Consider the following 56,384-nt stretch of genomic DNA (forward strand, 5'->3'; position numbering starts at 1 on the left):
GTGCGGGGGCGGTGCCGTCCGTCGCCGGATCGGGTGCCCCAGGGCGCGTCGTCCGATCGCGACAGCAGCGCTGTCGTGTCGGGTGGTATCGCGGTACTTGCTCGTCAGGGGTCTTTGCCAGTGCTGGGCGCCCCACTTCGAGGTGTACGCGGGATCGACTGCGACCACGGTCACGCCGAGTTCGGCGGCCATGGACACGAGCCGGGCACGCAGCTCGGCCACGGGCATGCCGGAGATCAGCTTGCGGAACTTCTTGCGGCGGCCGTGCTTCTCTCGGGTCTTCTCCGCCGTGAAGTCCAGGTCCTCGATCGAGAGAGCTCCGGGACGTCACCTCAGGTCAGGGCAGCATCCACGACAGGACCGGGGTGCTCTGGCCGACCACGATCAGGCACATGACCAGCAACAGGCCCAGGCTCCACGGCAGCACCTTGCGCAGCAGGCCGCCCTCACGGCCCGCCAGTCCGACGGCCGCGCAGGCGATGGTGAGGTTCTGCGGGGAGATCATCTTGCCGAGGACGCCGCCGGAGCTGTTGGCGGCGGCCAGGAGGTCGGGCGACAGCCCCGACTCGCGGGCGGCGGTGACCTGGAGGGCGCCGAAGAGGGCGTTGGCCGAGGTGTCCGAGCCGGACACGGCGACTCCGAACCAGCCGAGGACGGGCGACAGGAACGCGAGCCCGGCCCCGGCCGCCGCGACGAAGTAGCCGATCGTCGCCGCCTGGCCGGAGAGGTTCATGACGTAGGCGAGGGCCAGTACGGACGTCACGGTGAGGATCGCGAAGCGCAGCTCGTGGACGGTCGCGAGCCATTCCCTGACGGCCACGCGCGCGTGCACCCCGATGACGGCGGCCGTGCAGATCCCGGCGAGGAGCACCAGGGTGCCGCCGGTCGACACGATCGGCCAGCTGAAGACGTTGCCGCTCACCGGCTCGCCGTCCGGCCCGGCGACGTTCAGGAAGGGCCAGTCGTAGGTCTGGGTCGCCCCGGCCAGCCAGTCCTTGACGGCCGGGATCTGTGCGACGGAGAAGATCGCGACGATCAGCGCGTACGGGGCGTACGCCCGCAGGACCTCGCGGGGCGGGTCCGCCTCATCGAGTTCCTCGCTGCGTGCGCCGGTGAGCACGGAGGCGCGCACCGACTCGGCGGCGGGCACGCGCGCGTGCGGTGTCGCGACCAGGGCGCCCGCGCCCGCCAGGGCGGCGCCGATGTCGGCGAGTTGGGCGGAGAGGTAGTTGGAGGCGGCGAACTGGGCGACGGCGAAGGCGACTCCGCACGCCAGGGCGGGCACCCAGGTCTCGCGCAGGCCGCGCCGGCCGTCCACCAGCCAGACCAGCACGAGGGGCACCACGAGGGCCAGCAGCGGCGTCTGACGGCCCACCACGGACGCCACCGAGTCCAGCGGCAGTCCGGTCACCTGGGCGAGCGTGACGACCGGTGTGCCCATCGCGCCGAAGGCCACGGGAGCGGTGTTGGCGACCAGGGCGACGACGGCGGCGCGCACCGGTTCGAAGCCGAGGGCGACCAGCATGACGGCGCTGATCGCGACGGGCGCCCCGAAGCCGGCGAGCGCTTCGAGCAGCGCTCCGAAGCAGAAGGCGATGACGAGTGCCTGGATGCGCGGGTCGTCGGACAGCCGTCCGAAGGAGCGGCGCAGGATGTCGAAGTGCCGGGTGCGGACGGTCATCCGGTACACCCACAGGGCGTTGACGACGATCCACAGGATGGGGAAGAGGCCGAAGACGGCGCCCTGGGCGGCGCCGGCGAGGGTCTGGCCCAGGGGCATGCCGTAGGCGAGGCAGGCGACGAGGACGGCGGCGAGGAGTCCGGTGAGGCCCGCCAGGTGGGCCTTCATGCGGACGGCGCCGAGCAGGACCAGGACGATCACGAGGGGTAGGGACGCCACGAGGGCGGACAGGCCGAGCGAGCCGGCGACGGGTTCCAGTTCCTGGACGTACACGGGCGCCTCCCCGGCTTCCGTCATGCGAAAGCGATTTCTCGCGTCCTCAAACGGAATGGTCATGTCCGCGCCAAGCTCGCGTCAATGGGTGTGCGTGGGGAGGAACCGGGGTGCGGTCAGTTGTCGGGCGACCGGAGGACGCGCAGGTGCCCTCGCCGCGCGACCTCCATCGGGTCGGCCGCGCGCCCGCCGCCACCGGCCTCGGCCGCCCGCTCCTGGGGGCGGGCCGCCTCGCGCACGGCGTTGGCAAGCGCTTCCAGGTCGTCGCCGCTGGGGCGCGCCGGGGCGGAGCCGTCGAGGAGCCGGACGACCTCCCAGCCGCGCGGGGCGGTGAGGCGCTCGGAGTGCTCGGCGCACAGGTCGTAGCAGTGGGGTTCGGCGTAGGTGGCGAGCGGGCCGAGGACCGCGGTCGAGTCGGCGTAGACGTACGTCAGCGTCGCGACGGCGGGACGGCCGCAGGCGGTGCGCGAACAGCGACGTACAGGGCTCACGACGATGGACGGTACCGCACTCTTGAGCGGGCCGCGACGACTCTCCACCAGGTCACCCCACCGTGTCGCGCTGTGAGCCGTCCCACACACCCCTTCCGGCCCACCGGGCTGACCTGCCCGGACAGCCTCGTCCGGCGCACCGAACGAGCCTCCAAGCGGTCAAGAGTCATCACAAAACCCTCAATTGCCGTGAGGTCGCTGCTCTCGTAGGGATACGGAATCGAGCCCAACCTTGGCTTGAATGGTCATGTAACGACATGCCGTGCGGGTCGGCCGGAAGCCGTCCGTGCCGCCGTGCGGTGCCGGGCGCACGGGCCTGGCGGGGACTACCCTTCACCAGTGATGGACAAGCCCGTGACGCCCCGTGACGCCGCCCCCGGGCCCCGCCGCCGTGATCGCCACGGCCGGGGCATGCGCGGCCCGATCGCACCGCCGCAGGTGCCGCTCGCCGCGAGCCGCGCGGAGGCCTTCGCGGATCTGGTGCAGGACTCCGTGGAGCGCCTGGAGCGGCGCTGGCCGCAGCTCGCCGACATCGATTTCCTGGTCCTCGAGGTGCCGCGGCTGGACGGCCCCGGCCAGGCCTGGAACGACGAGGCGGTGCCGCTCGGCGGCACGATCGGCGCCCGCGAGGGACACCCCGCGCGCGTGGTGGTCTACCGGCGGCCGGTCGAGATCCGCACCAAGGGCCGCGACGAGCGGGCGGCGCTGGTGCACGAGGTCGTCGTCGAGCAGGTCGCCGAGCTGCTCGGGCTGACGCCGGAGACGGTGGATCCGCGGTACGGCGAGGACCAGGGCTGAGACCGGCCGAAACCGGTCGCCCGCCCGGCTTCCGCGGCGCTGCCCTACTTCTGCAGCACCGACAGGTCCTCGTCCGCCTCCGGCACCGCTACCGTCCCCCGGTCGTCCGGCAGGGTCTGCACCGTGAAGGCGGGGACGCCGCCCTCGCTCGCGGACAGGGTGCGGGCGCCGTAGACCGGGCCGCCGGACTTCGGCTCGACCGTGAGCGAGTACGTGCCCTTCAGGCCGCTCGGGACCGGGGGCTCGATGTCCTGGGTCGTGCCCCCCTTGATCGTGTACGTCTTGGACACCGGTGTGCCGCCCTCGCTGCCCGCCGAGGCGGTGACCTCGACCGTGGCGGCGCCGGTGGGGGCGGTCAGGGACAGGGTGCTGCCCTTGGCGCTGTTGTCCGCGGACGTCGCGCGGGTGCCGACGGGGCGGGTGGCCGGGATGAACGCCGTCTCCTGCTTGTCGCCCTCGCCGCGTACGACCCGCAGGGCCGCCACGACGGGTACGGCCCCGTCCGTCGGCGTCAGCACCAGGGAGCCCGCCTCGCCGCGGGTCACGTCGCCCAGGTCGACGGCGGTCGTCATACCGCCCTTGACGTGCACCGTCTCGTGCCCGGCCGGAGTGATCAGCCCGGAGGGGGAGGCGAGGCGCATCTTCAGGTCGGCGTCGTCGTCGCCGGGTGTGAAGGCGACCAGGCGCACCGAGGTCGCGTCCTTGGGGATGCCGGGCAGGACCAGACTGCCCGACGGGTCCGTGGAGGCGGGCAGCCAGTCGCCGCCGAGCTTGTCGTCGAGGGCCTGCACGGCGGCGCCGACACGGCCGCTGCGGACGTTGACGTGCACCGTGACGTTGTCCTGCTTCTCGTCCGTGAGGGTGGACAGCAGGACCGGCTCGCTGGAGTGCGGCTGGACCGTGATGCCCTCCCCCACGGTGGACTGGAGCGTGCCGTCCTTGCCGTAGAGCTCGATGTCGACCACGGCGGCCGAGCCGTCGGGGTTCGTCAGATGGACGTAGTCGGTGCGGTCGGCCGCCGTGCTCGCGCCCGGGAACCAGAAACTCGTGTCCGGGGCCGTGCAGTTGACGCCCAGGAGGCCGCGTCCGGTCCCCGCGGCGACCTCCGTCGTCTCCTGGACGGTCCAGCCGGGCGCGAACCTGCCGTCCGCGGTGCCGACGAGCGCGGGCGTGTCGGCCCCCGAGCTGTCCCCGGTGACCGGCTTGCCGGGCTCCTTGGGGGTCAGCACGGGCTTCTCGGTCTTCTGCTTGCCGGACTTCTCGCCGTCCTTCCTGCCCTTCTCGCCGCCCGTGCCCGAGCCGTCCGCCGACTCGGCGGCAGCGGCCTGGAGTTCGGCCTTGCCGCCGCCCTCCGTGCCCTTGGTGACGGGCGTGAAGGAGGTGTACGACGTCTCGGCGAGGTCGGACATGCTGGGCGAGGGGCACAGCAGGCTGGTGCGCTCCACGGGCAGTTGGGCCGCCGCCTTGCCGGCCGCGTCCGCGCCCGGGGCGTCCGGGGCGGACAGGGCCGCGAATCCGGTGACGGCGGCGAGCGCGGTCGCGCCGGCGATGAGGGACAGGGTCGTGCGGTTCACTGCTGGCTCCCGTCGGGACGCTCACTGCCCGTGCCGTGCGGGTCGTGCTGTTCTGCCGGGTCGTACGGCGTGCCGTAACCCTGGGGGTAGGCCTGGCCGTAGCCCGTCTGGTCGTACGACGGCGTCTGGGGCTGCTGGCCGTAGGCGTACGGGTCGTACTGGCCGCCCTGGTACGGGTCCGCCTGGTACTGCCCGTTGTACGCGTCCTGCGGGTACGGAACGCCCTGGTACTGGTCGCCGTAGCCCGCGTAGTCGCCGCCCGGGTAACCCGCCGCGTCCCACTGGCCGTGGTTCTGCTGCTGCGGGACCTCCACGGGTGGCTGCACCGGTGGCACAGGCGCGGCCGGGAACTCCTCGGGCGGCGTGGTCCCTTCGGCCTCGGCCTGGGCGCGCAGGCGGCGGGCGCGGCGGCCCTCGCCGGCGACCGCCTGGGCCGGGACGGCCGGCTCGTCGGGCAGGTCGTCGTCGATGTCGCGGCGCCTACCGGGCAGCGCGAGCACCACGAGCACGACGGCGAGCAGGCCCTGCGCCCACAGCCACAGGGTGTGGGTGAGCGGGTCGTCGTAGGTGACGTCCAGCTTGCCGCCGGTGGTGGGGAGTTCGAAGCCCTGGGCCCAGCCGTCGACGGTGGTGCGGGTCAGGGGCTTTCCGTCGAGCGTGGCCGTCCAGCCGTCGGAGGCGGAGTCGGCCAGGCGCAGCACGCGTCCGTCGGTGCCGGTCGGGATCGTGGTGTGGATGTCGACGGGTCCGGCGGCGACCGGCTCGGGGGTGCCGGAGCCGGAGGCCGGGACGATGGCGGCGCGCGCGACCTCCTGGTCGATGCGCCACAGCGCGCCGCCACCCTGCTGGCTGAGCCGGGTCAGGCCGGGCGTGGCGTCCAGGACGCGGGTGACCTCACGGGGCGCGCCCTGGTGGACGAGGACGTAGCGCACGGCGAAACCGCCGAGCTGGTCGGCCTGGTCGGCGCCGGAGCCGGCGACGAGGTTGGCGACGACCTTGTCGAGCTTGCCGTTCTCACCGTCGGCCGCGGCGATCTCACCGTCGCCGAGGCGGGCACCGGAGCCGCGGACCAGCATGTAGCCGACGTGGGAGGCGGAGTCGCTGTCGAGGACGAGGGTGCGGGCCTGGTCGCGGGTGCCGCTCTCCTCGGCGACGAACGCGGGCACCTGGGTCGGGTCGCGCCGCTCCAGGGGCCCGTCGGCACCGCGGATCATCCAGCCGGCGGCGAGGAGCAGCGGGCCCGCGGCCGAGGCGAAGGCGATCAGCGCGGCGACCGGCTGGCGCCAGCCGAAGCTCTGCTCGGCCACGCGCGCGCGGGCCCCGTCGGCGCCGAGGACGGCTGCCGCGAGGAGGGCGATCCCGTAGACCAGGGTCGCGGGTCCGGCCCAGGTGGAGCTGTTGGCCAGGACCGCGAAGACGAAGCCGGTCAGGGCGACCGCCCAGGCCGTCCGGATGCCCGACTGGCGTTCGGAGCGCAGCAGGGCGGCGAGCGCGGCGAGCACGATGCCGATGAGCATCAGGCCACTGACGGTGCCGGGGCCGCCCGGGCTGGCGCCGAGCAGGTCGAGGGCGGAGGCGGCCGAGGGGCCGTAGTCCAGGCCGGCCTGCCGGAAGAAGCCGAACGGCAGCAGCGACAGCGACCAGGGCGCGAGCACCAGCAGGGGCGTGCCGAGCTGGGCGAGGAACCGCGGTCCGTAGGCCGTGATCTCCGACCGGCGCAGGACCAGCAGTCCGGCGCCGAGGAGCAGCGCGATGGGCCACACGATCGGGGTGAACGCCGTGGTGACGGTCAGCAGCAGGGCGTAGGCCCAGGTGGCGCGCCAACTGCCGCGGGTGCCGACGGGGTTGGCCAGGCCTCCGGCCGCGATGCCCGCGCGGGCGATGAGCGGCAGCAGCACGGCCAGCACGGCGGTGCCGATCCGGCCGCCGGCCAGGGCGCCGGTGGCGGCGGGCAGGAAGGCGTAGGCGACGGCCGCCCACGCGCGCAGCAGCCGGGACTCCACCAGGGGGCGGGAGGCGAAGTACGCGGTGACACCGGCCAGCGGCACCGAGCCGACGAGCAGGACCGTCACGGCGAGGCCGGTCGAGCCGAACAGCAGGGAGGCCAGCATCGCCACGAGCGCGACGTACGGCGGCGTGGAGGAGGTGCCGCCGGCGGCGACCGGGTGCCAGGCGTCCAGGTAGCGCGCCCAGAGGTCGGCGGAGTCGAGCGGGGCGGGCAGCAGGGCGCCGCCCGCGAGCGCGCCGCCGCCGAGGAGTTCGCGGCAGGCGGCCAGGGAGACGAGCAGCAGGATCAGGAAGAGCACCGGGCCGGGCTTGCGTGCGATGCGCTTGAGCCGGGCGAACTGCTCGATCTCCAGGAAGTCCGCGTCGTCGCCGCCCGGGCCCGACTCGACGGCGCTGCCGTGCCGTCCCGCGCCGGCGGCGACTTCCGGGTCGGAGCGGCCGACGACGTTGCTCGCGACCTGTTCGACGGTGGCGCGGACGGTCGCGCCGGGCGGCGGGAACAGCGCCCGCAGCTCGTCCTTGTCGATCTGGGGCGCGCCTCTGCCGCGCCTCCCGGCGAGGATCCGCTCTGGCCTGAGCAGTGTGCCCATGAGGCCGCGGATCTCGTCGACGGCCTGTCCGGGGACCTTGCCGACGAGGTAGGCGAGCGTGCGCAGCAGGGTGCCGAGCACGATTCGCAGCAGTACCCAGGGCAGCACGGCCGTACGCGCGTTGACGAGGAGGGTGTAGACGGCGCCGGCCTTGTCGACCTTGTGCGGGGAGGCCGCCGTGCGGCCCACGCAGTCGACGGTGCGGCGCTCGCGGGAGGACGCCTCGGCGTGCCGGACGACCGCCTCGGGGGCGACCAGGACGCGGTACCCCGCCGCGTGCGCGCGCCAGCAGAGGTCGACGTCGTCGCGCATGAGGGGCAGGTGCCGGTCGAAACCGCCGAGCTGTTCGAAGACGTCGCGGCGCACGAGCATGCCGGCGGTGGACACCGACAGCACGGTGCGGACGTGGTCGTGCTGGCCCTGGTCCTGCTCGCGGCGGTCCAGGCCGGTCCAGCGGCGGCCGGAGTTGGCGATGGAGACGCCGACCTCCAGCAGTTGCCGCCGGTCGTACCAGCCGCGGAGCTTGGGGCCCACCACGGCCACGTCCTCGCGGCCCAGTTCGTACTCGTTCTCCACGACCCGCAGCAGCTGGGCCAGGGCGTCGGGCTCCGGGGCGCAGTCGTCGTGCAGCAGCCACAGCCACTGCACCGGCTCGCCGTGCGGGAGGTCCGGCAGGTCGTACGCCTCGTCGCGCCAGGAGCGGGTGACCGGGTCCCAGCCGCTGGGCCGCTTCAGGTAGGGCAGGTGCTCCGGGGTGAGGACCGGGGCGGTGCGGCCGCACTCCTCGACGGCCTGGCCGAAGCCGGTGCGGCGGGCGAGGTGCAGTACGCGGTCGGCGCCGAGGGCGTCGGTGACCAGCTGGGCGGAGTCGTCCGCGCTGCCGGTGTCGGCCCCCATCGCGTACTGGACGGGTCGCTCCTGGCCGAGCAGCCCGGCGAGCGCGTCGGGCAGCCAGCGGGCGCCGTCGTGGGAGACGAGGACCGCGGTCACCACATGGCGCGGGAACTCAGGGGGGCGGGCCGGGTCGAACGCGGCTGTGGCAGCGGTGTCGTGATGGGCTGCCGGGTGGCTGTGCACGGACATCGAGGTACGGGCCCCGGTTCGGTGGACTTCGGTGGACGCCCGCGACCGGTGGGGGCAGCGGGGCGTCTCGGACGAGCGACCACACTACTGGCAGTCCGACAGGGGCGGCGCGCAGCGCCTCGATGAGGGGCGGTGGTCGGGAGACGGGCGGGCAGGGCGGCCCGCCGCCTGTGGACAACCCACCCGCGACGGGCCGTTCACGAAGAGGGGTGGAGTCAGACCGCGGCCTTCTTCAGCCGGCGGCGCTCCCGCTCGGACAGGCCGCCCCAGATGCCGAAGCGCTCGTCGTTGGCGAGTGCGTACTCGAGGCACTCGGAGCGGACCTCACAGGAGAGGCAGACCTTCTTGGCCTCCCGGGTCGAGCCGCCCTTCTCGGGGAAGAAGGACTCGGGGTCGGTCTGGGCGCACAGTGCGCGCTCCTGCCAGCCGAGTTCCTCGTCCGCGTCGTCGACCAGCAGTTGCTGCACCAGCTCGGTCATGTGCGCCCCTCGTCTGTTCTTTCCGCGTCCCCGTGATGTAGCCGTTACCGATTCCGGCTGAACGACACGAGTGAAATTACAAGTGTGCTGCTCCGGGCGAGTCAAGCCGAGATCTGCTATTGAGCCCCTTATTCACTCTGCGGAACCAAGCCCATGCGGAAAGTGTTCAAATCACCATAAAACCTGACACACAGACAGAGCCCGCGAGGGCGTCCCTCTTCCGCCGGACCCTTGGAGTCCTGTACGGAGAAGGACGCCCAGAGGTTCGATCTCGTTCCGACACGTACGTCGAAGCGAACCGGATCACAGTCGGATCACGAGTACGCAACGGCGCTCGCGCGCACGGATGGACGCCATGTGTCCCGGACCGGGCATGAGCAAACCTTTCATCTGAGCGGTGAACCGGAAGAGGTGAAACCCGTCCCACTTCCCGGGTGCCGAGTTGACAGTGGAGGTGTGAGCCGGTGTCCTAGTGGGCATGCTCGCGAACTCGGCATTCACCTCGACCCGCACCGCCGGGTCCCACGGTGCTGCCCGCGCTCGCTGTAGCTGTTGCTGTTCCAGCTGTTGAGCCACACCTGCTCCAGCTGAAGGCCGAGCCACCCGTCCCTCGGCTCCCGTTCCCTCTGACCTTCTTTCACTGAGGAACCACCGCACCCCATGAACAGCGACAGCGACCTCCAGATCGCCGGCGACATCCTCGAAGTCCCGCACCTGCTCCAGGCCCCGCGCGAGCACCCGGCCACCGTCGCCGAGTTCGTCGGCCTCGCCCGCTCCATCGCCGCCGACCGCTCCCAGTGGGAGCACCTCGTCCGGTACGACGCGACCAGCCGCTGGTACCACCGGCTGCGCACCGGCCCGGGCTACGAGGTGTGGCTGCTGTCCTGGGTGCCCGGGCAGGGCAGCGGACTGCACGACCACGGCCGCTCCTCCGGTGTGCTGACCGTGCTGGACGGCACGCTCACCGAGCGCACGGACCGCGGGACGCGCGCGCTGCGGGCCGGCGCGCAGCGCGTGTTCGCGCCGGGGTACGTGCACGAGGTGGACAACGACACGCTGGAGCCGGCGGTGAGCCTGCACGTCTACTACCCGGGGCTGACGCAGATGCCGATGCACACCGCCCCGCACTGCGAGGCCCAGGCCGTACCGGGTGCCATGACCGCCTGACCGGTTGCCCTGGCGGCCGACCGGTTGTCGCAGGGGCCTGCAAGACTGTCGTCCATGCGCATTGTGGTTCTGGCAGGCGGCATCGGTGGTGCCCGGTTCCTGCGCGGTCTGAAGCGGGCCGTGCCGGACGCGGACATCACGGTCATCGGCAACACCGGGGACGACATCCACCTCTTCGGTCTGAAGGTCTGCCCGGACCTCGACACGGTGATGTACACGCTCGGTGGCGGCATCAACGAGGAGCAGGGCTGGGGGCGCGCCGACGAGACCTTCCACCTCAAGGAGGAACTCGCGGCGTACGGCGTCGGGCCCGAGTGGTTCGGCCTCGGCGACCGGGACTTCGCCACGCACATCGTGCGGACCCAGATGATCGGCGCCGGATACCCGCTGAGCGCGGTGACGGAGGCGCTGTGCGACCGCTGGAAGCCGGGTGTGCGGCTGATCCCGATGTCCGACGACCGCGTCGAGACCCATGTGGCCGTCGAGGTCGAGGGTGAGCGCAAGGCGGTCCACTTCCAGGAGTACTGGGTGCGGCTGCGCGCCTCGGTGCCCGCGGAGGCGATCGTGCCGGTCGGCGCCGACCGGGCGAAGCCCGCGCCGGGCGTCCTGGAGGCCATCGCCGAGGCGGACGTGATCCTCTTCCCGCCGTCCAACCCGGTCGTGTCGATCGGCACGATCCTCGCCGTGCCCGGTGTCCGGGAGGCCATCGCGGACGCCGGGGTGCCGGTGATCGGCCTGTCCCCCATCGTCGGCGACGCGCCCGTGCGGGGCATGGCCGACAAGGTGCTCGCCGCCGTGGGCGTCGAGTCGACCGCGCCGGCGGTGGCCGAGCACTACGGCTCGGGCCTGCTGGACGGCTGGCTCGTCGACACGGTGGACGCGGGCGCGGTGGAGCGCGTGGAGGCGGCCGGCATCCGCTGCCGGGCCGTGCCGCTGATGATGACCGACGCCGACGCGACCGCGCAGATGGCCCGGGAGGCGCTGGCACTGGCGGAGGAGGTGCGGGCGGTATGAGCGGCGAGGTCCCGGACGACCGGCAGGGCGCCGGCGGGTACCGGGTGTGGGCCCTCGACGGGATGCCGGAGGTCACGGCCGGGGACGACCTGGCCAAAATGATCGCCGCCGCCGAACCCGGTCTGGCCGACGGTGACGTGCTGCTCGTCACGTCGAAGATCGTGTCCAAGGCGGAGGGCCGGGCCGTCCGGGCGGACGACCGCGAGGCGGCCATCGACGCCGAGACGGTACGGGTGGTCGCCCGGCGGGGCAGCCTCCGGATCGTCGAGACCAGGCAGGGCCTCGTCATGGCCGCGGCCGGGGTCGACGCCTCCAACACCCCGTCGGGGACCGTGCTGTTGCTGCCCGAGGACCCGGACGCCTCCGCCCGCGCGATCCGCGAGGGGCTGCGGGACGCCCTGGGCGTCGAGGTCGGGGTCGTCATCACCGACACCTTCGGGCGGCCCTGGCGCGCGGGGCTCACGGACGTCGCGATCGGCGCCGCCGGAGTGCGCGTGCTCAACGATCTGCGCGGGGGCACGGACGCGTACGGCAACCCGCTCAGCGCCACCGTCGTCGCCACCGCCGACGAACTCGCCGCCGCGGGCGACCTGGTCAAGGGCAAGGCCGCCGGCCTGCCCGTCGCCGTGGTGCGCGGACTGCCGCACGTGGTCGCGGACGGCGACGACGGAGCCGGGGAGGGCGCGCGGGCCATGGTGCGCGGCGCGCGCGACGACATGTTCCGGCTCGGTACGTCGGAGGCGGTACGGCTGGCGGTGACCCAGCGGCGTACGGTCCGGGCCTTCACGGACGAGCCCGTAGATCCCGGAGCGGTACGGCGGGCGGTGGCCGCGGCGGTGACGGCACCGGCGCCGCACCACACCACTCCGTGGCGCTTCGTCCTGCTGGAGTCCGAGGAGTCGCGGACGCGGCTGCTCGACGCCATGCGCGACGCGTGGATCGCCGATCTGCGGCGCGACGGCAAGACGGAGGAGTCCGTCGCCAAGCGGGTGCGGCGGGGGGACGTCCTGCGGAACGCCCCTTACCTCGTCGTCCCCTGCCTGGTCATGGACGGCTCGCACACCTACGGCGACCCCCGGCGCGACACTGCCGAACGGGAGATGTTCGTGGTCGCCGCGGGCGCCGGAGTGCAGAACTTCCTGGTCGCGCTGGCCGGTGAGCGGCTCGGCTCGGCGTGGGTGTCGTCGACGATGTTCTGCCGGGACGTGGTGCGCGAGGTGCTGGACCTGCCGGCGGACTGGGACCCGATGGGCGCGGTGGCGGTCGGGCATCCGGCGGAGGAACCGCGGCCGCGGCCGGAGCGGGACGCCGGGGCGTTCATCGAGGTGCGGTGACGGACGCGGGGCGGGGCCTACGCTCGTAGGGCTGCTCCTCTCGGATCCCAGGGACTTCATTCATGGCAGGACGGTTCGCTCCCAGACCCACGCGTACAACCGTGCGCGGTGGCGAGGTCGTCGTGCCCGTTCCGCGTCAGGCGGGGCGGGCGGACACCGGGCGGGTGCGGGACTGGGTGCCGGACGGGCCGCTGGATCTCGGGCTGGTACTGGGGCCGCTGCGGCGTGGGCCGGGGGACCCGACGTTCCGTGCGATGCCGGACGGGTCCGTGTGGCGAGCCTGTCGTACACCCGCCGGGCCCGGGACGCTGCGGGTCCGCGCGTACGGCGGTGGGGTGCGCGGTCAGGCCTGGGGGCCCGGGGCTGAGTGGCTGCTGGAGCAGTTGCCGGAGCTGCTCGGGGCCGCGGACGACCCGTCGGTTTTCGTGCCGCGGCACCGGCTGGTGGCGGTGGCCCGGCATCGGCGGCCGGGGCTGAGACTGACGCGGACCGGGCTCGTGCTGGAGTCGCTGATTCCGTCGATTCTGGAGCAGAAGGTCACGACCGACGAGGCGTACCGGGCGTGGCGGTTGCTGGTGCGGAAGTTCGGGGAGCCGGCGCCGGGGCCCGCGCCCGAGCGGATGTGTGTGATGCCGGCGCCTCGGACGTGGGCGTTGATTCCGTCGTGGGAGTGGCATCGGGCCGGGGTCGACAACAAGCGGGCGTCGACGATTCTGCGTGCGGTTCGGGTGGCCGGGCGGTTGGAGGAGGCGGTCCGGATGGAGCCGGGGGCGGCTCGGGCGCGGTTGGAGGTTGTGCCGGGGGTCGGGCCGTGGACGTCGGCGGAGACGGTGCAGCGCAGTCTTGGGGCGGCGGATGAGGTGACCGTGGGGGATCTTCATCTGCCGCGGATCGTGGGGTGGGCGCTGGCCGGGGATCGGGATGCCGATGACTCCGTGATGCTGGAGTTGCTGGAGCCGTATGCGGGGCAGCGGCATCGGGCGGCTCGGTTGATTCTGTTGAGTGGGGCGGGGCCGGCCAGGAGGGCGCCGAAGATGCCTCGGTGGGATATCGGGCAGATGTGAGGAACTGCCCGTTTTCGGGTGCTCGGCGTTGGTGCTGGGGGCGGGGCGTTGCGCCGCTCGGCGCTACGAGGTGCCGCCTGCGCCCACCCGTGCCGCCCCAGCGGCACGACTGCCCGCAGGCTAGGCGCGTTACTGGTCCGAGGAGAAGCGGACTGCTGCTGCTGGGATTTGGGCGTCGCACCAGATGCGGGTGCCCTGCAGGAGTTCGTTGTCGGGGCCGACCGTCGCGCCGTCGCCTATGACCGTGCCGGTGAGGACGGAGCGTTCGCCGACCCGGGCCCGGGAGCCTATGAGGGAGTCGGTGATGACCGCGCCGGGTTCGATCACCGCCCCGGCGAGGATCGTGCTGCCGAACACGCGGGCCCCCTCGGCGACGAAGGCGCCCTCGCCCACCACCGTGCCGCCCGAGAGCTTCGCGTCGGAAGCGACCGTCGCCGTGGGGAGGACCAGGCGGTCACCGCAGCGGCCGGGGACAGCGGGAGACGGGACACGGCCCAGGACCAGGTCGGCCGAGCCGCGGACGAAGGCCGCCGGCGTGCCCAGGTCCAGCCAGTACGTCGAGTCGACCATGCCCTGGAGGTGCGCCCCGGCGGACAGCAGGTCGGGGAAGGTCTCCCGTTCCACCGAGACCGGGCGGCCCTGCGGGATCGTGTCGATGACCGAGCGGCGGAAGACGTACGCACCCGCGTTGATCTGGTCGGTGACGATCTCCTCCGGCGTCTGCGGCTTCTCCAGGAACGCGAGGACCCGGCCCGTGTCGTCCGTGGGGACGAGACCGTAGGCCCGGGGATCCGTCACCTTCGTGAGGTGGAGCGACACGTCCGCGCCCGTCGTCGCGTGGGTGTCCACCAGGGCCGGGATGTCGAGCCCCGTCAGGATGTCCCCGTTGAAGATCAGCACCGGGTCGTCGGGACCGGAGTGCAGCCGCGAGGCCACGTTGCGGATGGCGCCGCCCGTGCCCAGGGGTTCCTCCTCCGTCACGTACTCGAGGTGGAGGCCCAGCGAGGAGCCGTCACCGAAGTACGGCTCGAAGACCTCGGCCAGATAGGACGTGGCCAGGACGATGTGCTCGACGCCCGCCGCTCTCGCTCTCGCCAGCTGGTGCGTGAGGAAGGGCACCCCGGCCGCCGGGACCATGGGCTTGGGCGTGTGCACCGTGAGCGGGCGCAGCCGGGTGCCCTTGCCACCGACCAGGAGGATCGCTTCTGTCACGTGTCGTCTCTGCTTCCTGCCGGGACCGGCCGAACTGTCTTTCGGCCGGTCAGTGTATGCAGACCGTTCCGTGGCGCCTTCGCTGGCCGTGCGGCGTTCCGCCCCGCTGCCCCCCGACGGCGGTGAACGTGTGTCTCAGCGGCTGTCTCAGCGGCCCTGGTACCCGGCCGCCTTGGAGCGGACCGAGCCGAGCTTGCCGTAGAGCTTGCGTCCCGGGCATGACGTGTTGAAGCCGTCCCGGTGACCGGAGATCACGTTCAGTCGAACCTTCTTGCCCTTCCGGTAGAGGTTGCCACCTCCCGACTTCAGGTATGTCTTTCCCCGCGGATTCATCCGGTACAGGCCGAGCTTCCACGCCGCGATCCGGGCGATGCCCTTGACGGCCGCGGACGACGGTTTCTTGGTTCCGTACGAACCGAGGACGGCGATCCCCATGCTGTTGCTGTTGAAACCACGGGTGTGGGCGCCGAGGACCGGCTTCGCCACGCCCCCCGCGCGGCCCTCGTAGATCTTTCCGCACTTGTCGACGAGGAAGTTGTAGCCGATGTCCCGCCAGCCCATGCTCTTGACGTGGTAGCGGTAGATACTGCGGATGAGTGAGGGGGCCTGCGAGCAGCTGTAGCCGTTGCCGCTGGCCGTGTGGTGCACGAAGGCGGCCTTGACCTTCTTCGTGTAGACGAACTTGCCTTCCCGCAGCCCCTCGTCCGCGCCCCAGCCGCGACGCGTGACGATCCGCGGTCGCGGGCCGACGTACGGCTTCGCCTGCAACTGCGCCATCAGCGCCTCGGCGTTGAGAGCGTAGAGCTCCCGCTCGGTCTCGGCGCGGCTCAGTTCCGCGATCTCGGTGGCGCCGAGGGGCGCGAGTCCGGCGTTGGCCGCTTCGGCAGCGGTGACGGCGGAGACATCGGCGTTCAGTTCGGCGGTGCGGGGGACTTCCTCCGGAGTGCCGGGGAGTGCGGCGGTCTCCGCGGCGTCCCCGGAGAGTGGTGCGGCCTCGGCCGCATCGCCGGGGTCCACGAGTTCGAGGCGGAGGCCGGAGGGGAGTGCGGAGGCGCCCGTGCCGTTGGGGCCGGGGGCGGCTTCCGCGTCGTCGGGCTCGGGGACGGCACGGAGTTCCACACCGTCGGATCTGCCCACCCACAGGGGCGCGGTGCCGCCTCGCACCCGGCCCGAGGTGCCCTCGGCGGTGCCCGGGTCGGCCTTGTGGTCGGCGGTGTGCGTGTCGATGTCCTGCCAGCCCGTCCAGGTACGGGTGCCGGCGGTGCGGGTGCGGACCTGGACGCGGCCGTGCAGTTCGGCTTCGGGGTCGTCCCAGACGACGCCGACGAGGGAGAAGCCGCGCACGGCCCGGCGGGGCAGGCCCTGTTCGGTGGTGCCGGGGGCGGACGGGGTGGCGCGGCTCTGGGTGAGGGATTCGAGGGGGAGGGACTGGGTCGTGCCGGGGGCGTACGGTTCGGCGGCGCGCAGGTTGGTCGTGGTGGTGGTCGCGGTCCGGTTGGTGGTCGTGGTCCGGTTGGTGGTCGTGGCCGGTGTCCCCGCTCGGGGCGCGGGTCTCGCTGTCGTGGCGGCTTCCGCGGTCGGTACCGGTCTCTCCGTGCCCGCCAGGGCGGGGGGAGCGAGCGGGAGGGCCAGAGCGGCCGCACAGGTGACACCGATGGAAGAAGCAAGGAATCCACGCATGCCCTCGATGTTGGGCAAAGTCATATAACTCTGTCCATTTGGGATGTGACGCACCGTCGCCCCTGTTCGGCCGAACCGGTGACGGATCGGCGGCTGGGCCGTGGCCGGGACGTTGGGCGCGGGCTGGTGCGGCACGTACGCTTGCGCGGGTGAACGCCACCGATCGCACCCCTGCCGACCTGCTGGGTTCCGCGCTCGCCGCGGATCCGGGACGTCCCCTTGTGACCTTCTACGACGACGCCACCGGCGAACGCGTCGAACTCTCCGTCGCCACCTTCGCCAATTGGGTGGCCAAGACCGCCAACCTCCTCCAGGACGAGTTGTCCGTCGAACCCGGGGACCGGGTGGCGCTGTCGCTGCCCGCCCACTGGCAGACGGCGGTGTGGCTGCTGGCGTGCTCGTCGGTGGGGGTCGTCGCGGACGTGTCGGGGGACGCGCGGGCGGCCGACGTCGTGGTGAGCGGGCCTGACGGGCTGGAGGCGGCGCGGGCGTGCTCCGGGGCGCGGATCGCGATGGCGCTGCGGCCGCTCGGGGGGCGGTTTCCGGAGACTCCCGAGGGGTTCGTCGACTACGCGGTGGAGGTGCCGGGGCAGGGGGACCGGTTCGTGCCGTACGCGCCGGTGGATCCGGAGGGGGCCGCGCTGATCGTGGCGGGGCGGGAGTTCAGTGGGGCGGAGGTTGTGGAGCGGGCTCGGGCGGAGGCGCCGGGGCTGGGGCTTACGGGGCCGGGGTCGCGGATTTTGTCGGGGTTGCCGTATGACACGTGGGAGGGGTTGAACGCGGGGTTGTACGGGCCGTTGGCCACCGGGGGGTCTGTGGTGTTGTGCCGGCACCTTGAGCGGGCTGGGGACGGGGTGTTGGACAAGCGGGTGGAGAGTGAGCGGGTTACGGCTATTGCCCGGTAGGGCGTTTCCGGTACTCGGCGTCGGTGCTGAGGCCGGGGCGTTGCGCAGCCCGGCGGAGCGGGGTGCCGCTGCGCCCACCCTCCCCCAAGCTCTCGGCTTCGCTCGAGCAGGGGGGGACCCCCATCGCCCCAAGCGGCACGACTGCCCGCAGCTAGGCGGGACGGCTGCCCGCGGCTAGGGCGGGGAGCCCCCCACCCGTTCGGCTCATCCCCACCTCTCCCCCGCTGCCCATCCACGCCACAGTCGTAGGAGAAGTGCGCGTGGCACGTTCCTACGTCAGGGGTCAGGAGGGGTCCTGTCTTGGCCGGCACCAGTGGTGGGTCCTTCCGGGGGACGGGGGAGAGTGTGGGGGCCTCGGCCAGTGGGCGGGGGCTGGTGCGGCGGCGTCGGCGGCGGTGGGCGCGGTGGACGGGGTTCTGGATCGCCGTCGTCGTCGTGGCGGCCGCGGGGGCCGGATGGGCGGTGTACGCCAAGCTCAGCGGGAACATCACGCCCGACGAGGCAGCCGCGGCCGAGCTCGCGCGGTACGAGAAGGAACGGCCCACCTCGCTGGTCAAGGACGCGCGGAACATCCTGCTGATCGGGTCGGACTCGCGTCAGGGCGACGACAACGCCCGCTACGGACGAGACTCCGGGACGGAGCGGTCGGACACCACGATCCTGCTGCACCTGTCCGCGGGCCGGGCCAGCGCCACCGCCGTCTCCCTGCCCCGGGACCTGATGGTGGACATGCCGGGCTGCCGGCGCCCGGACGGGTCCCGCAGCGCGCCGAGGTTCGCCATGTTCAACCAGGCCTTTCAGCTGGGCGGCTCGGCCTGCACCATCCGGACCGTCGAGAAGCTCACCGACATCCGCGTCGACCACCACGTCGTCGTCGACTTCCACGGCTTCAAGCGGATGGTCGACGCGGTCGACGGCGTCGGGGTGTGCCTGAAAGAGCCGATCGACGACCCGGAGGCCAAGCTGCGACTGCCCGCCGGGCGGGTGACGCTCGACGGCGAACAGGCCCTCGGTTACGTCCGCGCCCGCAAGTCACTGGGTGACGGCAGCGACACGGAACGCATGGAGCGGCAGCAGCACTTCCTCGGGGCACTCGTCAACAAGGTCCGCAGCAATGACGTCCTGCTGAATCCGGTGAAGCTGTATCCCGTGCTGGACGCCGCCACGTCCTCTCTCACAACGGACCCGGATCTGGCGAGCCTTCGTGGTTTGTACGAACTCGTGCGGGGGCTGCGCGACATCCCCATGGAACAAGTGCAATTCCTGACCGTGCCTCGGCAGTCGTATGCGTACGACGCCAATCGCGACCAACTCGTGGAGCCGGCGGCGGAGAGGTTGTTCGAGCGGCTGCGCACGGACACTCCGGTGGCGATCGCAAGGGACTCGTCGCACGGTTCGGCGCCGCTGGGGCCTGCCGATTCGCGTGACGGGTCGTACGGGGATTCGCATGCGGGGCCGTTTGCCGAGTCCGTCGTCACCGTTTCTCCCCCACCGACGTTCCGCGGGAACACGGCAGCCGAGGACACCTGTGAGTAAAGCGGGCACCAAGGCAACTCCAAGGCAACGAACTCTTCACCTGGGAAATGGGCGAATTGCCCAGGTGTAGGGACGTGGAATTTGTCACCGTCGTCGTTCGGCACTGAACTGGGCGGTTAGTGTGAGCGATCCCGGTGCGCCCCGGCTCTGAGGACGGTCCTGAGATCGCGCACTGTGTGACCGAGACCCGGGCGCCTTGGAGGGGAAGGCGCCGCGCCCCGACGGAGGAAACAGGCAACCGTGGACGCGCAAGGCCGTGGGCGGGCGGACGACATCGATCCCGCAGACCAGTGGGTTCTCAATCCGAACACCGGCGAATACGAATTGCGACTGCCCGCTTCCGCACCGCAGTCGGGGGTTCCCGCGCCCCGTCGGCCGCCGGCGTCCGACTCCGGCCCGCCGGCGCGCGGCCGTACGGAGGCGCCCGGCCGGCCGCGGCCCGAGACGCCCGACCCGGCGGTGCCGCGCAGGCGCCGCGGGGCGCCGGAGGAGCCGCTGCCCGGGCGCCGCGGGCGGCGGCCGGCCAAGAAGGCCGCGAAGGGCAAGAAGGTCCTGCTGTGGACCGGCGGCGTGATGGCCTTCGTGCTGGTCGCCGGGGCGGGAGCCGCGTACTTCTACATCGAGCACCTGAACAACAACATCGCGTCGGTCTCCGACGACGGCGCGAGCACCGGTGGCTTCGAGAAGGACAAGGCCATCAACATCCTGCTGATCGGCACCGACAAGCGCACCGGCGCGGGCAACGAGAAGTACGGCGACGCGGGCAGCGTCGGGCACGCCGACACCACGATCCTGCTGCACGTCTCCAAGGACCGTTCGAACGCGACCGCGCTGAGCATCCCCCGTGACCTGATCGTCGACATCCCGGACTGCCCGACCACCCAGGAGGACGGGTCGCAGAAGGTCATCCCGGGCACGCCGCAGACCCGCTTCAACACCAGCCTCGGCCAGGACGGCCGTACGCCCAGCTGCACCATGCGGACCGTGACGGAGCTGACCGGGGTCAAGCCGGACAACTTCATGGTCGCCGACTTCAACGCGGTCAAGACGCTGACCAGCGCGGTCGGCGGGGTCGATGTCTGTGTGGGCAAGGACATCGACGACCCGGACTCGCACCTGAAGCTGTCCAAGGGCACCCACACGATCGAGGGCGAGCAGGCACTGGCCTTCGTGCGCACCCGGCACGCGGTCGGCTTCGGCGGTGACCTGAGCCGGATCGGGCTCCAGCAGCAGTTCCTGAGCGCGCTGATGCGCAAGCTGAAGTCGAACGACACGCTCACCAGCCCCTCGAAGATGCTCGACCTGGCCGAGGCGGGCACGAAGGCACTGACCGTCGACTCGCAGCTGGACAGCATCAACAAGCTGAAGGACCTCGGTCTGGAGCTGGGCAAGCTCAACACCAAGAACCTGACGTTCGCCACGACCCCGGTGATCGACAACCCCGCGGAGAAGGTCAAGACCACGGTCGTCCTCAACGAGTCGTCGGCCCCGCAGGTCTTCGACATGATCAAGAACGACGTCTCCTTCACCGCGGTCAAGGAACAGAAGAAGAAGGAGGCGGCCGCGGTGGCCGCCCGGCTGAAGGGCACCAAGGCCGACGCGTCCGAGGTGCGGGTGCGGATCACCAACGGCGGTGCCGTCGCCGGCAGTGCGCAGGAGACGCTCAGCTGGCTGCAGAACGAGGAGGGCGTGACCAAGTCGGAGAACGCCGGCAACGCGCCCGCCACACTGGCGAAGACCACCCTCGAGTACGCGCCCGACCAGGCCGACCAGGCCCGTCGCCTCGCCGACATCATGGGTCTGCCCGGGTCGGCGCTGAAGCCGGGTGAGAGCGTGACGAACTCGCAGGGCGTGCCCGCGATGACCCTGACGCTGGGCAAGGACTTCAAGGGCGCGGGCTCCTCCCAGACCGCTCCGACGAAGGCGCCCGCGGACGTGGACAAGTCCACGGCGGACAAGGTCGAGTGCGCCAAGTGACCTGACGGGCCTGTCTTACGTCTCACAGGGCGTAGGGCAGGCCTTGTCCGGTGACACGGGGGTGGGGAAGCGAGATGGCGCAGAGCAGCAGTGTGTACGGGGAGGGGACGAAACCGGGTTCCGTCCCCCGTGAGCCGGCCCGGGGCGGGTCCGCGGGTCCGGGCGACGGGGGCGGTCGGCGAAGCCGTCGGCCACGCCGTGGACGTCGTGTCCTGCGCTGGTCGGCGACCACCCTCTCCGTGCTGGTCCTGGGGACGGCCGGCGCCGGCTACCTCTACTACGAGCACCTGAACGGCAACATCGAGAAGGGCCAGCGCAGCAGCGGCGACTCCAAGGCGACGAAGACCGCCCCGAACGCGGCCGGGCAGACGCCCCTGAACATCCTGCTGATCGGCTCCGACAGCCGTAACTCCGACGAGAACGTGAAGCTGGGCGGCGCCCGGAAGGACCGCGGCAGCCCGCCGCGGGCAGACGTGCAGATGCTCATCCACCTGGCCGCGGACCGCAAGAGCGCCTCGGTGGTGAGCATTCCGCGCGACACCCGGGTCGACATACCCAAGTGCACCGATCCGAAGACCGGGAAGACGTACCCGCCGGTCAACACGATCATCAACGCGTCGCTGGCCCGTGGCGGAGCGGGGTGCACGCTGGCGACCTGGCAGAACCTCACCGGGATCTACATCGACCACTGGATGACGATCGACTTCGCGGGCGTGGTGCAGATGGCGGACGCCATCGGCGGGGTCGACGTGTGCGTCGAGCAGAACGTGTGGGACCGCCCGCTGCCCGGCGTGCCCGGCGGCTCGGGCCTGAAGATGAAGGCCGGCCACAAGAAGGTTCAGGGCGAGCAGGCCCTCCAGTGGCTGCGCACCCGCCACGCCTGGGGCAGCGACCCGCTGCGGGCCAGGGCGCAGCACATGTACATGAACTCGATGATCCGCACGCTCAAGGCGCAGAACGTCTTCACCGACACCGGTCGGCTGACGGACCTGGCCGAGGCGGCCACCAAGTCGCTGAACGTGTCGGAGGAGATCGGCACGGTGAAGAAGCTGTACGACCTGGGAATGCAGCTGAAGACGGTGCCGGCCGACCGCATCACCATGACGACGCTGCCCACGGCCGAGGACCCGGAGGACGCCAACCACCTGATCCCGGCGGGCGCCGACGCCGACCGGGTGTGGACCATGCTCCGCGACGACGTGCCCTTCGACGGCAAGGGCGGGAAGCCGCGCAAGAAGGAGACGGAGAAGCCGGAGAAGGGGTCGCGGGATCCGGCCGCGGCGGACGGTGCGATCGGTGTGCTGGTGCAGAACGCCACGCGTTCCAGCACCCTCGGTCCGGTCAGCGGACGCGCGGCGGCCGTCGCCCGGTCGCTCGTGGGCGAGGGATTCACGAAGGCCGCCGCGGACACCTCGCCCGCTCGCTCCGAGGAGCGGACCGTCGTGCGCTATCCGAGCGCCGAACTGGAGGGCGATGCGCAGCGCGTCGCCAAGTCGCTCGGTATTCCGGCGAGTTCGGTGAAGCGGTCGACCGACGTCTCCGGTGTCACGGTCGTGGTGGGCACCGACTGGCGTACGGGCACGGCCTATCCGAAGCAGGCGACGCCGAAGGCAGGGGACCTGCCCGGTGACGCGGACGCGCTCAATGGCTCCGACGCCGGAAAGTGCATGGACGTGTACGCGCCGTACCGCTGGTAGCGGACAAGGCGTCACACGTACACGGAGTCCTCGAACTTCCGTTCATGAATTGGGCTGGATTGCCCAAATGTAGGGACGTTGAATTTGTCATTCAGCGCACATCGGCGTTCAACTGGGCGGATAGTGTGAGCGATCCAGTGCTTCTGTGATGGCCAAGTACCCGTGCGCTCTCCGGGGGGAGAGGGCGCCGCGTGCCCCGACGGAGGAAACAAGCAACCGTGGACGCGCAACGCCGTGGGCGGGGGGAACCGATCGACCCCGCAGACCAGTGGGTACTCAATCCGAACACCGGCGAATACGAACTGCGACTGACTCCATCCGCAGCGCAGTCGCCGGGCCCCGGGGGACGCGGAGCCGCGGGCGGGAACGGAACCGGCCGTGGTGCCGGTCGCGGGACCGATCGCGGTACCGATCGCGGTACCGATCGCGGTACCGATCGTGGGACCGGTCGTGGGACGACGACCCGGACCGATGTCCCGCCGCAGCGCAGGCGGCGCGGCGCCCCTGAGGAGCCGCCGCCGGGGCGGCGCGGCGGACGGCGGCCGGTCCAGCAGAAGCCCAAGAAGGCGAAGAAGGTCCTGCTGTGGACCGGCGGCACGATGGCGTTCGTGCTGGTCGGGGTCGGCGCCGCCGGCTACCTCTACCTCCAGCACCTGGCGGGCAACGTCACGACGACCGACGTCGGCAGCGCGGGCGCGAGCAACTTCAGCAAGGACGAGGCCTTCAGCGTCCTCATCATCGGCACGGACAAGCGCACCGGTGAGGGCAACGAGGGCTACGGCGACAAGGGCAGCTCCGGGCACGCCGACACCACGATCCTGCTGCACGTCGCCGAGGACCGCTCCAACGCGACCGCGCTCAGCATCCCCCGCGACCTGATCGTGAACATCCCGGACTGCCCGACGAAGCAGGAGGACGGCTCGGAGAGGGTCGTCGCGGGCCAGCAGGGCGTCCGCTTCAACCGAAGCCTCGGGGAGAACGGCCGGGACCCCGGCTGCACCATGCGCACGGTGCAGGAGAACACCGGCATCCGGGTCGACCACTTCATGATGGCCGACTTCAACGCGGTGAAGACGCTGACCACCGCGGTGGACGGGGTCGACGTCTGTGTGGAGAAGGCGGTCAACGACAAGGACTCCAAACTCGTCCTGCCCGCGGGCGAGTCGAAGGTCGAGGGCGAGCAGGCCCTCGCGTTCGTCCGCACCCGCAAGAGCTTCGGCAACAGCGGCGACCTCGACCGGATCAAGGTGCAGCAGCAGTTCCTGGGCTCCCTCATGCGCAAGATGTCCTCCAGTGACACCCTCACCAGCCCGTCCAAGCTGCTGAAGCTCGCCGAGGCCGCGACCGAGGCGCTGACGGTGGACAAGGCGATCGGCAGCGTCGGCACGCTCAAGGACGTCGCGCTGGAGCTGAAGAAGGTGCCGACGAAGAACATCACCTTCACGACGGTGCCGGTGAAGGACAACCCGGCGGAGACCGTGAAGGCGACGGTCGTCCTCGACGAGACGAAGGCTCCCGGGGTGTTCGACATGATCGCGAACGACGTGTCGTTCACCGAGGTCAAGCAGCAGAAGAAGAAGGAGAAGGACGCAGAGGCCGCGCGGCTGAAGGGCAGCAAGGCCCCGGCGGCCGAGGTCCGGGTGCGGATCCAGAACGGCGGCGCCGTCGCCGGCAGCGCCCAGAAGACCCTGCAGTACCTCCAGGTCGAGGAGGGCGTGACCAAGTCCACCAACGCCGGCAACGCACCCGCCGCACTGGCGAAGACCACGCTCGAGTACGCCCCCGACCAGGCCGACCAGGCCCGTCGCCTCGCCGACATCATGGGCCTGCCCGGGTCGGCCCTGAAGCCCGGCGAGAGCGTGACCAACTCCCAGGGCGTGCCCGAGATGACCCTGACCCTCGGCAAGGACTTCAAGGGCGCCGGTGTGAAGCTCGACGCCCCGGTCGAGGCGCCGGACGTGGAGAAGTCCACGGCCGACAAGGTGAAGTGCGCGAGTTGACCCGCTGAGGGCAACTGACAGGCCCGTCGTGCGTCTAACAGGAGGCAGGACGGGCCTGTCGCGTGCGCGGGGGGCGGGAAGGACCGGGGAAGTGACGCAGAGCGGTGTGCGGGAGAACGAGACGCGGCGGAGCGTCCAAGGTGAACCGGGCCCGGACGAGGCGGAGTCGGCGACGCGGACGGAGACGTCCGGCGACGAGGGTGGGCCGGCGAAGAGCGCGAAGACCGGTGCCCCCGACGCGCCGGCTCCGGGCGCGCGGAAACCCGGCCCCGCCCCCGCGCCGGCGAAGGACGCGGGGCCGGACACCGAGGCGGGCGCGCAACCCCCCGGTGACGGCGGTGACCTCCGGAGCGCCGCGGGCCGCCCCCGGCGTCCGCGACGGCTGCTGAGGTGGTCCGCCGCCGTGCTCGCCCTGCTCATACTCGGGACGGCCGGGGCGGGTTACCTCTACTACCGGCATCTCAACGGCAACATCAAGAAGGACGCCCTGAACCTCGGCGACAGCAAGGTCGCCGCTCCGACACCGAACGCCGCCGGTCAGACCCCGCTGAACATCCTGCTCATCGGCTCCGACGCCCGCGACACCGAGGAGAACCAGAAACTCGGCGGCGCCCGCGAGACGTTCGGCGGCACCCCCCTCGCGGACGTCCAGATGCTGCTGCACCTGTCCGCGGACCGCACCAACATGTCGGTCGTCAGCATGCCCCGCGACACCCTGGTGAAGATCCCCAAGTGCACCGACCCGGACGACGGGAAGGTGTACCCGGCGACCCAGGGCCGGCGGATGACCAACCAGAGCCTCGGCCACGGCGGTCCGGGCTGCACCGTGGCCACCTGGCAGGAGCTCACCGGCATCCACATCGACCACTTCGTCATGGTCGACTTCGCGGGCGTGGTGTCCATGGCCGACGCCGTCGGCGGTGTCCCGGTGTGCGTCGACGCCAACATCCACTCCCGCACCTCCGACGGCAAGGGCTCGGGCCTGAAGCTGGAGAAGGGCACCTCCTACATCCAGGGCGAACAGGCCCTGCAGTGGCTGCGCACCCGCTACGGCTTCGACGACGGCAGCGACCTCGCCCGCGCCAAGGCCCAGCACATGTACATGAACGCGATGGTCCGGCAACTGCGCGACAACGCCACCCTGAGCAGCCCGAACAAGCTCCGCAGACTGGCCGAGGAGGCCACCCGGGCCCTGACGGTCGACACCGGCCTCGACACCGTCAAGAAGCTCTACGACCTCAGCGACGAGCTGCGCAAGGTGGAGCCGAAGCGCATCACCATGACCACGATGCCCAACCGGTACGTCGGCGCCCGCGTGGAGCCCACGGACGACGCCGAGCAGCTGTTCCGGCTGGTGCGCGAGGACATCGCGCTGGACGGCAAGGACAAGGCGAAGGAGCGGACCGCGGCGAAGGCCGCCACCGACCCGCCCGCGGCCGACGACGCGATCCCCGTCCAGGTCCGCAACGGCACCCGCACCGACACCCTGGCCGCGGTGCGCGGACGCGCGAGCGTGGTGAGCGGGCTGCTGACGGAGAAGGGCTTCGCCCAGGCCGTCGCCGACACCACCGGCTCATGGCGCGAGGACAGCACCGTCGTCCGCTACCCGAGCGCCGACCTGGAGGGCGACGCCCAGCGGGTCGCCAAGGCGCTGGGGATCCCGCTCGGTTCGGTGAAACGGTCGACGGACGTGTCCGGTGTCACGCTCGTCGTCGGTGCCGACTGGCGCGAGGGCACCGCCTACAAGGCGCCGGAACAGAACGACAGGACCCCGAAGTCGGCCGAGGCGCTCAACGGCGCGGACGACAAGGCCTGCATGCACGTGAACCCGGCGTTCACCTGGTGACGGAGACGAATCCCTCCCGCACCTGAACGGGCCCGCCCCGCTTGGAAACGTACCTGAACGGGCCCTCCCCGCACGGAAACGGGCCCCTCCCGCACGGGGAGGGGCCCGGAAACACGAGCGGCGTGCGTCAGCCGGTGGCCGCGTCCGCGCGGACCGCCGGGCGGCGGCTCGCTATCACCTTGCGGGCGAGCGCGCGCGGACTGGTCAGGAAGCCCCAGCCCCACGACATGTGCATGGTGGCCAGCGCCACGGGGATCTGCAGCCGGGCCTTCAGCGGCAGCCCCTTGCCCGCCGGAAGCGAGCCGAGGACGATCGCCGCGAGATAGCCACCGGGCACCACGAAACCCCACGGCGTCAGCACCGCGCCCACCAGGACCCCGGCCGCGATCGCGCACACGGCGGCCGGCGGGGCGAGGTAGCGCAGGTTGATCGAGCCCTCGTGGAAGCGGGCGACGACGTGCCGCCAGCGGCCGTAGTCCTTGTACTGCTTGGCGAGCGCCTTCACGCTCGGCCGCGGCCGGTACGACACCCGCAGCTCCGGCGAGAACCAGACCAGCCCGCCGGCCTCACGGATGCGGAAGTTCAGCTCCCAGTCCTGGGCGCGGATGAACTCCACGTTGTAGCCGCCCTGCTGCTCCAGCGCCTCGCGCCGGAACACTCCCAGGTAGACGGTGTCGGCCGGGCCCGCCTGCCCACCCGTGTGGAAGGCGGCGTTGCCGACCCCTATCTTCGAGGTCATCGCGGCGGCGACCGCGTGCTCCCAGTCGTTCTCGCCCTCGGCGTGCATGATGCCGCCGACGTTCTGCGCGCCGGTCTCCTCCAGGAGCCGCACGGCGGTGGCGATGTAGTTCTGCGAGAGCATGCCGTGCCCGTCGACGCGGACGACGATCGGGTGCCGGGAGGCGTTGATCGCGGCGTTGAGGGCGGCCGGCGTACGACCGGTCGGGTTCGGGACGGTGTGGACACGCGCGTCTTCTGCCACGAGCTCGGCGGCGATCTCGTCCGTGCGGTCCGTGGACGGACCGAGGGCGATCACGACCTCCATCTCGCCGGCGTACTCCTGCGCGAGGATCGCTTGGACTGCTCCCCGCAGATGCCGCTCCTCGTCGAGGACGGGCATGATCACGGAAACGGCGGGGTGGCGCACGTCGGGATTGGCGTTCATAGGGGGCTCACGTTACCGCGAACGGGGGACACCGATGCGCGCCGCCGGAGCGGTACCGCAGGCCGCAGATCGTATCGGCCTACGGTGTCACGGATCTCACGTACGGCCGCCGTCCGGAGGTATCCCCTTGCCCACGCCGCCGCGATCCCCTCGGACCACCACCGCCCCGCAGCGCCGCCCGCAGCCCTCCCCCGGCCGTGCCCCGCGCAGGGCCGCGCGCAGGGCCGCGCCGTCCGCACGGGCCCGGAAGCCGCGCTGGGGTCTGCGGGTGGTCACCACGCTGTCCGTGGTGGTCCTGGCCTCCGCCGGTATCGGGCACGCGGTGATGACCAGCCTGGAGGCGGACATCGTCCGGGTCGACCCCTTCAAGGACATGAAGAACCGGCCCGAGGCGGGCCACGGCATGAACGTCCTGCTCGTGGGCACCGACGGCCGCGACAAGATCGGCGCCGAGGAGCGGCGGAAGTACCGGCTCGGCGGCGCACCCTGCCACTGCACCGACACGATGATGATCGTGCACATCTCGGAGGACCGGGAGCGGGCGAGCGTGGTCAGCCTGCCGCGCGACTCGTACGCGGTGACGCCCCCGCACGTCGACCGTACGACGGGCGCACGGCACGGGGGGCATCCGGTCAAGCTGAACGCGGCGTACGCGGAGGGCGGGCCGCAGCTGACCGTGCGGACGGTCGAGAGCATGACGAAGGTGAAGATCGACCACTATCTGGAGGTCGACTTCACCAGCTTCATGAAGACCGTCGACGTGGTCGGGGGCGTGCGGATCTGCACCGCCGACCCCCTGAAGGACAGCTACACCGGCCTGGACCTGCCGGCCGGGCAGCACACGCTGGAGGGCGGGCAGGCACTGCAGTACGTACGGGCCCGGCATGTCGACGGAGCCTCCGACCTGGGCCGGATGAGACGCCAGCAGCGTTTCATGGCGGCGCTCGTGGACCGGGTCACCTCCTCCGGGATCATGCTGAACCCGATGAAGTTCCGGGACGTGACCCGGGCGGTGCTCGGCTCGGTGCGGGCCGACAAGGGCTTCGGCACGGACGAGATGCTGGACCTGGGCCGGGCCATGCGGAACTTCTCCCCGTCCTCCTCCGAGTTCACCACCGTCCCCGTCGGGGGGGTGGGGTACGTGGTGGAGGGTGTCGGTTCGACGCTGAAGTGGGACCCCGTGAAGGCGGAGCGCCTCTTCCACGCCCTGCGCCAGGACCAGCCGCTCTCCCCGAACCGGCCGCGTGGCGCGGTCCCGCTGGTCCCGGTCGCTCCGCAGCGGATCCACGTCCAGGTGGAGAACGGCACGAGCACGCCCGGCCTCGGCCGCCGGGTGGACGCGGCGCTCGCGGCGGCGGGCTTCCTCACGACCCGCACCCCCGTGACTCACGCCACCGACGATGTGAAGCGCACGGTCGTCGCCTACGACCCCCGCTGGGACCGCTCGGCCAAGTCCCTCGCGACGGCCCTGCCGGGCAGCGAGCTCCGCCAGGTCCCGGGCCTGGGCCCCACCCTCAAGGTCATCGCGGGCACCGACTTCGCACGCGTGCGCACGGTGCGGGCGGAGGATCCGGGGCAGGGCGGGGACGGGGTGGTCCGGGGCGACGAGGTGGCGTGCTCGTAGCGCGTCGGCGGGTCAGTCCTCGTACCCCTCCGCCGCCCGCTTCTCCCGCAGGTCCATGATCGCGCGGCGGCGGGCCAGGCGGTGGGTGCGGCGGATCTGGGCCTCCTGGTAGCGGCGCTTGTCGCGTTCGGTCTCCGGGACGACCGGCGGGACCCGGCGGGGCTTGCCGTCGGCGTCGACGGCCGCGAAGACGAGGTAGGCGGAACCGACCTGGGTGGGCGGGGCGGACTCGTTCCAGCGCTCGGCCAGGACCCGGACCCCGACCTCCATGGACGTCCGGCCGGTCCAGTTGACCTGCGCCTTGACGTGCACGAGGTCACCGACGCGGACCGGCTCCAGGAAGGCCATCTCATCCATGGAGGCGGTGACGGCCGGCCCGCCGGAGTGCCGCCCGGCCACGGCCCCCGCCGCGTCGTCGACCAGCTTCATGATCACCCCGCCGTGCACCGTCCCCAGAAGGTTCGTGTCGTTGTGGGTCATGATGTGGCTGAGGGTGGTTCGGGAGGCTGATGTCGCCTTGCCAGGAATGTCCGAGGTGTCGGAATCCGCAGCTGAGGCCTGGTCTGTCATGGCCCCTACCCTATGCCGAGCTGACATGAGGGGGTTTTGTGTCAGCTTCGCCACAGCCGTGCTCTGATTTTCCGACGACCCTTGTATGGCGCACTACGGGGACCTGCACACTGGGCCGCATGAATGATTGGCCCGAGGGATGGTCCGGCGACAACCGCGGCGGCCGGTACGGACGCGGCAGCTCGAGCTCGCAGCCCGAGAGCGCCCGTGTCATGCGGCAGGTCCGCCGCGGTCCGGCGGCGTCGCCCGGGCAGGCCGGCTACGGCGGTGCCCCGCAGTACGCCGGCGGAGTACCGCAGCAGCCGTCGTACGTCGACGGCGGATACGCCGAGCCGCCGTCGGGCGGCTACGACAGCGGCTACAACACCGGCCAGGTCTACGGCTCCCCCGGCGGCAGAGGCCCCGGCGGTCCGGGCGACGGCATGTACGAGCCGCGCCCCGCGCCGAACTGGCGCCGCCGTATCAAGGTGACGGTCATCACGCTGGTGACGGTGCTGGTCGTGACGAGCGTCGCCACGTACTTCTGGGCCGACTCCAAGCTCAACCGCGACGTCGACCTCTCGAAGGTCATCGACCGGCCGGAGGCGGGAGAGGGCACCAACTATCTGATCGTCGGCTCCGACAGCCGCGCGGGCATGTCGGCCGAGGAGAAGAAGAAGCTGCACACCGGGTCCGCCGAGGGCAAGCGCACGGACTCGATGATGATCCTGCACACCGGCGGCGGCGCCCCGACGCTGATCTCGCTGCCGCGTGACTCGAACGTCACGATCCCGTCGTACAAGGGCTCCGACTCCGGCAAGCTCTACCCGGCCACGGGCCGCCAGACGAAGCTGAACGCGGCCTACGCCGAGGACGGCCCGGAACTGCTGGTGCGCACGGTGGAGTCCAACACGGGCCTGCACATCGACCACTACGTGGAGATCGGCTTCGGCGGCTTCGCGAACATCGTGGACGCGGTCGGCGGGGTCGAGATGGACATCCCGCAGGACATCAAGGACACCAAGTCCGGCGCGGACTTCAAGAAGGGCAAGCAGACCCTCAACGGCGAGCAGGCCCTCGCCTTCGTCCGCACCCGCTACGCGCTCGCCGGCTCCGACCTGGACCGTACGAAGAACCAGCAGAAGTTCCTCTCGGCACTCGCCAACCAGGTCGCCACCCCGAGCACGGTCCTGAACCCCTTCAAGCTCTACCCGACCATGGGCGCGGGCCTGGACTCCCTCGTGGTCGACAAGGACATGGGCCTGTTCGACCTGGCCGACATGTTCTGGGCGATGAAGGGTGTCAGCGGCGGCGAGGGCAAGTCGATGAACATGCCGATCGCGGGCAACAGCGCGAACGGCAACCTCCAGTGGGACTCCGCGAAGGTGAAGACCCTGGTGAACGAGCTGAAGAACGACGACACGGTCACCGTCTCGGGCAAGTGAGCACCGGACACCGGAAAAAGGGGGCACCCCGTGGGGTGCCCCCTTCGCCGTGAGCCGGTCGGTGTGAGCCGGTGCTCACATCGTGGCGGCCGACATCGAGCGGCACGACTCGGCGCAGCGGCGACACGCCTCGGCGCAGCGCATCATCTGGGTGTCGTCCGGCATGGACATACACGCCTCGGCACACATGTCACAGGCGCGGGCGCACATCGCGCACATGTCGGCGGACAGCGGCGAGCGGCGCATCATCATGTCGGCGCACAGACGCGTCATCTCGGCGCAGTCCATGACGGCACGCATGATCTGCATCTGGGCCGGGCCGCCCATCTGCAGGCAGGAGCTCATGGTCTCCTCGCACACGCCGTGGCAGGTCATGCACGCCTGGACGCAGTCCTGCATCTCCTTGCTCAGCGGGGCCGTGGTGGCGGGCTGCTGGGTCATGGCTTCCTCCCGGGGAGACGGCGAGGGCCGGGGCCGGCCCCCGTGTCTTCCGTCCTACGCCTGCCCGGTCCCGTCCGCCACGGGGCGGAAGGAATCAATCCGCTCGGCGGACGCGGGGTTGGACACCACGGCGAAACGCGGATCGCCCTCCTGGCCGGACGGGCAGGAGGGCGATCGCGCAAGGAGTCGGCCGTTACGGCAGGTTGCGGGCCATGACGATCCGCTGGACCTGGTTCGTGCCTTCGTATATCTGCGTGATCTTGGCGTCACGCATCATGCGCTCCACCGGGTAGTCACGGGTGTAGCCGTACCCGCCGAGCAGCTGGACGGCGTCCGTGGTGGCCTCCATGGCGACGTCCGAGGCGAAGCACTTGGCGGCGGCGCCCAGGTAGGTCAGGTCGGCGTCGCCGCGCTCGGAGGCGGCTGCGGCCTGGTAGGTCAGGGCGCGGGCGGCCGAGATCTTCATGGCCATGTCGGCGAGCATGAACTGGATGCCCTGGAAGTCGGCGATCGGCTTGCCGAACTGCTTGCGCTCCTGGACGTAGCCCTTGGCGTAGTCCAGCGCGCCCTGGGCGATGCCGAGGGCCTGGGCGGCGATGGTGATGCGGGTGTGGTCGAGGGTCTTCATCGCCGTGGCGAAGCCGGTGCCCTCCTCGCCGATCATGCGGTCGGCGGGGATGCGGACGTTGTCGAGGTAGACCTCGCGGGTCGGGGAGCCCTTGATGCCGAGCTTCTTCTCGGGGGCGCCGAAGGAGACGCCCTCGTCGGACTTCTCGACGACGAAGGCGGAGATGCCCTTGGAGCGCTTGGTGGGGTCGGTGACGGCCATCACCGTGTAGTACTCGGACTCGCCGGCGTTGGTGATCCAGCGCTTCACGCCGTTGAGGATCCAGTGGTCGCCGTCACGCACGGCCTTGGTCTTCATGCCGGCGGCGTCGGAGCCGGCGTCCGGCTCGGACAGGCAGTAGGAGAACATGCCGTCGCCCTTGGCGAGCGGGGACATGTACTTCTTCTTCAGCTCCTCGGAGCCGGAGAGGATCACCGGCAGCGAGCCCAGCTTGTTCACCGCGGGGATCAGGGAGGAGGAGGCGCAGACGCGTGCGACCTCCTCGATCACTATGACGGTGGCCAGCGCGTCGGCGCCCGAGCCGCCGAACTCCTCGGGTACGTGCACGGCGTGCAGGTCGTTCGCGACCAGCGCGTCGTGGGCCTCGCGCGGGAAGCGGGCCTCCTCGTCCACGGCGGCGGCGTACGGCGCGATCTTCGCCTCGGCCAGCGAGCGGACGGCGTCACGGAGCATGTCGTGCTCCTCGGACGGGCGGTACAGGTCGAAGTCAGCCGATCCGGCCAAGGTCTCTCACGCTCCAAAACGCTGCGATGCTGACGCTAACTACCGTTAAGTAATCAAAAGTTTATGGGGTCGCCCCCGGGAGTGATACGTGACCTAGACGACAGCCGGAAGTTGCCCCGTGAAGCTCGCTCCCATGCCCCGGCTATGCTCGGGCGCGCACCGCATGCCGTAGACCCCTGGAGTACCCATGGCCCTGAAGATCACCGTGATCGGCACCGGTTATCTCGGCGCGACACACGCGGCGGCCATGGCCGAGCTGGGTTTCGAGGTGCTCGCCCTCGACGTCGTGCCCGAGAAGATCGAGAAGCTGGAGCGCGGCGAGGCCCCGATGTACGAGCCGGGGCTCGACGACCTGCTGCGCCGGCACGTCGCCGGGATCGAGGGCTCCAGCGGCCGGCTGCGCTTCACGCAGGACTGGGCCGAGGTCGGCGCCTTCGGGGACGTGCACTTCGTCTGTGTGAACACTCCGCAGCGGCACGGCGAGTACGCCTGTGACATGTCGTACGTCGACTCGGCGATAGCGTCCCTCGCCCCGCATCTGCACGGCCCGGCCCTGGTGGTCGGCAAGTCGACCGTGCCCGTCGGCTCCGCCGACCGGCTGGCGTCCTACCTGGCCGCGCACGCGCCCGCCGGTGCGGACGCCGAGCTGGCCTGGAACCCGGAGTTCCTGCGCGAGGGCTTCGCGGTGGACGACACGCTGCACCCGGACCGGCTCGTGGTGGGTGTGCGCAGTGAGCGGGCCGAGAAGCTGCTGCGGGAGGTGTACGCGACGCCGATCGCCGAGGGGTCGCCGTTCGTGGTGACGGACTTCCCGACCTCGGAGCTGGTGAAGACCTCCGCGAACTCCTTCCTCGCCACGAAGATCTCGTTCATCAACGCCATGGCGGAGGTGTGCGAGGCCGCGGGCGGTGACGTCGCCAAGCTGGCGGAGGCCATCGGCTACGACGACCGGATCGGGAGGAAGTTCCTGCGGGCCGGGATCGGCTTCGGCGGTGGCTGTCTGCCGAAGGACATCCGGGCGTTCATGGCGCGGGCCGGCGAGCTGGGCGCGGACCAGGCGCTGACGTTCCTGCGGGAGATCGACTCCATCAACATGCGCCAGCGCGGGCAGATGGTGGAGCTGACCCGGCAGGCGCTGGGCGGCGGGCCGTTCCTGGGCAAGCGGGTGGCGGTGCTGGGCGCGACCTTCAAGCCCGACTCGGACGACGTCCGGGACTCCCCCGCGCTGAACGTCGCCGGGCAGATCCACCTCCAGGGCGGCCAGGTGACGGTCTACGACCCGAAGGGCATGGACAACGCCCGCCGTGTCTTCCCGACGCTGGGCTATGCCGACTCGGCGCTGGAGGCCGTGCGCGGGGCCGACATCGTGCTGCATCTGACGGAGTGGCAGGAGTTCCGCGAGCTGGACACCGAGGCCCTCGGCGAGGTCGCGGCGGCCCGGGTCGTCCTCGACGGCCGCAACGCCCTCGACCCGGAGCGCTGGCGCAAGGCCGGCTGGACGTACCGGGCGATGGGGCGGCCGACCGCCTGAGCCAAGGGCCGGGTTGCGGTCGGTCCCTCGAATTCGGCCCGGGTTCCGTGAATTCCTGACGGCTTTGCGGGGGATTCGGGAATTCTCGCGGGATCGGTGAAGGACCGAGCGGAAGCATGGGGATTTCCTGTGCGCATTCCACTGTCGCGCCCGGGCGCGCCCGGGCCGGGCTCGGGGCAGGTCCCCCAAGGGGGCGGTCCCCCCCTCCGGCCTCGGCATACGCCGTCGCCCTCGACCTCATCCATATGAGTTCGAATTTTATTCGAGCAGCGCGCGGAATCGACTCTTCTCACAGGCTCGCCCACCAGGAGAGAGGGCCCGGCAACAATCGATTAACCGACGCGTAGTTGCGCGGAATCCCCCTTCCACTCCACTGGTCGTCATTCGCCACACCTTCCATTGGCTTGACCCGACCATGCCAGGAGTGCCCCATGCCCTTGTTCTCCCCGGCTGAGTGGCCGCGGGATCACCGCGACGAGTTGGTGGCCGGCGCGCTCGTCGGCGCCGTGGTCATCGTGCTGGGTTACGCGTCGGGCATCGGTGCCCCCTCCGCCTCCGGCAGCACGCAGACCGCCGCTCCCCCCGCGGCACCGCCCGCGGCCACCGCGCCGGCGGACCCCACGCCGGCCGCGCCGGGCGGCCCCGGCGTACCGCCTCCGGGCACCGGCGCGGGCCAGATGCCCGTCGGCGACGGCGCGTTGCCCGGATACGGCGGAATCGGCGGCATCGGCGCGGGCCCCGGATACGGCACCGGCGGCACGGGCGGGTCCGGCCATACCGGCCACACGCCCTCCCCGCCCTCCGACACCGGCCCCGGCACCGGCTCCCCCTCCCCCACGCCCACCCCGTCGGGGTCCGCCCCGGCCGACGGCGACACCTGCGAGGACGGCGAGGTCACCCTCGTACAACCGCTCCTCGGCGGGCTCACCGAGCCCGTGTTCGGGCTACTCGACGGCGCAGGCGAGACGCCCTCGCCGCAGCCCTCCCCCTGTGTCGGCCTGGCCCCGGCCGGCAGCCTCCTCGGCGGCATCGCGTCCCCCGGACCGGAGGCGACCCCGTGACCACGACCGTCCGCCGCGCCCTGCTGCTGCTCCTGCTCACCCCGCTCCTCTACGCCCTGGCCGGAGCGCCCCAGGCCGCCTTCGCCCACACCGAGCTGGTCTCCTCCTCCCCGAAGGACGGGGCCGACCTGAAGAAGGCACCCGGCCACCTCACTCTCACCTTCGACGAGGCCGTCGACCTCGACGACATCCGTGTGCTGACGGCGGGCGGCGACCGGCTGCCGGTGTCCCGTGCACCGCGCGGCGGCGCCGACGCCGTGCGGGTCGCGCTCCCCGCCGAGGAGCACGGGAAGCTCGCCGTCACGTGGTCCGTCGTCGACGCCGAGGACGGGCACGCCTCCTCCGGCCGGATCGCCTTCACCATCGGCGCACCGGCCGCCGAGGCGGGCGGCGACGAGGCCGCCCCCGTCCCCGCCCCCTCCCCCTCGCTGCACACGGCCCTGGTCGCCGCCCGCTGGGCCGGCTATCTCGCGCTCGCCCTGTTCGTCGGCGGTCTCGCCTTCGTCGTGCTGCTGTGGCCGCGCGGCGCGGACGAGCCGCGGTCCCGGGCGCTGCTCGTGCTCGCATGGACGGCCGGGCTGCTGGCCACCGTCGCGAGCATCGGCCTCCAGGGCGCCTACAGCACGCTCGGCGGACTGCGGGACGCGCTGCGCCCGGTGACGTACGCCGATCTGCTGGCCACCGAGCCCGGGGTCGTGCTCGCCGCCCGCGCGCTGGTGTGGGTGCTGGCGGCCGTGGTGCTCGGCGCCCTGCTCCAGGGCGGGGCCGGCACCTCCCGCTCCCCGGGCTGGCGGGTGGGCGCCCTCGCGGTGACGTTCGGGCTCCTGCGGACGACCGGCATGACGGGCCACAGCTCCGAGGGCGCCGAGCCCACGTGGGGTGCCGTCGCCGACTTCGTCCATCTGCTCGGCGCCTCGCTGTGGATCGGCGGGCTGGCCGTGCTCGCGCTGGCCGTGCTGCCCCGTCGGCGAGCCCGTGAGCTGGCGGTGGTGGTGCCGGGTTACTCGCGGCTCGCGGCGGTGAGTGTCGCCGGGATCGTCGGCGCCGGGCTGGTCCTCGCCTGGCAGGTGGTGGGGTCGTACGACGCCCTGCTGCACACCTCGTACGGGCATCTCCTCCTGCTGAAGACGGGCGTGCTCGCGGCCGTCCTGCTCGCCGCGCTCGCGAGCCGCCAGTGGGTGCGCACCCGCCTCGATCTCGCCGTGCTGCTGCGCGGCGACGCCGCCACCGTGCGGCCCTTCGGTTACTCGGTCGCGGCCGAGACGGGGCTTGTCCTCGTCGTGCTCGCCGTGACGAGTCTGCTGGTCACGGCCGACCCCGGCCGCTGAACTCCCCAAAGAGCACAAGGAGCACAAGTGAAACGAGAGAACGAGAGCGACGAGACCGGTCAGGGGCGGCGCAGGCCGCCCGCCGGGAACCGGGGTCTGCTGGTCGCCGGGCTCGGTGCGGCGCTGGCCGCCGTGCTCAGTCTCGGGCTGTTGAGCGCGGTCTCCGGTTCGGACGCGGAGCAGGTCACGGGCGCGGCTCAGGCGCCTGTGGCCGCCGCCGAGGCACAGCCCGCCGCCGCCAAGGCCGACTACCAGGTCGACATCATGGGCAACAAGTTCGGCGACGGGAAGGAGCTCGTCGTCGAGGTCGGCCAGACCGTCCAGTGGACCAACCACGACAGCGTGCCGCACACGGTCACCACCACCAAGGCCCCGGTGAAGTTCGACTCGGGGACGCTGGAGAAGGGCGACTCCTGGTCGTACACCTTCACCAAGGCCGGGACGTACGAGTACTACTGCGCGGTGCACCCGGACATGACCGCCTCGGTGAAGGTCGTCGAAGCCGGCGGTGGTGGCGGTGGCGGTGGCGGCGGGTCGACGCCCGCCCCGACGGCGGCTCCCACGGGCACGCCCACGGCCGGTCCCGCCCCCACGCACGCACCGACCACCGCACCCACCACCGGCCCGGCCCCCACGGGCGGCACCGGCTCGGGCGGCTCGGACGGCGGCAGCGACAAGCAGTGCGCCAGCGTGCAGAACGAGCTGCTTCCGATCCTCCAGCACCTCTACATGGCGCACCTGGAGCGGTCACCGGGGCAGCAGGTGCAGGACGCGCTGGCGCTCGACTCGTACCTCAAGACGCACACGGTGTGGGTCGAGAGCATCCTCAAGCCCGCTGTCGCGGACGGCGGCTCGGTGCTCGACGACACGCTCGGTGTGCTGCTGAACCACATCAACAAGGCGCACCTGGAGGAGTCGCCCGGACAGCAGGTCACCGATCTGCTCAACCCGGACAGCTACGTGAAGATGCACACGGTCTGGGCCGGGCAGATGCTCAAGCCCACGACGGACTTCCTCACCAGCAACTGCTGACGCCGTCCGCGACAGCAGGAGGGCGCCGCTCCGGCCGGGGCTCAGCCGGCCGGAGCGGCGCCCGCTCCATTCTCCACACCCTCACCACGCTTCGGGAACCGCCTTTCAAGGAGACCGGGATGACGACCGTCACCCTGCCCACCGTCCCTCCCCCGCCACCGTCGCTCGACGGCGCCGGCCGCCGGCTGCCGCTGCCCGGCCGGTACGCCGTGGCCCCCGGCCGCTCGCTCACCGAACTCACCGCCTGGTGCGGACCGCTGCCGGTGCTGCGCCGCCGCGTCAGGCTCGGCGAGGCGTCCCTCACCGTGCCGGAGGACGCCGAAAACCCTTCGTTCCGCTACGCGTTCGACGACCGCCGGCTCCGCGCCGTGCTCACCTCGGAGCAGGTCGACGAGGTCCACGGCCGTCTCCAGCTCACCGGCGAGCTCGACCTGGACGGCACCGCCTTCCCCGTCCTGATGCGGCTGCGGGTGGTCGAGCGGGCCGACGACCGGCTGCTGGTCGTCGGCCACGCCCGGCTGCCGTACCGGCTGCTGCGCCGCGCCACAGGGTTCCGGCTGCCGTGGCACCGGCCGGCCACCCGGCTGCGGCTGCTCGTCGCGGCGGAGTTCGCATGAGGGCGGCCCGGCGGACGGCCCGGGGTGCCGCCGTGTCCGCCGTCCTCACGCTCCTCGCCCTGCCGCTGCTGCCGGCCGGGCAGGCGTCGGCAGCCTCGTACAGCGTGACGATGAGGGGATACGCCTTCTCGCCCGCGCGTCTGAGCGTCCCGGTCGGGTCCACGGTGACCTGGACCAACCAGGACATGGCGCCGCACGACGTGAAGACCACCTCGGGCCCGGTCTCGATCCACTCCCCGATGCTCGACAAGGGGCAGAGCTGGAGCTTCACGTTCACCACGGCCGGGTCGTACGGCTACGTCTGCACCGTCCACCCGAACATGACGGCCGGGATCACGGTTCGAGCGGCGGCACCGGCGACGACGGCGGCACCGACGGCACACGAGCACACCGGCTCCTCCTCGGGACACCGGCCGACCGCGCCGAGCCGGACCACGCCGGGCGGCGGGACGCCGACGATGCGCATGCCGTCCTCGTCGCCGTCCTCCACCGCATCCGCCTCGTCCACCGCCTCCGCGGCGGCCGCGGGGCAGTCACCGCCGGCGTCCCCGTCGTCCCCGGCCGCACAGGCCGCACAGCAGCCGCAGGCCCAGACGGCGGCCTCAGCCACCCGCCCACTCGACCCGCTGCTCATGCTGACCGGCGTCGTCGCCGGTGTCGCGGTGCTGTGCCTGCTCCTGGTCGGCTCGCGGGCATCGGCTCCCGGGGCGCCCCGGTCACCCGGGGAGGAGAAGGCGTAGGCCAGCCCCTTCGAGCAGGTCAGCCCTTCGCCCGGTAGCGGCGCATCTTCGCCCGGGCCCCGCACACCTGCATCGAGCACCAGCGGCCCCGGCCGGCCGGGCTGCGGTCGTAGTACGCCCAGAGGCAGTCGGCGGCCTCGCAGGCCTTGAGCCTGCTCCAGGTGCCGGCGACCAGGGCCTCGGCGACGGCGGCGGCGACACGGGAGAGCAGGGGGCTCTCGTCGGCCGGGGCGAGGGCCGCCGAGCCGTCGCGCCGGTCGACCGCCACCAGCAGCGGCGCCCCGGCCAGCAGGTCGCCCAGCGGGGTCACCTCGCGGTGCGGCGGGTGGCCCGCGTGGGCGAGCAGGACCACGCGCAGGGACTCACGCAGGGCCCGGGCGTCCTCCACCTCGTCCCGCGTGATGGCGAAGCGCGCCCGGCCCTCCGCGGTGTCCAGCGAGTCGGCGCCCGACTCGATGTCCAGCGTGTTCACCAGGGCCTCGACCAGGGCCAGGCCGCCGGGCGCGGGCGATCTCTCCGTCATGGCTGGACCGTACCTCTCGCGCATTCCCTTGCGAGGTTACCGCCTATGGGGGAGCATGCAGTAACGGTTACCGGTTACCCGTATCTAAAGGTAACAGCGACTTCGAGGAGGAAGTCATGGCTCTCGCCAAGCTGGGTGTCGTCGTCCTGGACTGCCCCGACCCGCACGCGCTGGCCGCTTTCTACGCCGAGGTGCTCGGCGGCACCCCGGCGGTGGCGAGCGACGGGGAGGACGAGTGGGTCGACCTGAAGGTGCCGGGCGGCACACCGCTGGCCTTCCAGGCCTCGCCCGGGTACGTGGCACCGCAGTGGCCGTCCGCCGACGGCTCGCAGCAGTTCCACCTCGACCTGGACGTGGAGGACCTGGACGCGGCCGAGAAGGGCGTACTGGCGCTCGGCGCGAAGCCGCTGGACACGGAGGACCGGAGTCGGACCTTCCGGGTTTATGCCGACCCGGCCGGGCACCCGTTCTGCCTCTGCGCCGGATGACGTCTGGAGGCCCCATGTCCGCAGTGGCACGTTTCCGTTCCGTGGTCGTCGACTGCCCCGATCCGCGCGAACTGGCCCGCTTCTACGCGCAGGTCGGAGGCGGCACCCCCGAGGACGACGATCCCGACTGGGTGGTGCTGCGGATCCCCGGCGGCCCCCGGCTCGCCTTCCAGCGCTCGCCCGGCCTCACCCCGCCGGAGTGGCCCCGGTCCGACCGCAACGCCCAGCAGTTCCACCTGGACTTCGACGGCGGCTCGACCTGGGAGGAGATCGACGCGGCCGAGGAGCGGGTGCTGGCGCTGGGCGCGCGGGTGCTGGACAAGGAGGACTACGGGAAGAAGGACTTCCGGGTCTACGCGGACCCCGCGGGGCATCCGTTCTGCCTGTGCCGGATCGAGCACGGCTGATCCGGCCGGGCGGGCCGGTCGGTCACCCGTCCAGCTCCGAGATCCTCGCCCCTGACGGTGCGCGCCGCTGCCTCGCGGCGCGGGCCGTGAAGTCGGTGCCACGCAGCAGGCGCTGGACGTTGCCCCAGGTCAGGAGGGCCACATCGGCCTCCTCCCAGCCGCGCCGCAGCAGCTCGGCGATGAGCCGCGGGTAGCAGGAGATGTCGCCGAGTTCCTGCGGGTGGGCCGACCCGGCGTCATAGGTACCGGCCAGGCCCACGCACTGCGCTCCGGCCACGGCACGGATGTGATCGAGGTGGTCGGCGACGTCGCGGACGGTCGGGCCGGTCTGCTCGGCGGTCAGCGGCACCAGGCACAGCCCCTTGGCCGCGCCCAGCTCCGCCAGCAGCTCGTCGGGCAGGTTGACCGGGTGGGGCCGGATGGCGCGGGCGGCGGAGCGGCTGCACAGCACGGGCGCCCGGGAGAGGCTCAGGACACGGTGGATGGTCTGCGCGGACGCACCGGAGAGGTCCGCGATCACACCGAGCCGGTTCATCTCGCGCACGACCTCCTCGCCGAACCGGGTCAGCCCCGCCTCGCTCGCCCAGGAGACACCGGTCAGCGTCAGGGCCCGCAGGCCGAGGAGGTGCAGCTGGCGCAGGATGCCCAGCGAGTCGCCGATGGCCGGGGCTCCGGCGGGGCCGAGGAGCACGGCGACCCGGCCGCAGTTGCGCGCGTCCGCGACCTGCCCGGCCGTGGTTGCGAGCCGCAGCCCGTCGTCGCAGGTCAGGGCGGCGGTCTTGGCCCGGTCCAGCTGCTCCAGGGTGGCGCCGACGGCCCGGTCGCCGTCGAAGCCCTCGGGCAGGTGCAGCGACCAGAACAGCGCCCCCACATGCCCGCCGCGCAGTCGGGGCACGTCCGTGCCGACGGTGCCCTCGCCGAGCTCCAGGTCGTAGCAGGACAGGCGTTTGAGGGCCCAGGGCAGTCCGTTGTAGCCGTCGGCGACGGGGTGGGCGGCGAGGATGGCGTGGGCCCGGACCAAGGGTGCGTCGTCCGGGTCGGAGACCGGCTCGTAGGACTCGGCCGTGATGGCGCCGGCGTCGGGGTACGGTTCGGCCAGATCGTCGAGATCGCCGGCTGTGGCGCTGGGGCGCAGGTCGTTCTGGAGGTCTGCCATGGGGGCTCCGTACGGTCCTCGTGCAGTACGGTCACCGTCGCACGGAGCGTGGGGCCGCTCCTGGTGAGCGGGGCGTTCGGAGTACGGCGGAGGGTGCCCTCAGGGCAGCCGGGCCGCCTCGATCACCTCGTCCAGGGTGTCCCGGGAGCGCACCAGGTCGGCGATCATCCGGTCGATGCGGACGCGCTCGGCGGTGAGTTCGGCGACCAGGCGGGGCGTGGCGCGGGCGGAGGGCTTGCCGTCGGTGTCCCGCATGCACGGCAGCAGCTGAACGATCTTCTCGCTGCACAGTCCCGCCGCGAACAGTTCCTGGATCCGGATGACCCGGTCCACGGCCGCCTCCGGGTACTCCCGGTGCCCGCCGGGGGTCCGCTCGGCGGAGAGCATCCCCTGCTGCTCGTAGTAGCGCAGCGACCGCTCGCTCACGTTGGTGCGCCGGGCCAGTTCACCGATCCGCACGTGCCCCTCCCGGACTTGATTCTGACATCAGTGTCAGGTTCTAGCGTACGGGCATGACGCAGCACACGACAGCACTCTTCGAACCGGCTCGTCTCCCCGGGCTGGACCTGCCCAACCATCTGGTGATGGCCCCGCTGACCCGCAACCGGGCCGCCGAGGACGGCACCCCGACCCCGCTCATGGCCACCTACTACGCCCAGCGCGCCTCCGCCGGGCTGATCATCGCCGAGGCCGCGACCCCGAACGCGGTCGGGCAGACGTACCCGAACATCACCGCCGTCCACGCCCCGTCGCACGTGGCCGGCTGGCGGCAGGTGACGGACGCGGTGCGGGAGGCGGGTGGACGGATGTTCCTCCAGCTCCAGCACGGCGGCCGGGTCGGACATCCCGCGACCAGCGGGCTGACGCCGGTCGCGCCCTCGCCCGTGCCACTGCCCGAGACGATCTTCACGCCGGACGGTCACCGGCCCTCCGTGGTCCCGAGGGAGATGACGGCCGAGGACATCCGCACCACCGTCGCCGACTTCGCACGGGCGGCCCGCAACGCGCTGGACGCCGGGTTCGAAGGAGTGGAGGTGCATTCCGCCAACGGCCATCTCCTGCACCAGTTCCTGTCCCGCAACACCAACCTCCGCACCGACGGCTACGGCGGGCCGGTCGCCGCGCGGATCCGGTTCACGGCCGAGGTGACCGAGGCCGTGGCCGCGGAGATCGGGGCCGAGCGGGTCGGCCTGAGGGTCTCCCCCGGCAGCACCGTCAACGGCATCGCGGAGGGCGAGACGGACGAGATCTACCCGGCGCTCGTCGAGCGGCTCGGCGGGCTGGGGCTTTCGTATCTGCACCTGGTGCGCGCCGACCCGGACACGGCCGTGTACCGGAAGGTGCGTGCCGGATGGCCCGGGGTGATCATCGCCAATCCCGTGCTGGAGGAGGTCACCACGGAGGCCGTGCACCGCGCGTCGGAGCGGCTGCTGGCCGCCGGGGCCGACCTGATCGCGCTCGGCCGGCCCTTCCTCGCCAATCCCGACCTGGTGACGCGGCTGCGGCTCGGGGCGCCGCTCAACGAGATGCGCGACCGGTACTTCATGTACGTGGGCGGGGCGGCCGGCTACACCGACTACCCCGCCCTCGACGCTCAGCCGGCGGACGGGTCGAACGACTCGATCGTGGCGTTGGACGGCGACCGGGTCGCCTGAAGCCCCCGCGCCACCTCCTCCGCCGCGTCCAGCACCCGGACCGCGTTCTTCCAGGTCAGTTTGGCCAGATCGGCCTTCGACCAGCCGCGGTCCAGCAGCTCCGCGAGGAGGTTCGGGTAGCCGGAGACGTCGTCGAGGCCGTCGGGGGTGAAGGCCGTGCCGTCGTAGTCGCCGCCGATGCCGAGGTGGTCGATACCCGCCGCCTCGCGCATGTGGTCCAGGTGGTCGGCGACCGTCGACACCGTCGCGACCGGGCGCGGGTGCCGCTCCTCGAAGGCGCGGTGCACCTTCATGGCCTCCGGCGTCGTGTCGAGGTGGTGGAAGCCGTGGGCGCGCATGTTCTCGTCGGCCGCGGCCGTCCAGTCCACGGCCGCCTGGAGCACGAACTTCGGCACGAACGTCACCATCGCGACACCGCCGTTGGCGGGCAGGCGCTCCAGCACGTCGTCCGGGATGTTGCGCGGGTGGTCGCACACGGCCCGCGCCGAGGAGTGCGAGAAGACCACCGGGGCGGTGCTCGTGTCGAGCGCGTCCCGCATGGTCGTCGCGGCCACGTGGGAGAGGTCGACGAGCATGCCGAGCCGGTTCATCTCCCGGACGACCTCACGGCCGAACGCGGTCAGGCCGCCGGCCCTCGGCTCGTCGGTCGCGGAGTCCGCCCAGTCCACGTTGTCGTTGTGGGTGAGCGTGAGATAGCGCACGCCCAGCCCGTACAGACCGCGCAGGGTGCCCAGGGAGTTGGCGATGGAATGGCCGCCCTCCGCGCCCATCAGGGAGGCGATCCGGCCCTCCCGGCGCGCGGCCTCCATGTCGGCGGCCGTCAGCGCGGGCCGCAGGTCCTGCCCGTACCGGGCGAGCAACTGCCCGACGCAGTCGATCTGTTCGAGGGTGGCCGCGACCGGGTCGGGCGAGTCCGTGCGGACGTAGACCGACCAGTACTGCGCACCGACGCCGCCGGCGCGCAGCCGCGGGATGTCGGTGTGCAGGTGTGCGCTCTGGTCGGCGGCGACGTCACGGGCGTCGAGGTCGTAGCGGACCTGTTCGCGCAGGGCCCAGGGCAGGTCGTTGTGCCCGTCGGCGACCGGGAACTCGCGCAGGAGTTCCCGGACTGCCTCCAGGGAGGTCATCGTCGTCACTTCCCCGCGCCGAAACCGAAGCCGCCCGAGCCCTCGACCTTGGAGCGCAGGCGCTTGCCCTTCTCGGTGGCCTGGTCGTTCAGCTCCTGCTGGAAGTCGCGCATCCGGCCGCGCAGTTCCTCGTCGTGCGCGGCGAGGATGCGGGCCGCCAGCAGACCGGCGTTGCGGGCCCCGGCGACGGAGACCGTGGCGACCGGGACACCGGCCGGCATCTGCACGATCGACAGGAGGCTGTCCATGCCGTCGAGGTACTTCAGCGGCACGGGCACGCCGATGACCGGCAGCGGGGTCACCGAGGCGAGCATGCCGGGCAGGTGGGCGGCGCCGCCCGCCCCGGCGATGATCACCTTGAGCCCGCGGGCGTCGGCCTGCTCGCCGTAGGCGACCATCTCGCGCGGCATGCGGTGCGCGGAGACGACGTCGACCTCGTAGGCGATCTCGAACTCGTCGAGGGCCTTGGCGGCGGCCTCCATGACGGGCCAGTCGGAGTCCGACCCCATGACGATGCCAACAACAGGGCTCATTCGGTGATGGTGCCTCTCAGGTAGCCGGCTGCGTGACGGGCGCGCTCCAGCACGTCGTCCAGGTCGTCGCCGTAGGTGTTGACATGTCCGACCTTGCGGCCGGGCTTCACGTCCTTGCCGTACATGTGGATCTTGAGCTGGGGGTCGCGGGCCATGCAGTGCAGGTACGCGGAGTACATGTCCGGGTAGTCGCCGCCGAGGACGTTGACCATGACCGTCCACTCGGCGCGCGGGCGCGGGTCGCCGAGCGGGAGGTCCAGGACGGCCCGCACATGGTTGGCGAACTGGCTGGTGACGGCGCCGTCCATCGACCAGTGGCCGGAGTTGTGCGGGCGCATCGCGAGCTCGTTGACGAGGATGCGGCCGTCGCGGGTCTGGAACAGCTCGACCGCGAGGTGCCCGACGACACCGAGCTCCTTGGCGATGTTCAGCGCCATCTCCGAGGCCCGCACCGCGAGGGCCTCGTCGAGGTCGGGGGCCGGGGCGATCACCGTGTCGCAGACGCCGCCCACCTGGCGGGACTCCACGACCGGGTAGGCGACGGCCTGGCCGTGCGGGGACCGTACGACGTTGGCCGCGAGCTCGCGGAGGAAGTCCACCTTCTCCTCGGCGAGCACGGGGACACCGGCCTTGAACGGGTCGGCGGCCTCCTCGGCGGAGTCCACCACCCACACGCCCTTGCCGTCGTAACCGCCGCGGACGGTCTTGAGGACGACGGGGAAGCCGTCGCCCTCGGCGGCGAAGGCCGCCACGTCCTGCGGATCGGAAACGATCCTGTGCCGCGGGCAGGGCACGCCGAGCGCGTCGAGTCTCGCGCGCATCACACCCTTGTCCTGGGCGTGCACGAGCGCGTCGGGCCCGGGGCGCACGGGGATGCCGTCCGCCTCCAGAGCCCGGAGGTGCTCGGTGGGTACGTGTTCGTGATCGAAGGTGATCACATCGCACCCTCGCGCGAACTCGCGCAGCGTGTCGAGGTCGCGATAGTCGCCGACGACGACATCGCTCACGACCTGCGCAGCGGAGTCCTGCGGGGTGTCACTGAGAAGCTTGAACCTGATGCCCAGCGGGATACCAGCCTCGTGTGTCATACGAGCGAGCTGGCCACCGCCGACCATGCCGACTACCGGGAACGTCACTCCCCCAGGGTATCGGCCGCGCCAAGGTGGCCGGTTTCCTGCCCCTCCCGGCTCCGCCCGGACCGTCTCCGGCCGGCCACCGCCATCCACAGGAAGATCGCGCAGGAGGGTGGTTAGCATGACTGGGTTGACGCAGAAGCGCGCAGAAGCATTGGACGGACGGGGGCCTGCACGACCATGGGACATGGTGTTTCGAGGCTCCGACGGCTCGCTCACGAAGTCGCCAAGTTCGGCGCGGTGGGCGGGGCCGGGGTGCTGGTCAACCTCCTCGTGTTCAACCTGGTGCGGCACGTCACCGACCTCCAGGTGGTGCGCGCGAGCGTCATCGCGACGGTCGTGGCGATCGCCTTCAACTACGTCGGCTTCCGTTACTTCGCGTACCGGGACCGCGACAAGTCCGGGCGCACCCGGGAGCTGGTCCTGTTCCTGCTGTTCAGCGCGGTGGGCCTGGTCATCGAGAACGGCGTCCTGTACGTAGCGACCTACGGCTTCGACTGGAACAGCCCGCTCCAGAACAACGTCTTCAAGTTCGTCGGCATCGGTGTCGCCACGCTGTTCCGGTTCTGGTCCTACCGCACCTGGGTGTTCCGCGCCCTGCCCTCGGGAGAGACGGCCGCGGACGGGGAAGCGGCCCCGGAGCCGGAACGGACCGAGGAGCCCGGGACCGAGCAGTCACGGACCGGGCAGCGGGTGCCGTAGGCACCGTCATGACCCGCGTCAGCGGATCATCGGCTCGTCCTCGCCGCCCAGGGACTTCTGGAGGGGCGTGCGGGACAGGAACAGGCCGAACACCGGCGGCTTGGTCTGGAGCATCTCCAGCCGGCCGCCGTCGGCTTCCGCGAGGTCACGGGCGACGGCCAGGCCGATACCCGTGGAGTTGCGGCCGCTGATCGCCCGCTCGAAGATGCGCGCGCCGAGGTCGGCGGGGACCCCGGGGCCCTCGTCCGTGACCTCGATCACGGCCTGGTTGCCGGTGACGCGGGTGCGCAGGGCGACCGTGCCGCCGCCGTGCATCAGGGAGTTCTCGATCAGTGCGGCCAGGACCTGCGCCACCGCCCCGGGCGTGCCGACCGCCTGGAGGTGCCGCTTGCCGGAGCTGACGATCGCCCGGCCCGCACTGCGATAGGCGGGGCGCCACTCGGCGAGCTGCTGCTGGATGACCTCGTCGAGATCGAAGGTGACGGCGGAGCCGGTGCGCGGGTCGCGGGAGTTGGTCAGCAGCCGCTCGACGACGTCGGTGAGCCGCTCGACCTGCGTCAGCGCGATCGTCGCCTCCTCCTTCACCGTGTCCGGGTCGTCGGTGAGGGTGATCTCCTCCAGCCGCATCGACAGCGCCGTCAGCGGCGTCCGCAGCTGGTGGGAGGCGTCCGCGGCCAGCCGCCGCTCGGCGGTCAGCATCCGCGCGATGCGCTCGGCGGACCCGTCCAGCACGTCCGCCACCCGGTCCAGCTCGGGCACGCCGTACCGCTTGTGCCGGGGGCGCGGATCGCCCGAGCCGAGCCGCTCGGCCGTCTCCGCGAGGTCGGTCAGCGGCGAGGCCAGCCGGTTCGCCTGGCGGACCGCCAGCAGCACCGCGGCCACCACCGCCAGCAGCGCCACCAGGGCGATGATCAGCAGGGTGCGGCCGACCTCCCGGGTCACCGAGGAGCGCGGCTCCTGGACCGTGACGGTCTCGCCCTCCTCGCCGGGCGCGGTCGCGCTGATGACGTCACCGTCCGGTTTGGTGCCGACCGCGATGGGCGACTCGCCGGGGATGCGGATCACCGCGTAGTAACGGTCCTGCGTGACCTGCTCGCGCAGCACCTCCGCGTCGACCTGCTGCGCCCCGAAGAGCCGGCTGTCGACGATGCTGGCCAGCCGGACCGCCTCGGACTCCACGCGCTCCTGGGCGCTGTTGCTGATCGTCCGGCTCTCGACGATGACGAGGGAGACGCCGAAGACGGCGATCACGACGAGCACCACGGCGAGCGTGGACTGGATCAGTCGGCGGCGCATGTCCTGTTACCCGTTGGTCGGTGTCGGCCGTCGGTGCGGCGGCTCAGCTCTTCTCGAAGCGGAAGCCCACACCACGCACGGTGGCGATGTAGCGGGGGTTGGCCGCGTCGTCCCCGAGCTTCTTGCGGAGCCACGAGATGTGCATGTCGAGGGTCTTGGTCGACGACCACCAGGTGGTGTCCCAGACCTCGCGCATCAGCTGGTCGCGGGTGACGACCCGGCCCGCGTCGCGCACCAGCACCCGCAGCAGGTCGAACTCCTTGGCGGTGAGCTGGAGCTCCTCGTCGCCCATCCAGGCTCGGTGCGACTCCACGTCGATCCGCACGCCGTGCGTGGCGGGCGGCTGCTGGGGCTCGGCGGCGCCGCGCCGCAGCAGGGCGCGGACCCGGGCGAGCAGCTCGGCGAGCCGGAAGGGCTTGGTGACGTAGTCGTCGGCGCCGGCGTCGAGCCCGACCACGGTGTCCACCTCGTCGGCGCGCGCGGTCAGGATGAGGATCGGGATGGCGTGGCCTTCGCCACGCAGCCGGCGGGCCACCTCGAGGCCGTCCATGCCGGGCAGACCCAGGTCGAGCACGACCAGGTCGACGCCGCCCTGGATTCCGGCGTCGAGAGCGGTGGGGCCGTCCTCACGCACCTCGACCTCGTAGCCCTCCCGGCGCAGGGCACGGGCCAGCGGCTCCGAGATGGATGCGTCGTCCTCGGCGAGCAGTACTCGGGTCATGGAGTGATGGTAGACCTGCACGACCCTGAGCAGGGGTGTGACCGGAAGCCTTGATTCTTACCAGCGGCATACCCGGTTCTTACGAGGCGCGGGAACCCGAACGGACCTCTGCCTGTGGGGTGCGATTTCGGTAAGGACCTTGGAATGGGGGCGTATGGTTCCCCCGACACCTGTGATCCGTGTCTCAAGTCCTTCCATATACGGCGGTCTCCTGCCGTATGGTGAATCGACGCCTGTAGCACCATGGCGACCTTCGGCGGCTGATTGCCCCTGAAGGTCTCTTTTGTGTGCGGGCTGGTTCCCGCCAGCCCCGACTCGAAACGACCTGTGGCCGGGCCTCCTCGTAGCGGCGACGCGCGTAGAGGCGTGGATCCCGGTGGCGACCGCCCAACGCTCCGTGACCCGGAGCGCCCCCCCCAGGCGTCGGGCGGACGGCCGTACGCACCGGTGCCGGCAGACCCCCACCGGGCGCACCACCGCTGTCGCGGGGCGCGTCCCGACCAGCAAGGAACGACCATGGCGTCCAGCCTGACGAAGGACTCGGCCCGCCCGGGCACCCCCGGTTCCGAGAAGACCTTCTTCGGCCACCCCCGCGGCCTGGCCACTCTGTTCATGACCGAGATGTGGGAGCGATTCTCCTACTACGGCATGAGGGCCCTGCTCCCGCTGTACCTGGTGGCCCCGGGTGGCCTGCACCTGAGCGCGGGCGCGGCGACGGCGATCTACGCCGTGTACCTGTCGCTCGTGTACCTGCTCACCCTGCCCGGCGGCTGGTTCGCCGACCGTGTGCTCGGCCCACGCAAGACGGTCGCCGTCGCGGGCCTGGTCATCATGCTCGGCCACCTGTGCCTCGCGCTGCCCGCGGCCGCGAGCTTCTACGTCGGACTGGGCCTCGTGGCCATCGGTTCCGGCCTGCTGAAGGCCAACATCTCCACGATGGTCGGCCACCTCTACAACGGCCCGGAGGACCCGCGCCGGGACGGTGGCTTCACGCTCTTCTACATCGGCATCAACCTCGGCGCCTTCGTCGCCCCGCTGGTCATCGGCACCATCGGTGAGAACGTCGACTGGCACCTGGGCTTCGCGCTGGCCGCGCTCGGCATGGCGCTGGGTCTCGTGCAGTTCCTGCTCGGCGGCCGTCACCTGAGCGCGCGCAGCAGCGAGGTCCCGACCCCGCTGTCGCCCGCCGAGAAGGCCTCGACGCTGCGCAAGGGCCTGATCTGGCTGGCCGTCGCCGTGGTGTTCTACGGCGTCGTCGGCGGCACCGGCCACTTCACGCTGAACTGGGCGCTGATCCCGCTCACGCTGCTGGGCCTGATCGTGCCGATCCTGGTCATCTCCCGGATCATGCGGGACAAGGACCTGGACTCCGGCGAGCGGTCGAAGGTGTCGGCGTACATCTGGTTCTTCGTCGCCGCCGCCGTCTTCTGGATGATCTACGACCAGGGCGGCTCGACTCTGTCGCTGTTCGCCGAGAAGAGCGCCGACAACAGCGTCTTCGGCTGGGAGTTCCCGGTCTCCTGGTACCAGTCGGTCAACCCGGTCATGATCATGGCGCTGGCGCCCGTCTTCGCCTGGCTGTGGCTGTGGCTGAACCGGCGCGGCCAGGAGCCGAGCACCATCGTGAAGTTCGCCTCCGGTCTGGTGCTGGTGGGTGCGTCCTTCTTCCTCTTCCTCGCCCCGCTGTCGATCGCGGAGGGCGGTCACAAGGCCGCGGCGATGTGGCTGGTCGCGATCTACTTCGCGCAGACCGTCGGTGAGCTGACGCTGTCGCCGGTGGGTCTTTCGGTGACGACGAAGATGGCGCCGGCGAAGTACGCCTCGCAGATGATGGGCGTCTGGTTCCTCGCGGTCACCGCGGGCGACTCGGTCACCGCCCTGCTGTCCAACCCGGCCGTCGGCGGGATCAACCTCGACCGGATGGGCTTCGTGGCGCTGGAGGCGGCGCTCGCCGTGGTCGCCGGGTTCGCGGTGTTCATGTACCGCAGGAAGGTCAAGGCGATGATGGGCGACGTCCGCTGACCGCGCTCGCCTGAGTCCGGGAGAGGGCCGCCGCACCCTGTGGGTGCGGCGGCCCTTTCTCATGTCTTCTTCTCGGGGGTGAACCAGGGCGGGGCCGAGCGTCCGGCGGTGGCGGGCGGGCGCAGTCGGACGCGGCGGCGGGCAGGGCGGGCCGCGTGGCCGGGGCGGCGCGGGCGTACGTGGTCCACGACGGCCAGGCCCGCCCGGAACAGCGCCGCCGGCACGACCAGCAGGACGAGGCCCCAGAACAGGGTCACGCCCCACGGCCGGCCCACGCCCCAGGGGTGCTCGGCGAGGACCTTGCCGCCGTACTTCAGGGACACGGTGTAGTCGCCGTGCGCCCCGGGGGCGAGCTCCACGGGCAGTTCGATCCGGGCCTTCCCGCCGGGCCGGATCGTGCCGCGCCACCGCTGGTCCTGCCACCGCGGCGCGAACACTCCGTGGGAGGTGCCGACCTGGAAGACCGGGTCCCTCACGGGTGACGTCCCGACGTTGCCCACGGTGACCTCGAGGGTCCGGGCGGGCGGGGAGCCGAACCAGGTCAGCAGCCCGTCTGCGCCACGCAGCCGGGTGTCCGCGAGCAGGGACAGCCGGCCGCCGGCCCGGTCCGCGGGCAGCGGCTCGACCGCGTGCCCGGCGACCCGGAGGGCCGTGTCGGCCTCGGCCTTCGCTCCCGTCACCGTCTCCACGTGCACCACACAGGGGCACGGCACGGGCGGTTCCACGACGGGCAGCCGGCGCCGGAAGCGCCCGTCGGCGTCGGTGGTGACGGCCCGGCCGTCGGCGTTGGCGCAGGAGTTGCTGCCGCCGGTCACCCCCCTGGACGGCTCGGCCTGCCCGCAGACCAGCAGCGTCAGCAGCGCACGCGGCCGCCAGCCACTGCCACTGACGGTGACCGAACCCCCCGTCCCCGCCTGCGACGCGGACAGCTCGACACGGGGCCGCTCCACCGCCTGGGCGGGTCCGGCGCCGACCAGGCTCAGCAGCAGCACGAGCAGGACGGGCAGCCACAGGTGGGGAACGCGAGCGACGTACGGCATCGGCGGCTCCAGCGGGGTGCGGGGCGGGCGCGGCTCGTGCCCGGGCGGTCGTACGGTCCGCTCAGCGGCCTGCCCGTGCGCTCCGGTGACGTCGTGTCAGCCACAGGGTGCCCGCCGCGCCGGCGAGCAGGACCGTGCCGCCGAGGGTGCCCAGGGCGATCGCGGAGTCCTCGGGGCCGGTTCGCGGGAGTTCGGCACCGCCGCCGGAGCCGGAGTCGGAGCCGCCGCCCTGGGTGGAGCCGGTGGTGCCGCCGCCGGCGGCCGTGACGTCGAGTTTCAGGGACGGGCCCGGGTCGTTCGTCGGGGTGCAGGTGGTCGTCGTGCCGAGCGCCTTGATGGTGAGCACACCGGCCGTGAAGGTGACCTCGCCGCTCTTCTTCGGCGTGTACGTCCCGCTCAGGTCGTTGATCTTGATCGGGGTGTTGGCCGGGATGGCCGCGTCGTTGGCGGGGCCGGTCACGGTCATGGTGCCGCTGTCGGCGCCGCCCAGGGCGATGGTGGCGCTCGGGGTCATCGCGCCCTTGCCCAGTTCGACCGGGCTGGAGGAGACGCCCTTCTGCCAGGACATGGTGATCCGGTAGCCGCTGCCGCTCCTGACGCCCTTGATGTCGATGGGCGAGACGGCGCTCTTGTCTCCGATCGGCGTCTTGCACTGGTAGTTGACGTCGACGACCTCGGCCCGGGCCACGGGGGCGGCCAACCACACCACCGAGCCGGCCAGGGCCGCGGCTGACGCGAGCGCGGCGGTTCGATTCCGGTACGACACGGTGCCGCTCCCCTTCCTGTTCCTGACGGCGCATCAGATCGGGCCGTCAAGGTACGCCCGGGGCCTTGAGGAAGGAAGACACGGGGCACGCCGGATCCGTGGCGATCCGGCGTGGCGTGAGTTGACGCGGGAGAGGGCGCCGGGGCGGGAGATGCCGTGGGGCCGTCACCCGGACGGCCGATCGGCAGACCGCGAAAGGATGCCGGAGGGCGTTGGGGGGGGCGTCACAGGACCGGGAATCCGCTGCTCGGCCGACTCCCGAAGGGCCCCGACGACAGCGGCCGGGTCACCCCCGGAGGGACACCCGGCCCGGCTCGGTGCTGGGGTCAGGCGGGCGTGCCCAGTTCCGCCCAGACCGTCTTGCCGGCGACCCCCGGCGTGCGGACGACGCCCCAGTCCAGGCAGAGGCGCTGGACGATGAACATGCCGTGGCCCCCCGGACGGCCCGCGCGGTGCGGGGTGCGCGGTGCCGGCTGGCCCGTGCCCCGGTCGGCGACCTCGATACGGATCACCTTGTTGTCGCAGGTGATCCACAACTGGTCCGGCCCCTCGGCGTGCAGACACGCGTTGGTCACCAGCTCGGAGACCACGAGCAGCACGTCCTCGGCGGCGGCCCGCCGGTCGGCGGACGCGGCCGGGAGCCAGCCCCACGCGTACAGCGCCTGGCGGGTGAAGTCGCGAGCGAGCGGGACGACGCCGCTCTCCCCCTCGAAGCTCAGCCGGCGCACCTGCCGGCCCCCCGGCGGCCCCGCGGCCCCGGACGGCGCCGCCACGCCCTCGCCGGACGCACCGGCCGCCGCCTCGCCACCCTCGGACGCCCCGGAAGCGCCGCTGGGCTCCGGCCCGCGGTCGCCCGGCGGGTAAGGCCGGGTGGTGCTCATCAGCGCTTCACCTCACCGATTCACCAGTTCACGATTGAAAAACTTCAGTACACAGTCAGTCACGCAGTGCGCGGCACGTCGGTTTCACGGCGCCCCCGCCACCCTGTCGGCCGACAGGTTCAGGATGTCTCCTGCCCGGGCCGACCGGCGGAACACCCCCGTATTCCGCTCGAAAGGCGTGACGGGGGTGGGAGACCGGTCACAGCGGGATGGCCGAGGCTCGGCGCGCCGACGCACCGCCGGTCAGCTCGACTCGTCGGCCAGCGCCGCCTGGAGCGTGTCGTGGACGCTGAAGACCGCATCCGCCCCGGTGATCTCGAACACGCGTGCCACCACCGGCTGCATCCCGGCGAGCGCCACGCCACCACCGGCGGCCTCGGCCTTCAGCCGTGCGCCCAGGAGCACGTTGAGGCCCGTGGAGTCGCAGAACTCCAGCCGCGCGCAGTCGATGACCAGGCGCTTGAATCCCTTGGCGAGGCAGTCCTCGAGTGGCTCACGCAACAGATCGGCGGTGTGGTGATCCAACTCACCCGCCGGGGTCACGACGGCACTAGAGCCCTCTTCCCGCACCTCCACCAGAAGCCGGCCAGACTGTGCGCTGCCGACCGTCCCGCGGTCCATGCCGTCTCTCTCTCCCGACGTCGAGGCTGCTTGCTGACGCCCTCGAACACTACGCCTTCCCGACACGCTTCGACACCCGAACAACTACACACAAACGGACATATGCCCACAGAACGCACTTGCGGTGGGCTCAGGAAAGCGGGTAGGCCTAGTAAGGACACGTACCCGACACGGCCGGCTTTGGAGGCGCCGCACACCGCAGTGCACGTATTGGCCCCGGCAGCCATATGCCGAGAACGATGGAGGACATCATGTCACCCCGGCTCGACGGATCGCGTACCCACAAAGCGACGTCGACACCCCCTCCGGAACATCTGGATCCCATCGAGCAGGACGAGATGCTCGTCACACAGGGCGCGCTCCTCGCCGGACTTCCGGACATTCCCCCGTACGAGGAAGTCGACGCGGTCGACGCACGGGCCCTCTCCAAGACCCTCTTCGAGCGCCTGGAGTCGATCGAGGAAGGCACCCACGAGTACTCGTACGTCCGCAACACGCTCGTCGAACTGAACCTCGCGCTCGTCAAGTTCGCCGCCTCCCGGTTCCGCTCCCGCAGCGAGCCGATGGAGGACATCATCCAGGTCGGCACCATCGGCCTGATCAAGGCGATCGACCGCTTCGAGCTCTCTCGGGGTGTCGAGTTCCCCACGTTCGCGATGCCGACGATCGTCGGCGAGATCAAGCGCTTCTTCCGCGACACCTCGTGGTCCGTGCGCGTTCCGCGGCGGCTCCAGGAGCTGCGCCTCGACCTGGCCAAGGCCGGTGACGAACTGGCCCAGAAGCTGGACCGCGCCCCCACGGTGCACGAGCTGGCCGAGCGCCTCGGCATCACCAACGACGAGGTCGTCGAGGGCATGGCCGCGTCGAACGCCTACACCGCCTCCTCGCTGGACGCCCAGCCGGAGGAGGACGACTCCGAGGGTGCGCTCGCGGACCGCATCGGCTACGAGGACCACGGACTCGAAGGCATCGAGTACGTCGAGTCGTTGAAGCCGCTGATAGCCGAACTCCCGCCGCGCGACCGGAAGATCCTGTCCCTGCGGTTCGTCGCCGGAATGACCCAGTCGGAGATCGGCGAAGAGCTCGGCATCTCGCAGATGCACGTCTCGCGCCTGCTGTCGCGGACGCTGGTACGGCTGCGCAAGGGGCTGACCGTCGAGGAGTGATCCTCTATGGCTGACGCTGTCCTCAGGGGGCGGACCGAACGGTCCGCCCCCTGAGCGCGTGCCGTACGGGACTCAGCCCGCCCGCTGTTCCTTCACCAGCTTCTTCGCGCGCTCGCGCCGGGACGGGGCCAGCACGTCGACCGTCACACCGGCGCCGTGCCCGGGTGTGGCCTCGGCCAGCCGCAGCCGGTCGGCGAGCCCACGGACCGACGCGTCGTCCGGCCCGCGGTCGACGTAGAACAGCGACTCGTCGACCGGGCTGTCGTCGCCGCCCCAGCGCACCACGCCCTCGCAGTCGGCGAGGATGTCGCGCACCGTCAGCACCTGCAGCGGGAAGAGGCTGCCGCTCGCGCCCGCGCCCGGACGGATCCGCACCGCGGTGCCCGAGGCGAGGTTGGACTCCGGCCGGCCCTTCTCCAGGCCGCCGATCCGCTGCCAGCCCGCCAGGTCGACGCGGTTCAGCTGCTCGACCTCGTAGTGGTAGCGCCGGACGACGTGGAGCAGGATCGCCTCCACGTCGCCGATCCGGACGTCGACCTCGAGGCCGGTGCCCGGGACGGGGCGTGTCCAGACGGTGGAGACGTGATTGGCCTCCTTCTCAAGGGTCCAGCCGTTGGCCGAGGTGGGGGCCTTCTTCCGGGCGGCGCTCGGAGGAGCGCTCGCGGGGGCGGCCACGGCGGTGGCCGGCGCGAATGAACCGGCGGCTGCCGCGGCTGCGATCACACCGGCTCCCTTGACCAGGGTCCGTCTCGGTATGCCGATCATTCTGCTGCGCGCGTTGTCGGACACGTTTTCAGTTCCTTCCCAGGCTGATGACGATGAGAGTGAGCGTGGGCAGTGCGGTGGCCGCCGCGC

51 protein-coding genes and 1 pseudogene (1 of these 52 running past the window's edge) are annotated in these 56,384 nt (G+C 71.7%); 25 read left to right on the forward strand and 27 right to left on the reverse strand.

The window, feature by feature from the left end:
• From ABZ016_RS11445 to ABZ016_RS11455, 3 genes and pseudogenes are all read right to left on the reverse strand, one after another.
• Positions 1-318, reverse strand: a pseudogene (locus ABZ016_RS11445) (IS200/IS605 family accessory protein TnpB-related protein); the annotation flags it as partial.
• Between the two features lie 19 nt (positions 319-337).
• Positions 338-1,954 (reverse strand): L-lactate permease, encoded by a 1,617-nt coding sequence (locus ABZ016_RS11450; RefSeq protein WP_356916576.1) that lies wholly within the window; start codon positions 1,952-1,954, stop codon positions 338-340.
• A gap of 116 nt (positions 1,955-2,070) precedes the next feature.
• On the reverse strand, positions 2,071-2,493 hold the full coding sequence (locus tag ABZ016_RS11455) for a DUF3499 domain-containing protein (RefSeq protein WP_356916343.1): 423 nt from the start codon (positions 2,491-2,493) through the stop codon (positions 2,071-2,073).
• A 294-nt stretch (positions 2,494-2,787) separates the two neighbouring features.
• Between ABZ016_RS11455 and ABZ016_RS11460 the strand changes: the two genes are divergently transcribed.
• Positions 2,788-3,243: a metallopeptidase family protein gene (locus ABZ016_RS11460; RefSeq protein ID WP_356916344.1), complete on the forward strand. Its 456-nt coding sequence runs from the start codon at positions 2,788-2,790 to the stop codon at positions 3,241-3,243.
• A 44-nt stretch (positions 3,244-3,287) separates the two neighbouring features.
• On the opposite strand, the gene ABZ016_RS11465 is transcribed toward ABZ016_RS11460, so the two are convergent.
• The 3 genes from ABZ016_RS11465 to ABZ016_RS11475 form a co-directional block, all read right to left on the reverse strand.
• Positions 3,288-4,817 (reverse strand): DUF5719 family protein, encoded by a 1,530-nt coding sequence (locus ABZ016_RS11465; RefSeq protein ID WP_356916345.1) that lies wholly within the window; start codon positions 4,815-4,817, stop codon positions 3,288-3,290.
• Positions 4,814-8,497 carry a glycosyltransferase family 2 protein gene (locus ABZ016_RS11470; RefSeq protein ID WP_356916346.1) on the reverse strand — a complete coding sequence of 1,228 codons (3,684 nt, stop codon included), beginning with the start codon at positions 8,495-8,497 and terminating at the stop codon, positions 4,814-4,816. The genes ABZ016_RS11465 and ABZ016_RS11470 overlap by 4 nt, the downstream gene beginning before the upstream one ends.
• Before the next feature lie 215 nt (positions 8,498-8,712).
• The gene (locus tag ABZ016_RS11475) at positions 8,713-8,976 is read right to left on the reverse strand and encodes a WhiB family transcriptional regulator (RefSeq protein ID WP_003990679.1); all 264 of its coding nucleotides are present in this window, start codon (positions 8,974-8,976) and stop codon (positions 8,713-8,715) included.
• A gap of 660 nt (positions 8,977-9,636) precedes the next feature.
• On the opposite strand from ABZ016_RS11475, the gene ABZ016_RS11480 reads away from it, so the two are divergent.
• From ABZ016_RS11480 to ABZ016_RS11495, 4 genes are all read left to right on the forward strand, one after another.
• On the forward strand, positions 9,637-10,143 hold the full coding sequence (locus ABZ016_RS11480) for a cysteine dioxygenase family protein (protein WP_356916347.1): 507 nt from the start codon (positions 9,637-9,639) through the stop codon (positions 10,141-10,143).
• 54 nt (positions 10,144-10,197) lie between these two features.
• Positions 10,198-11,157 carry a 2-phospho-L-lactate transferase gene (gene cofD / locus ABZ016_RS11485; protein WP_356916348.1) on the forward strand — a complete coding sequence of 320 codons (960 nt, stop codon included), beginning with the start codon at positions 10,198-10,200 and terminating at the stop codon, positions 11,155-11,157.
• Positions 11,154-12,491: a coenzyme F420-0:L-glutamate ligase gene (locus ABZ016_RS11490; protein WP_356916349.1), complete on the forward strand. Its 1,338-nt coding sequence runs from the start codon at positions 11,154-11,156 to the stop codon at positions 12,489-12,491. The genes cofD and ABZ016_RS11490 overlap by 4 nt, the downstream gene beginning before the upstream one ends.
• 62 nt (positions 12,492-12,553) lie before the next feature.
• Positions 12,554-13,555, forward strand: coding sequence for a DNA-3-methyladenine glycosylase 2 family protein (locus ABZ016_RS11495; RefSeq protein ID WP_356916350.1), 1,002 nt, complete (start codon positions 12,554-12,556; stop codon positions 13,553-13,555).
• A 129-nt stretch (positions 13,556-13,684) separates the two neighbouring features.
• Here ABZ016_RS11495 and ABZ016_RS11500 read toward each other — a convergent pair whose 3' ends face one another.
• Positions 13,685-14,767 (reverse strand): NDP-sugar synthase, encoded by a 1,083-nt coding sequence (locus tag ABZ016_RS11500; protein WP_356916351.1) that lies wholly within the window; start codon positions 14,765-14,767, stop codon positions 13,685-13,687.
• A gap of 147 nt (positions 14,768-14,914) precedes the next feature.
• Positions 14,915-16,447 carry a peptidoglycan recognition protein gene (locus ABZ016_RS11505; protein ID WP_356916352.1) on the reverse strand — a complete coding sequence of 511 codons (1,533 nt, stop codon included), beginning with the start codon at positions 16,445-16,447 and terminating at the stop codon, positions 14,915-14,917.
• 149 nt (positions 16,448-16,596) lie between these two features.
• Between ABZ016_RS11505 and ABZ016_RS11510 the strand changes: the two genes are divergently transcribed.
• From ABZ016_RS11510 to ABZ016_RS11535, 6 genes are all read left to right on the forward strand, one after another.
• Positions 16,597-17,352 carry a TIGR03089 family protein gene (locus ABZ016_RS11510; RefSeq protein WP_356916353.1) on the forward strand — a complete coding sequence of 252 codons (756 nt, stop codon included), beginning with the start codon at positions 16,597-16,599 and terminating at the stop codon, positions 17,350-17,352.
• Between the two features lie 345 nt (positions 17,353-17,697).
• A complete protein-coding gene (locus tag ABZ016_RS11515) occupies positions 17,698-18,888 on the forward strand; it encodes an LCP family protein (RefSeq protein ID WP_356916577.1) in 1,191 nt (396 codons plus the stop codon).
• A 240-nt stretch (positions 18,889-19,128) separates the two neighbouring features.
• On the forward strand, positions 19,129-20,865 hold the full coding sequence (locus tag ABZ016_RS11520; protein WP_356916354.1) for an LCP family protein: 1,737 nt from the start codon (positions 19,129-19,131) through the stop codon (positions 20,863-20,865).
• 74 nt (positions 20,866-20,939) lie between these two features.
• A complete protein-coding gene (locus tag ABZ016_RS11525; protein ID WP_356916355.1) occupies positions 20,940-22,562 on the forward strand; it encodes an LCP family protein in 1,623 nt (540 codons plus the stop codon).
• Positions 22,563-22,780: 218 nt separating this feature from the next.
• A complete protein-coding gene (locus tag ABZ016_RS11530) occupies positions 22,781-24,562 on the forward strand; it encodes an LCP family protein (protein ID WP_356916356.1) in 1,782 nt (593 codons plus the stop codon).
• Between the two features lie 91 nt (positions 24,563-24,653).
• Positions 24,654-26,408 carry an LCP family protein gene (locus ABZ016_RS11535; RefSeq protein WP_356916357.1) on the forward strand — a complete coding sequence of 585 codons (1,755 nt, stop codon included), beginning with the start codon at positions 24,654-24,656 and terminating at the stop codon, positions 26,406-26,408.
• A 127-nt stretch (positions 26,409-26,535) separates the two neighbouring features.
• On the opposite strand, the gene ABZ016_RS11540 is transcribed toward ABZ016_RS11535, so the two are convergent.
• Positions 26,536-27,573: a glycosyltransferase family 2 protein gene (locus tag ABZ016_RS11540; RefSeq protein WP_356916358.1), complete on the reverse strand. Its 1,038-nt coding sequence runs from the start codon at positions 27,571-27,573 to the stop codon at positions 26,536-26,538.
• A gap of 96 nt (positions 27,574-27,669) precedes the next feature.
• Positions 27,670-27,849, reverse strand: coding sequence for a hypothetical protein (locus tag ABZ016_RS11545; RefSeq protein ID WP_356916590.1), 180 nt, complete (start codon positions 27,847-27,849; stop codon positions 27,670-27,672).
• Here ABZ016_RS11545 and ABZ016_RS11550 point away from each other — a divergent pair.
• Positions 27,836-29,197 (forward strand): LCP family protein, encoded by a 1,362-nt coding sequence (locus ABZ016_RS11550; protein WP_356916578.1) that lies wholly within the window; start codon positions 27,836-27,838, stop codon positions 29,195-29,197. The genes ABZ016_RS11545 and ABZ016_RS11550 overlap by 14 nt on opposite strands.
• 12 nt (positions 29,198-29,209) lie before the next feature.
• Here ABZ016_RS11550 and ABZ016_RS11555 read toward each other — a convergent pair whose 3' ends face one another.
• On the reverse strand, positions 29,210-29,767 hold the full coding sequence (locus tag ABZ016_RS11555; protein WP_356916359.1) for an acyl-CoA thioesterase: 558 nt from the start codon (positions 29,765-29,767) through the stop codon (positions 29,210-29,212).
• Between the two features lie 119 nt (positions 29,768-29,886).
• Here ABZ016_RS11555 and ABZ016_RS11560 point away from each other — a divergent pair, with 119 nt between their 5' ends.
• Positions 29,887-31,191 (forward strand): LCP family protein, encoded by a 1,305-nt coding sequence (locus ABZ016_RS11560; protein ID WP_356916360.1) that lies wholly within the window; start codon positions 29,887-29,889, stop codon positions 31,189-31,191.
• Between the two features lie 75 nt (positions 31,192-31,266).
• Here the strand turns inward: ABZ016_RS11560 and ABZ016_RS11565 are convergent, their stop codons facing one another.
• Together ABZ016_RS11565 and ABZ016_RS11570 are read right to left on the reverse strand one after the other, a co-directional pair.
• Positions 31,267-31,632 carry a four-helix bundle copper-binding protein gene (locus ABZ016_RS11565; protein ID WP_356916361.1) on the reverse strand — a complete coding sequence of 122 codons (366 nt, stop codon included), beginning with the start codon at positions 31,630-31,632 and terminating at the stop codon, positions 31,267-31,269.
• Between the two features lie 193 nt (positions 31,633-31,825).
• Positions 31,826-32,983: an acyl-CoA dehydrogenase family protein gene (locus tag ABZ016_RS11570; protein WP_356916362.1), complete on the reverse strand. Its 1,158-nt coding sequence runs from the start codon at positions 32,981-32,983 to the stop codon at positions 31,826-31,828.
• Between the two features lie 187 nt (positions 32,984-33,170).
• On the opposite strand from ABZ016_RS11570, the gene ABZ016_RS11575 reads away from it, so the two are divergent.
• The 6 genes from ABZ016_RS11575 to ABZ016_RS11600 all read left to right on the forward strand — a co-directional run bounded on the left by ABZ016_RS11575 (position 33,171) and on the right by ABZ016_RS11600 (position 39,292).
• Positions 33,171-34,514, forward strand: coding sequence for a UDP-glucose/GDP-mannose dehydrogenase family protein (locus ABZ016_RS11575; protein WP_356916363.1), 1,344 nt, complete (start codon positions 33,171-33,173; stop codon positions 34,512-34,514).
• Positions 34,515-34,945: 431 nt separating this feature from the next.
• On the forward strand, positions 34,946-35,575 hold the full coding sequence (locus ABZ016_RS11580; RefSeq protein WP_356916364.1) for a hypothetical protein: 630 nt from the start codon (positions 34,946-34,948) through the stop codon (positions 35,573-35,575).
• Entirely contained in the window at positions 35,572-36,903 is a 1,332-nt protein-coding gene (locus tag ABZ016_RS11585) for a copper resistance protein CopC (protein ID WP_356916365.1), read from the forward strand. Before ABZ016_RS11580 ends, ABZ016_RS11585 begins: the two co-directional genes overlap by 4 nt.
• A 27-nt stretch (positions 36,904-36,930) precedes the next feature.
• Positions 36,931-37,935, forward strand: coding sequence for a cupredoxin family copper-binding protein (locus ABZ016_RS11590; RefSeq protein ID WP_356916366.1), 1,005 nt, complete (start codon positions 36,931-36,933; stop codon positions 37,933-37,935).
• Positions 37,936-38,054: 119 nt separating this feature from the next.
• On the forward strand, positions 38,055-38,552 hold the full coding sequence (locus ABZ016_RS11595) for a hypothetical protein (protein ID WP_356916367.1): 498 nt from the start codon (positions 38,055-38,057) through the stop codon (positions 38,550-38,552).
• Positions 38,549-39,292, forward strand: coding sequence for a cupredoxin family copper-binding protein (locus ABZ016_RS11600; protein ID WP_356916368.1), 744 nt, complete (start codon positions 38,549-38,551; stop codon positions 39,290-39,292). The genes ABZ016_RS11595 and ABZ016_RS11600 overlap by 4 nt, the downstream gene beginning before the upstream one ends.
• Positions 39,293-39,311: 19 nt before the next feature.
• On the opposite strand, the gene ABZ016_RS11605 is transcribed toward ABZ016_RS11600, so the two are convergent.
• Positions 39,312-39,815 carry a CGNR zinc finger domain-containing protein gene (locus ABZ016_RS11605; RefSeq protein ID WP_356916369.1) on the reverse strand — a complete coding sequence of 168 codons (504 nt, stop codon included), beginning with the start codon at positions 39,813-39,815 and terminating at the stop codon, positions 39,312-39,314.
• Positions 39,816-39,931: 116 nt separating this feature from the next.
• On the opposite strand from ABZ016_RS11605, the gene ABZ016_RS11610 reads away from it, so the two are divergent.
• Complete coding sequence (locus ABZ016_RS11610) at positions 39,932-40,303, forward strand: VOC family protein (protein ID WP_356916370.1); 372 nt, start codon at positions 39,932-39,934, stop codon at positions 40,301-40,303.
• A gap of 14 nt (positions 40,304-40,317) precedes the next feature.
• A complete protein-coding gene (locus tag ABZ016_RS11615; protein ID WP_356916371.1) occupies positions 40,318-40,710 on the forward strand; it encodes a VOC family protein in 393 nt (130 codons plus the stop codon).
• Positions 40,711-40,732: 22 nt separating this feature from the next.
• Here ABZ016_RS11615 and ABZ016_RS11620 read toward each other — a convergent pair whose 3' ends face one another.
• Positions 40,733-41,866 (reverse strand): dipeptidase, encoded by a 1,134-nt coding sequence (locus ABZ016_RS11620; protein WP_356916372.1) that lies wholly within the window; start codon positions 41,864-41,866, stop codon positions 40,733-40,735.
• A gap of 99 nt (positions 41,867-41,965) precedes the next feature.
• Positions 41,966-42,325 carry a MerR family transcriptional regulator gene (locus ABZ016_RS11625; protein WP_356916373.1) on the reverse strand — a complete coding sequence of 120 codons (360 nt, stop codon included), beginning with the start codon at positions 42,323-42,325 and terminating at the stop codon, positions 41,966-41,968.
• 53 nt (positions 42,326-42,378) lie between these two features.
• Here ABZ016_RS11625 and ABZ016_RS11630 point away from each other — a divergent pair, with 53 nt between their 5' ends.
• Positions 42,379-43,521 carry an alkene reductase gene (locus tag ABZ016_RS11630; RefSeq protein WP_356916374.1) on the forward strand — a complete coding sequence of 381 codons (1,143 nt, stop codon included), beginning with the start codon at positions 42,379-42,381 and terminating at the stop codon, positions 43,519-43,521.
• Here ABZ016_RS11630 and ABZ016_RS11635 read toward each other — a convergent pair.
• The 3 genes from ABZ016_RS11635 to ABZ016_RS11645 are packed head-to-tail and all read right to left on the reverse strand — an operon-like array spanning position 43,461 to position 46,317.
• Positions 43,461-44,648, reverse strand: coding sequence for a dipeptidase (locus tag ABZ016_RS11635; protein ID WP_356916375.1), 1,188 nt, complete (start codon positions 44,646-44,648; stop codon positions 43,461-43,463). The two genes, ABZ016_RS11630 and ABZ016_RS11635, sit on opposite strands and share 61 nt — an antisense overlap.
• A 5-nt stretch (positions 44,649-44,653) precedes the next feature.
• Positions 44,654-45,181 carry a 5-(carboxyamino)imidazole ribonucleotide mutase gene (gene purE / locus ABZ016_RS11640; RefSeq protein ID WP_003990723.1) on the reverse strand — a complete coding sequence of 176 codons (528 nt, stop codon included), beginning with the start codon at positions 45,179-45,181 and terminating at the stop codon, positions 44,654-44,656.
• Complete coding sequence (locus tag ABZ016_RS11645; RefSeq protein ID WP_356916376.1) at positions 45,178-46,317, reverse strand: 5-(carboxyamino)imidazole ribonucleotide synthase; 1,140 nt, start codon at positions 46,315-46,317, stop codon at positions 45,178-45,180. The genes purE and ABZ016_RS11645 overlap by 4 nt, the downstream gene beginning before the upstream one ends.
• A 177-nt stretch (positions 46,318-46,494) precedes the next feature.
• On the opposite strand from ABZ016_RS11645, the gene ABZ016_RS11650 reads away from it, so the two are divergent.
• On the forward strand, positions 46,495-47,016 hold the full coding sequence (locus ABZ016_RS11650; protein WP_356916377.1) for a GtrA family protein: 522 nt from the start codon (positions 46,495-46,497) through the stop codon (positions 47,014-47,016).
• Between the two features lie 18 nt (positions 47,017-47,034).
• Here ABZ016_RS11650 and ABZ016_RS11655 read toward each other — a convergent pair whose 3' ends face one another.
• Complete coding sequence (locus ABZ016_RS11655) at positions 47,035-48,312, reverse strand: ATP-binding protein (RefSeq protein ID WP_356916378.1); 1,278 nt, start codon at positions 48,310-48,312, stop codon at positions 47,035-47,037.
• A gap of 43 nt (positions 48,313-48,355) precedes the next feature.
• Complete coding sequence (locus ABZ016_RS11660; RefSeq protein WP_356916379.1) at positions 48,356-49,033, reverse strand: response regulator transcription factor; 678 nt, start codon at positions 49,031-49,033, stop codon at positions 48,356-48,358.
• Between the two features lie 516 nt (positions 49,034-49,549).
• Here ABZ016_RS11660 and ABZ016_RS11665 point away from each other — a divergent pair.
• Complete coding sequence (locus ABZ016_RS11665; protein ID WP_356916380.1) at positions 49,550-51,055, forward strand: oligopeptide:H+ symporter; 1,506 nt, start codon at positions 49,550-49,552, stop codon at positions 51,053-51,055.
• Between the two features lie 59 nt (positions 51,056-51,114).
• Here the strand turns inward: ABZ016_RS11665 and ABZ016_RS11670 are convergent, their stop codons facing one another.
• The 4 genes from ABZ016_RS11670 to ABZ016_RS11685 all read right to left on the reverse strand — a co-directional run bounded on the left by ABZ016_RS11670 (position 51,115) and on the right by ABZ016_RS11685 (position 54,363).
• On the reverse strand, positions 51,115-52,095 hold the full coding sequence (locus ABZ016_RS11670; RefSeq protein ID WP_356916381.1) for a hypothetical protein: 981 nt from the start codon (positions 52,093-52,095) through the stop codon (positions 51,115-51,117).
• 61 nt (positions 52,096-52,156) lie between these two features.
• Positions 52,157-52,861 carry an LPXTG cell wall anchor domain-containing protein gene (locus ABZ016_RS11675; RefSeq protein WP_356916382.1) on the reverse strand — a complete coding sequence of 235 codons (705 nt, stop codon included), beginning with the start codon at positions 52,859-52,861 and terminating at the stop codon, positions 52,157-52,159.
• 326 nt (positions 52,862-53,187) lie between these two features.
• Positions 53,188-53,742, reverse strand: coding sequence for an ATP-binding protein (locus tag ABZ016_RS11680; protein ID WP_356916383.1), 555 nt, complete (start codon positions 53,740-53,742; stop codon positions 53,188-53,190).
• A 243-nt stretch (positions 53,743-53,985) separates the two neighbouring features.
• Positions 53,986-54,363 carry an STAS domain-containing protein gene (locus ABZ016_RS11685; RefSeq protein ID WP_356916384.1) on the reverse strand — a complete coding sequence of 126 codons (378 nt, stop codon included), beginning with the start codon at positions 54,361-54,363 and terminating at the stop codon, positions 53,986-53,988.
• 239 nt (positions 54,364-54,602) lie between these two features.
• On the opposite strand from ABZ016_RS11685, the gene ABZ016_RS11690 reads away from it, so the two are divergent.
• On the forward strand, positions 54,603-55,529 hold the full coding sequence (locus ABZ016_RS11690) for an RNA polymerase sigma factor SigF (protein WP_356916385.1): 927 nt from the start codon (positions 54,603-54,605) through the stop codon (positions 55,527-55,529).
• Between the two features lie 72 nt (positions 55,530-55,601).
• Here ABZ016_RS11690 and ABZ016_RS11695 read toward each other — a convergent pair whose 3' ends face one another.
• Together ABZ016_RS11695 and ABZ016_RS11700 are read right to left on the reverse strand one after the other, a co-directional pair.
• A complete protein-coding gene (locus ABZ016_RS11695; protein WP_356916579.1) occupies positions 55,602-56,294 on the reverse strand; it encodes a hypothetical protein in 693 nt (230 codons plus the stop codon).
• A gap of 28 nt (positions 56,295-56,322) precedes the next feature.
• A protein-coding gene (locus ABZ016_RS11700) for a hypothetical protein (RefSeq protein ID WP_356916386.1) crosses the window boundary here: on the reverse strand, positions 56,323-56,384 show its final stretch. 292 nt of this gene lie beyond the right edge of the window; 62 of the gene's 354 nt are visible here — the last part of the coding sequence; its start codon lies off the right edge, out of view; the stop codon is at positions 56,323-56,325.

Source organism: Streptomyces sp. NPDC006372, from assembly GCF_040612515.1.
Classification (GTDB): Bacteria; Actinomycetota; Actinomycetes; order Streptomycetales; family Streptomycetaceae; genus Streptomyces.

Excerpts from the sequence above, each read along its gene's own strand:
- ABZ016_RS11615 (WP_356916371.1), top strand. The coding sequence starts at position 40,318 with ATGTCCGCAGTGGCACGTTTCCGTTCCGTGGTCGTCGACTGCCCCGAT.
- ABZ016_RS11690 (WP_356916385.1), top strand. The coding sequence starts at position 54,603 with ATGGAGGACATCATGTCACCCCGGCTCGACGGATCGCGTACCCACAAA.
- ABZ016_RS11560 (WP_356916360.1), top strand. The coding sequence starts at position 29,887 with ATGAATGATTGGCCCGAGGGATGGTCCGGCGACAACCGCGGCGGCCGG.
- ABZ016_RS11480 (WP_356916347.1), top strand. The coding sequence starts at position 9,637 with ATGAACAGCGACAGCGACCTCCAGATCGCCGGCGACATCCTCGAAGTC.
- ABZ016_RS11610 (WP_356916370.1), top strand. The coding sequence starts at position 39,932 with ATGGCTCTCGCCAAGCTGGGTGTCGTCGTCCTGGACTGCCCCGACCCG.
- ABZ016_RS11460 (WP_356916344.1), top strand. The coding sequence starts at position 2,788 with ATGGACAAGCCCGTGACGCCCCGTGACGCCGCCCCCGGGCCCCGCCGC.
- ABZ016_RS11660 (WP_356916379.1), bottom strand. The coding sequence starts at position 49,033 with ATGACCCGAGTACTGCTCGCCGAGGACGACGCATCCATCTCGGAGCCG.
- ABZ016_RS11650 (WP_356916377.1), top strand. The coding sequence starts at position 46,495 with ATGGGACATGGTGTTTCGAGGCTCCGACGGCTCGCTCACGAAGTCGCC.
- ABZ016_RS11600 (WP_356916368.1), top strand. The coding sequence starts at position 38,549 with ATGAGGGCGGCCCGGCGGACGGCCCGGGGTGCCGCCGTGTCCGCCGTC.
- ABZ016_RS11595 (WP_356916367.1), top strand. The coding sequence starts at position 38,055 with ATGACGACCGTCACCCTGCCCACCGTCCCTCCCCCGCCACCGTCGCTC.
- ABZ016_RS11580 (WP_356916364.1), top strand. The coding sequence starts at position 34,946 with ATGCCCTTGTTCTCCCCGGCTGAGTGGCCGCGGGATCACCGCGACGAG.
- ABZ016_RS11680 (WP_356916383.1), bottom strand. The coding sequence starts at position 53,742 with ATGAGCACCACCCGGCCTTACCCGCCGGGCGACCGCGGGCCGGAGCCC.
- cofD (WP_356916348.1), top strand. The coding sequence starts at position 10,198 with ATGCGCATTGTGGTTCTGGCAGGCGGCATCGGTGGTGCCCGGTTCCTG.
- ABZ016_RS11655 (WP_356916378.1), bottom strand. The coding sequence starts at position 48,312 with ATGCGCCGCCGACTGATCCAGTCCACGCTCGCCGTGGTGCTCGTCGTG.
- ABZ016_RS11665 (WP_356916380.1), top strand. The coding sequence starts at position 49,550 with ATGGCGTCCAGCCTGACGAAGGACTCGGCCCGCCCGGGCACCCCCGGT.
- ABZ016_RS11475 (WP_003990679.1), bottom strand. The coding sequence starts at position 8,976 with ATGACCGAGCTGGTGCAGCAACTGCTGGTCGACGACGCGGACGAGGAA.
- ABZ016_RS11540 (WP_356916358.1), bottom strand. The coding sequence starts at position 27,573 with ATGAACGCCAATCCCGACGTGCGCCACCCCGCCGTTTCCGTGATCATG.
- ABZ016_RS11620 (WP_356916372.1), bottom strand. The coding sequence starts at position 41,866 with ATGGCAGACCTCCAGAACGACCTGCGCCCCAGCGCCACAGCCGGCGAT.
- ABZ016_RS11695 (WP_356916579.1), bottom strand. The coding sequence starts at position 56,294 with ATGATCGGCATACCGAGACGGACCCTGGTCAAGGGAGCCGGTGTGATC.
- ABZ016_RS11575 (WP_356916363.1), top strand. The coding sequence starts at position 33,171 with ATGGCCCTGAAGATCACCGTGATCGGCACCGGTTATCTCGGCGCGACA.
- ABZ016_RS11670 (WP_356916381.1), bottom strand. The coding sequence starts at position 52,095 with ATGCCGTACGTCGCTCGCGTTCCCCACCTGTGGCTGCCCGTCCTGCTC.
- purE (WP_003990723.1), bottom strand. The coding sequence starts at position 45,181 with ATGAGCCCTGTTGTTGGCATCGTCATGGGGTCGGACTCCGACTGGCCC.
- ABZ016_RS11490 (WP_356916349.1), top strand. The coding sequence starts at position 11,154 with ATGAGCGGCGAGGTCCCGGACGACCGGCAGGGCGCCGGCGGGTACCGG.
- ABZ016_RS11470 (WP_356916346.1), bottom strand. The coding sequence starts at position 8,497 with ATGTCCGTGCACAGCCACCCGGCAGCCCATCACGACACCGCTGCCACA.
- ABZ016_RS11505 (WP_356916352.1), bottom strand. The coding sequence starts at position 16,447 with ATGCGTGGATTCCTTGCTTCTTCCATCGGTGTCACCTGTGCGGCCGCT.
- ABZ016_RS11685 (WP_356916384.1), bottom strand. The coding sequence starts at position 54,363 with ATGGACCGCGGGACGGTCGGCAGCGCACAGTCTGGCCGGCTTCTGGTG.
- ABZ016_RS11605 (WP_356916369.1), bottom strand. The coding sequence starts at position 39,815 with ATGACGGAGAGATCGCCCGCGCCCGGCGGCCTGGCCCTGGTCGAGGCC.
- ABZ016_RS11525 (WP_356916355.1), top strand. The coding sequence starts at position 20,940 with ATGGCGCAGAGCAGCAGTGTGTACGGGGAGGGGACGAAACCGGGTTCC.
- ABZ016_RS11495 (WP_356916350.1), top strand. The coding sequence starts at position 12,554 with ATGGCAGGACGGTTCGCTCCCAGACCCACGCGTACAACCGTGCGCGGT.
- ABZ016_RS11555 (WP_356916359.1), bottom strand. The coding sequence starts at position 29,767 with ATGACAGACCAGGCCTCAGCTGCGGATTCCGACACCTCGGACATTCCT.
- ABZ016_RS11635 (WP_356916375.1), bottom strand. The coding sequence starts at position 44,648 with ATGACCTCCCTGGAGGCAGTCCGGGAACTCCTGCGCGAGTTCCCGGTC.
- ABZ016_RS11630 (WP_356916374.1), top strand. The coding sequence starts at position 42,379 with ATGACGCAGCACACGACAGCACTCTTCGAACCGGCTCGTCTCCCCGGG.
- ABZ016_RS11565 (WP_356916361.1), bottom strand. The coding sequence starts at position 31,632 with ATGACCCAGCAGCCCGCCACCACGGCCCCGCTGAGCAAGGAGATGCAG.